This window comes from Methylophilus sp. UBA6697 (assembly GCF_002454655.1).
In the GTDB taxonomy this organism is placed as follows: domain Bacteria; phylum Pseudomonadota; class Gammaproteobacteria; order Burkholderiales; family Methylophilaceae; genus Methylophilus.
On the sequence record NZ_DKJH01000025.1, the window covers coordinates 1 to 57,671 of the forward strand.

Consider the following 57,671-nt stretch of genomic DNA (forward strand, 5'->3'; position numbering starts at 1 on the left):
AGGCCGCCGCCCATGGGGGTGCGCTTGATACATTCAATGTCTGCGCCCAGTGTGCATTGGCTGGCTTGCTGCAAGGCACGCGCGGCGCGTACGGTTAAATCTTTTTCTGGTGGCACGCCGGGTAGCGGGTTCATGTGCACAATTTGCCCATCCTGGCGTACGCGTATGCGCAGCTTATCACCGTGATCCAGCAGCAAAAAGACGCTTTGCAGCGCATGGTAGCCGTCAGCACGGCGGCCGGTAATATGCAGAAACAGATTGATTTTACAGGGAGCGGGGTAGGTCAGCAGTTCCATACCCGTTATTGTAAAGCATGCCTGCAGCGTTCTGGCGTGATTATTCCAGGATCATGCGGCCTTGACCATCCTGCACCGGGCGCTGGTTGGGCTCGCCGATGGCTTGCTGCAAGCTGCCTAGCTGGAATTTGGACACTTTGATGGCTTCTTTCATGATCACCCACTGTACGCCTTCGGTACATGGCGGTGCCGTCAGCGAACCGCTGTAGCGATAATACGCAGGTTTGGTCGGCATCAGGTCAGCAGGTGTGACGCGTATTGCCAGCGGTTTGCTTTGTTCTTTTTCTTTAGGCAAGCTGCCTAACAGTTTTTCCAGCCCGGCGTGTGTGCTGCCTTCTTCCAGCATGACCGCGATAATCACGCGGTGTCCGGCTTTATCTTCATGCACCATCTGCAGTTCTGCGGCATATGATTTCTGTTTGATCTGATGTTCACTAGGCACATGCACACTGATATATTTCAGCTGGTATGGCTTTTGGTCCAGCACCATCATATTGCCAGTGCCCGCATCCAGGATCAGGCTGTGGTCCTTGAGTGCAATATTTTTGAGCGGAAACTTCTGCAAGCGCTTAATCGGCTTAAGGGCGGCTGTGATCGTATTGTCGACGTTAATCGGCGATTGCTGGCTACCGGCATTGCACACCGCATAGTCCGGGTTCAGGCTGCCCCATTTGTCAGGCCCGCGTGGCCCGCTATAGGCCCAGGACTTATCATTGGCCTTGTCCGTTTTAGCTGTTTTTTCCTTGTCTTTATTACTATCGGCGCCTTTGTCGGTTTTACCGGCGGCGGCTTGCTTGGCAACTGCTGCTTTGTCTTCGGCAGGTTTGGCCGCAGGCTTGGCATCTGCCGGTTTTGCTTCGGCTGCTTTCTCTTCAGGTTTTGGCGTTGTAGGCGCAGCGGCAGGCTCGGCAACACTATCAGGCGCGACAGGTTTGTCTTTGCTATTGGCAACGGCAGGCACCACCGGGTTGGCGGCACGCCTGGCAGCAGCTTCTATGCGCTGTTTTTCCTTGGTTTGCCATTTGCACACATATTGCTGTGCGACTTCTACTTCGGACTCCGGCAGCGGCTCAATAAAATCTGCCTGTTTTGAGGTGGTGCCTGCTGAATAGACCAGCTCTTCGTCATCGTATTGAAACACCTGAATGGTCGCGGCTTTGCGTTTGTCGCAATCAAAATACCATAAGGCCTTGGCATGGTTGTAGACACGGTCTACCGATTCCACATTTTTCTGCGGATTGCGGTAATCGACCTTGACCCAGGCTTTGATATAAGGTTTTTCTTCCAGCAGAGATTGCTTGTCTATCATGAGCTGGTTGTCGTCGGTTTTTTTGATCGATAACCACTGTGATGCATGGCCGTGGCCAGGCATGAGGCCCAGCACTAGCCATAAGCTAAATGCCAGCCAAAGTCGGTAATAAGTGGGGGTGAGAAGATAACAGCTCATAGTGCCATTATCGACGCCTTGCGCTGANNATCTTTAATCAGCGCAAGGCAGGAGTTGGGGCCTATGCCTCGCTGATTACCAGTGTTGAATCACCAATTTCAGGCGTACATCCTGCTGTTGCAGGCGCGTGGTGTAAGGTAGTTGTTCCAGTGCGCCATTGAGGGCTGTTTGCTGGTAATCATCATAGGTGATTTGCCATTGATCTTGCGTCAGGCTGGCCGGGGCGCCATTTTCAAGATAATTGGCCTGGAACGGGCTGTCACGGTGAGGCGTGCCTAAAATCCATTGGCTTAGCCCGGCGAGCGGCAGGCGCCAGCCGAGTAGTCGCTCGGTCAGGCTGGCGACATCGGCCGCGGTGTGTTGTTTACCGCTTTGGTCGGTCAGCGTAACCGTTTGCGGTGTGCGGTGAATCAGGGCGACTTGCTGGCCCAAGGGGCTGAAAATGCGCATGGTATCTTCTTGCGCATCATGCTGCCATTCCAGGCGGGCGGTATAGCCTTTGCCCGCATATTGCACCGCCAACTTGGCCTCTAGCGCAAATGCCTGCCTGGCTTGCAAGCGCTGTATGCGTTGCTGGGTGGCGGTGCTTGCCGTGGTCTGGGTCGGCGGCGCAGGCAAGGTGGAGCAACCGGCCAGCGCCACGCCCAGCAGGCCAGCCATGACTCGGTGGCCTGTGCGCGACTTCCAGCGCGCCAGCGTGGGTAGTGTGACCAGCATTACAGGGCTGATTTCAGTTTTTGCGCAGTGGCGACCAGCACTTCGTTGTCAGGATTGGCGGAGAGTGCCTGATCCAGAATTTTCTGCGCTTCGTCACGTTGGCCTTGCTTCCATAATACTTCAGCCAGGTGGGCAGCAATTTCAGGATCTTGCTGAATCGTGTATGCGCGACGCAACTCTTCAGTGGCATGGCCCAGGTCGCCGAGGCGGTAATATACCCAGCCCAGGCTGTCCATAATGTAGTGGTCTTCTGGCGACAGCTTGGTGGCAGTTTCAATCAGGCTCTTGGCTTCCATCAGCTTGATATTGCGGTCTGCATAAGAATAGCCCAGCGCATTGTAGGCGGCAGCCATGTCTGGTTTGATTTTAATGACCTTGGATAAAGTCTCTTCCATGATGTCAAATTTGCCTTTGCGTTCCGCATTCAAGGCATAGTCGTACAGTAGTTCCGGGCTCTCGGGGAAGCTTTGCACCGCCTTTTCCAGCAGGGTGTAGGCTTCGTCGGTGCGTTTGGCCTGGTTAAGCATCAAAGCTTCATTCTGTACCACTAATGCTTGTTGTTCCGGCGTTAAACCATCAACATTGTCCAGCATGGTAATTGCTGCATCAATGCCGTCCCGGCGCGCGATAATGCCGGCTGATGCCAGGCGACCTGCCAGAAACTGCTCGCCTTCGCCGATTTTGTCAAACCACTGCAGGGCGCGTGCGTCATCTTTTTGCTCGGCAGCCGAGCGGCCCAGGTTGAAATACACTTTGTTCGGCTCTTTAAAACCCACTTCAAGGCCGTGCTCCAGGTAACGGTCAGCAAAACTGTACTCTTTGGCATCCAGCGCCAGCAGGCCAACGATGACATTCATTTCCGGGTTGTTTTTATGACGCTCGAGCAATTTGGTGAACTCTACCTTGGCATCCGTGGTGTTTTTTTGTACCAGTAAGGCACGCGCCAGCGCCAGGCGGATCTGGTCAGCTTCGGGGTAGGAATTTAAAAAATCACGATAAAACGCAATGCCTTTTTGCGGGTCTTGCTCACTCAGCATCTGGCCGCGGATTTGTGCTGGTGGCTCCCAGCCCGGGCGCAGTTTGGACGCTTCTTTGAGTTCGGCAACCATCAGGCTTTCGTTGTGAGCAAAATAAGCGGCTTGTGAAACAGCAAAATGGGCTTCAGGCAGTTTGGGGTAAGGCTTGGCCAGTTGCTGAATCGCTTCCAGCACGCTGGTTTTGTCCGTCACGCGCATCATCAGGCTGTTCAATTCCATGAAGGCATTCGGGCGGATATTATCGTTGGCGAGTACTTTCTGGATTTGCGGAATGGCTTTTTTCAGGTTGCCATTGGCGATGAATAACTGGCTCGCCGTTTGTGCGGCAGGAATCGAGTCCGGAGCCAGCTCTGACCATAGTTCGGCCGAAGGCAAGGCCAGTTGCGGCGTGCGCGCAATCGTGGCAGCCTGGGTCGCACGTTCAGCCAGCAATGGGTCGCGTGTCTGTTTGGCTAAGTCGAGGAACAACTGGCCTGCCAACACAAATTCGCCACGCTGGGCAGCGACTTCGCCCAGTAGGTATTTGTAGACAAATTCCGCCGTGGGTGTGGTGATCGTAGGGGAGCTGCTGGCTGACCAGGCCGGGGTTGTCAGCAATGCCAGGCAAAGCGCCAGGGCTGTGCGGCGCTTTGCAGTGGGTTTAAGCGTGAAACGGCTGGTTTGAGGCATACTGAATTCCTGGTTGGTTGGGCTGTTGATGAACAGTGTCATGGCGGCGATTTAAGCGGTCGTTGTGTGATGCTGAATTGTTGTTTAGTCCGTGACAGTTGCTGCAAGTTCATCCATAATGTGCGATTTGTAACTGAATTGTAATTGACGGTTTGGCTTGGGCTAAAACCGCATGCTACAACAGTAGTATTGGCACTATAACTTTTTGATGAAATCTTTGTCTAGGGATTTGCTGGTCAGCAGTGGTACTGTTGGCGCAATGCAGTTGTCTTTAGTCGGTAGGTGTGTGAAAGAATCATGGCAAATTTGACAGTTGAAGCAATCGAATTGACCCGTTTGTATGGTGGCCGCGCAGCGGTCAGTGACGTAACGTTTAGTCTGCAACAGGGGCAGGTATTAGGCTTTTTGGGGCCTAACGGTGCTGGTAAGTCGACCACCATGAAAATGTTGACCGGTAATCTGGCGCCCAGTGCCGGTAGCGTCAAAATCTGTGGCATCGATATGATGGAGCATCCGAAAGAAGCCAAAGCCCTGATTGGTTACTTGCCGGAAATGCGTCCTTTATATAAAGAATTTACGGTAGATGAGTATCTGACGATTGCTGCACGTTTGCATAATGTGGCGGGCAAGCATATTAAAAAAGCGGTTGAGCATGCCAAAGAGCGCTGTGGCCTCACCCATATGAGCAAACGCCTGATTGAAAACCTGTCTAACGGTTACCAGCAGCGCGTTGGGATTGCCCAGGCCATTATTCATAACCCGATGGTGGTGATTCTGGATGAACCGACGGTCGGCCTGGATCCGATCCAGATCCGTGATATCCGTGCCTTGATCAAAGAGATCGGCCAGGCGCATAGCGTGATCGTCTCTACGCATATTTTGCCGGAAGTGGAAATGGTGTGTGACCACGTGCAGATTATCGATAAAGGTAAGCTGGTGTTTAACGGCGGTATTGATGTGCTTAAACAGCAGCGCATCGGTAACAAGCTGCTGGTCGGTTTACGCCATGCACCAGCGGCGGCGCAACTGGCTGCGATTGCCGGTGTGGCTGAAGTGGAGTCGGCGGATGGGCTGTGGCGCATTCGTTTTCATGAAGGCACACAACCGCATGAAGCCATTGTGCAGGCCGCCGTACAAAACGGCTGGGGCTTGTATCATATCGCCCCTGACCAGACCAGCCTGGAAGACGTGTTTGTACAGCTGACTTACCACGAGGCAGCAGGTACGGATGAGGCCAAAGCGGCTTAAGCCAGCAGATTGAGTGTAGACGGAAAGATTTTAAGTATGTTGAATATTGCAAGAAAAGAACTCAAGAGTATGTTCGCCTCACCAATGGGGTGGATTATTCTGGCACTGCTGACCTTCTCCTTCGGCACCTATTACCTCAATGGAGTGAATAATTACTTTGAAGTCATGTCCGGCTCCATCCGCCCGGCCGAGCGTATTGGCGTGACACAGTTTGTCGGCCAAACCGTGTATGGCCTGGCGTCTTTTATCATGCTGTTTGCCGTGCCTTTGCTCTCGATGCGCTTGATTTCAGAAGAGCGTCGCAGTCAGACCATGCCGTTTTTGTTCAGCGCACCGTTGTCTATCAGCGAGATCGTGGTTGGCAAGTTTCTGGGCCTGGTGGTGTTTTTGAGCATATTGGTGGTCTATATTGCCGCCATGCTGTTTACGCTGAACATTTGGGCAGACATTGATTTCGGCTATATTTTTGCCAACTCGCTGGGTTTGCTGCTGCTGGTTTCCAGTTTTGCCGCGCTGGGCCTGTATTTCTCCAGCCTGACCGCGCAGCCGATTATTGCCGGTATCCTCAGTTTTATTGCCTTGTTTGTGCTGATGATCCTGGACCGTTTTTTTGCTGGTGACCCGACCAGTACCATGCTCAAGTTTTCGCTCATGCGCCATTTTCAGTCGTTTGCCGGTGGCTTGATGGATACGGCGGACCTGGCCTACTTCGGCCTGTTTATCCTCACTTTTATTACCCTGACGATTCGTCGTCTGGATGCGGATCGTTTACGCGGTTAGTCGCGACATTGTTTTTGAGCTGAATGCATTATGAAAATTAACCGTAAATTTAGATGGCAGTTATTGGCGCAAAACTGGATGTTTGTGCTGGTGTTTTTGGCGTTGGTGGTCATGCTGGGCTATTTGTCCAGCCAATACCGCTGGGCCAAGGATATTACCCAGGCTAACCGCAATATCCTGACCCAGGGCAGTGTCAATGTGCTCAAGCAGATGGATGGTGACGTCAATATCACGGTATTTGCCACCAACGATGACGCCAATAATGGCGATACTTTCCGCAAAGGCATGCTGGATTTTGTCGCCCGTTACCAGCGCGAAAAGAAAAACGTTTTTATCAAGTTTATCAATCCGTCCGAAGAGCCAAAGCTGGCGCAAGAAGCCGGCGTGAAGGTCGATGGCGAGACGATTGTGGAGTACAACAAGCGTTCCGAGCACATCACGCCACCGTTTGCCGAGCAGGAAATGACCAACTTGCTGGTGCGATTGTCACGTACCAATAACCAGCCAGTCATGTACCTGGATGGCCATGGCGAACGTTTGCTGCAAGGCCTGAAAAACCATGACCTGGGTGAGTTTGGCAAACAGCTGGAAAGCAAAGGCTTTAAATTTGCTAACCCTGACCTGACCATTGCCCAGGCCGTGCCTGCCAATGGTGCCATGTTGGTGATTGCAGCACCGCAAGTCGATATCAGCGCCGTCGAAGCGAAAAAGATCAAGGCCTATATTGAAGCAGGCGGCAATGTGCTGTGGCTGCTGGATGACGATAACCTGCATGGGTTGCAAGAAGTGGCCGAGTACCTGGGCATTAAAGTGTCTGCCGGTATCGTGGTTGACCGTGCGGCTGAACAATACGGCGCCGATCCGAAAATGGCGTTTGCCAGCCTGTATGGCGACCATGCCATTACACGTAACTTTATGCTGCGTACCGTGTTCCCTGAGGCGCATCAGATCGATGGCCAGGCGTCAGATGATCTGGGCTGGAAAGTGGGCCGCCTGATCGACGTGGCGCCGAATGGCTGGCTGGAGTCCGACAAAATTCCGGCGGGTGCGCAAAACCTTAAGGTCAGTTTTGACCAGGGTAAAGACAAAGCAGGCCCGATTAACGTCGGCGTGGCTTTGGAGCGCGAATACGGTAAAAAAGGCCAGCGCGTGGTGGTGATCGGTAATGCCAACTTCCTGGCCAATACCTTTATTACTAACGGCGGCAACCTGGATTTGGGCATTAATATCATCAACTGGCTGGCGGGTGATGATCGCCTGATTACGATACAGCCGATGCCACTCAAAGATATTAACGTCACGATTCCAGCAACCGATCAGGGCCGCCTGGTGGCCTGGATCGTATTCCATGCGTTCCAGTACCTGATTCCAGTCGGTTTGTTTGTTGCAGGCCTGTTCCTGTGGTGGAAGCGCCGCAAGGCTTAATGTCTAACGGTCTGGTTGTCGGAGTGGTGTCATGAAAAAAAGATGGATATTGAATCTGTTGTTATTGGCTGTGGTGGTCGGCATAGCCGTGTTCCTGCATTTGAAACCGCAGGAACAGGCAACATCAGCCAGGTTTGAAGTTTCCAGCCTTAAAATGGCCGATTTCGATACCGTGAAAGCGGAGTTTCCGGCCAAGGCCCCGACCATTTTTGAAAAGCAGGATGGTTACTGGATGATGCGCAAGCCGTATGCGGCACGTGCAGACCAATCCTCTGTGCAGCGCGTGATGTCTATTATTGCTGCAACCACGGCGACCAGGCTGCCATTGCAAGATGCAGCTAAATACGGGCTGGATCAGCCGGTATTGAAGTTGACGCTAGCTGGTGCCAAGGGTGAGCAAGTGTTCACGTTTGGCACTTACAATCCTGTTTCAGAAGAACAGTACGTCGGGTATGCGGGGCAAGTGTATTTGTTGCCCGGGCAGTATAGTGAAGCAGCGTCTACGCAGCCGATAGAAATGGTAGATAAAACACCATTGTCCCCGGTCGAGCGTAAACAGCTGGCTGGTTTCGACCTCGCGCATCTGGAGCAGTGGGAAGAGAATGCGCTTAAAGTGCAGATGTCTGGCGAAGGTAAATGGCTGGCCAACGATGCCAAAGCCAAGCCTACACAGAATGATATGAATGAGTGGATGGATTTCAGCTGGGTGCAGGCGCAAGCAACCTCGGTTGAGTTTTATACACCAGATCGCAAGCAAACCTATCCTTCTTTTGAAGTGCTGTTGCGCAATGGCAAGAAGGTCCATTTTGACAAGCTGCAGGAGTCGCCAGAGTATCTGCTGGCGCGTCCAGATGAAGGGATTATTTATCACTTCAGCAACGACACCGGTTTTACCATGGTGAACCCGCCGGTGAATATCCAGGCACCTAAGAGCAAATAACCGGCATGCCTGAATTACCCGAGGTTGAGGTCACGCGGCGTGGGTTGCTGCCTGTAGAAGGGGCGCAGATCGCGCAAGTGACTATCCGCCATCATGGCTTGCGCTGGCCGATTCCGGCCGATTTGCCGCAACATTTGCAAGGCCGCCGTGTACTTAAACTCACGCGCCGTGCCAAATATATCCTGGCCGAGATTGGCACCACTGAAGCAGAAGGCGTGTTGTTGCTGCATCTGGGCATGTCCGGCCGCCTGTGTTTGCTGGAGCGCGATTTCCCTGCCGAAAAGCATGATCACTTTGATATCCGCTTTGAAGATGGTCGCGTGATCCGTCTGCGCGATCCGCGCCGGTTCGGAGCCGTGTTGTGGCTGGATAAGCACCCATTGCAGCATGCGCTGCTCAGCAGCCTGGGGCCCGAGCCCTTAGAGGCTGGTTTTAACGCTGACTATTTATATCAACATATACGCACACGCAGCGCACCGATCAAAACGACCATCATGGATGCGCACCTGGTGGTGGGCGTGGGGAATATTTATGCCAGTGAGTCTTTATTCAGGGCGCGCATACACCCTGAAACGCCTGCCAAGGCCTTAACACTGGCGCAATGCGCATTGCTGGTGCAAGAGATCAAGTTGACCTTGCAAGCTGCGCTGGACGCTGGTGGTAGCAGTTTGCGTGATTTCTTTGGTGCTGATGGTAACCCTGGTTATTTTCAACAGACGTATACCGTGTATGGCCGCACTGGCGAGCCTTGCCGCGTGTGTACCAAGCCGATCCTGAATATCCGTCTGGGTCAGCGTTCTACATTTTATTGTGAGCACTGCCAGCCGCGTGCGGCTGGTAGCATACGCAAAAAATAGACGTCACAGCAACGTCTGCGTTATGCCGTTTCGTCGTCATCGATGTCTGGCTTGATGCAGTTACGCCCGGCACGCTTGGCAGCATACAGGTGATGGTCCGCACGTTCCACCACCTGGCCAAGCATTTCATCCGCTTGCATCTCGGCGATACCGGCGCTGACGGTGATTTGCACCACTTTATTGCTAAAGTGGAATTGCAGTCCGGCGACCGCCGAGCGTATGAGTTCGGTAATGTCCCGGGCGTGTTGCATATTGCAGCCGGAAAGCAGAATCAAAAATTCTTCCCCGCCCCATCGACAAACCACATCTTCTTCGCGAACGTGCGACTTGATCAACTGCGCCACACGCGTAAGCACTCTGTCTCCGGCTTCGTGGCCATAAGTATCATTCACTAGTTTGAACAGGTCGATATCCAACAGCACCAGGGACAATGACTCGTCGCGGCGTTTGCCGCGTGCGACGGCTTGCTTGAAATAGAACTCGAATACCTGGCGGCTGGTGACACCAGTCAATTTGTCCTGGGTCGCCATCATTTCCAACTTGTCGTGGTAGCCACGTACGGCAAAATGCGCCAGTGCCAGTACGATCATGCTGATCACGACAGCCACGGCCAGGTTGATGAGGAAGGCGGTTTCGATGCGTTCTGAGCTTGGATCGTTGACTTGCTCGACGATTAAATACCAGTCAAATTCAGGCACCAGGCGACTATTGAGGTAGAGCATATTGCCGCTGCTGGTTTTAAACGACAGCGAAGAGCTAGGCGAGGTCAGCACTTGCAGAAACGCTTTATCCAGCCCGGACTTGTTTTGCAAGTGCAGCTCAGAACGGTATTGGCTGCTTTGCAGCATGACCTCGCCCTGGCGATTCACAAAGTAGATTTCGCGGCCATAGCGTTTCTGGTAGTTTTCAATCAGCTCAACCACGGTTTGCAGCGATAAACCCACACCAATCACGCCAATAAACTTGCCGGATTTATCTTCAATGCGGTAATTTACAAAAATACTCAGGCGTTTTTTGTCTGCAGTATCGCGGTCAATATTGATGACGTAAGGGTTGCGTGAGTTTCTGGCATCAAAATACCAGTGATCCTCAGGATTTGCTGGCGATACGCGTTTTAAAACGCCAGACGGATGGTAGTAATTGCCTGAGCTTTCAGACACAAAAAAGGCGGTGATGGTGTTATATTTTTTCTGGATTTGCGCCAGGTAACTGGTCATTCTATTGGCGTCTTGCTCGCCATTATTGATCCAGTCAAATACAAAGACATCATTGGCCATCAGTGAGGAAATCAAGAGCGGCTGCAACAAGTCGCGCTGGATTTCAGAGTAGATATTGTCGCTGGTGAGCGGCAGCATTTCCTGCTGCAAGCGGTCAGTCAGCGAGTCTTTGGCGACAAAGTAACCAATCAGGCTGGTAGCCACAAAGCCAATGAGCACAATGGCGCTGAGGAGTAGGGTGTAGTAACGCTTGTTAACGGCCATAAATGTTCAATTATCTAAAGGCGGATCATGCTCAAAAAAGCATTATCATCAATATAAGGCGACTTTGTTTATTTGAATAGTCGCTGTTTTAAAGCCGTATTCCCGCATTGACGAGGTTTAATGCGGGTGGCTGCTTGCCGCATGCTCGTGTAAATAGCCGGAAGGGCTGTGCGGCGTACCGCCAATTTTCTGTGGTAGCAATGAGCCGATGATCATTGCCACAGCACTGATGAGTAGACCCACCAATTGCGCTGGTACCAGGCTGGCTTCGCCTACCAGGATCTCGATCAATACCCAGCTGCCTATGCCGAAGATAATCGCAGCCAGTGCGCCCTGGCTGCTTGCGCGTTTCCAGAAGGCACCGAAAAACAGCGGCACAAAAGCACCTGCCAGCGTGACTTTATACGCGCTTTCTACCATACCAAAGATCGACAGCTCTGAGTTAAGCGCATAAAACAATACCATGGCGGCAAAGCCCACCAGGCACAGTCGCATCACGCGCAAAAATGCATGGTCGTTCATGTGCGGCACAAAGCCTTTCACCACGTTTTCAGCAAAGGTCACAGAAGGGGCCAGCAGGGTCGCTGAGGAACAACTCATGATGGCTGATAGCACCGCGCCAAAGAAAATCGCTTGTGCGATCAGCGGCGTGTGCGTAAGCACCAGCGTGGGCAGCACGCGCTGTGAGTCGCTTTCGACCAGGGTGCCAAATACCGCCGGGTCTATCAGCGTCGCGGCATAAGCAATAAACATGGGCACAAAAGTAAAGCAAAAGTAGATGCTCGCGCCCAGCAATGAGCCCCACAAGGCGATCTTTGCTGTTTTGGCCGATGTGATACGCTGGAATACGTCTTGCTGTGGAATCGACCCCAGCATCATGGTCAGCCAGCCGCCGAGAAAGGTCAGCCATACGCTCCAGTTTGTAGATTGCGGAAAGAAATGCAGTTTGCCTGCATTGCGCGCGTGCTCTATCACCGGCGCGACGCCGCCGGTTTGGCCAGAGACGATATTGGCGATATAAAGCAGGCCGCCGATGACGACGATCATTTGCACAAAGTCGAGAATCGCCACCGAGAGCATGCCGCCCAGCGTGGTATAGGTGAGCACGATGGCGGTGCCGACGATCATGCCGGTGTGTTCTGAAATGGCGCCATGGCTGATCAGATTGAAAATCAGGCCCAGTGCCTTGATTTGCGCGGCGACCCAGCCCATGTAAGAGATGACGATGGCAATGGTGGTCAGCACCTCAACCGAGCGGTTATAGCGCATGCGATAGAAGTCACCCAGCGTCAGGATGTTGAGTTTGTACAGGCGGCTGGAGAAGAAAATGCCAGCGATAATCAGGCACATGCTGGAGCCGAACGGATCTGCTGCAACGCCGGTCAGGCCTTCGCGCACAAAGGTGGCGGAGACACCGAACACGGCTTCGGCCCCAAACCAGGTGGCAAACACGGTTGCCATGACCACAGGCAGCGGCAAGTGACGGCCTGCCACGGCATAATCTTTGGTGCTGTGCACATTTCTGGCGGCAATCAGGCCGATGCCGATTGAAACCAGTAAATACGCCACGACAAACCAGATCAGCACAGCTTGTTTCCCTTTGAGATGATTGCAAAAGGCTGATTTTAAAACAAAACCATGCCTAAACATGGTTTTGTGATGATTGCGAAAGCTAAAAAGGCCTGAAAATCAGGCCTTTTTACAATTCTGCACAATTACTCGACCCGCTTCCAGGTTTGCGAGCGCCCAAGCAGCGAGAAGCCGATAAATCCGCGCACTTCGAGCTCATTACCGTTTGCGCCTAGTGTCATTTTACATTTGTAGGTTTTGCCATTTTCCGGGTCGAGAATCTCGCCGCTATCATAGACATTGCTATTGGCACTTTTCTTTAAATGTTTGGCAATAGTCATGCCGACAATTTTCTGGCCTTTACGCTCGTCCGTGCATTTGTCGCACACGGCATCGCCGGTGTCGGTGGCAAGCAGGCCTTTTTCGACAATCGCGCTATATTCACCTGCGTTTTCAACAATGCGCACCAGTGATCTGGGTTTGCCAGTTTTGTCGTCGGTGGTTTGCCACAGGCCGCCCAGGTCTGCCGCATGTAATGCATAGGGCAGCATGAGTAGCGTGGTCACCAGCAGTTGCTTGAATAATTGCATGGTCGATCTCCTTTAGTGGTTAAACAGCAGGAACAAACTTGCAAATTGCAGTAACACCAGCACGACGATAGCGGTTGTGGCCCATTTTTGCCAGGTGGCTTGTTGGTGCTGCGAGGTAAGCAGGGCGTCGATACGGCTTTGTTGCTTGCCAAGCTCGGTCTGGTTGCGCAGGTATTGCTCAAACAGGCGCGGCATTTCTGCTGCGTGGGTGAGAATATAAGGCAGTTCACGCTTGGCTGATTTAAGCAGGCTGCGCCAGCCGATTTGCTCGCTCATCCAGCGTTTGAGGAAAGGTTTGGCGCTATGCCATAAATCAATATTCGGGTCGAGCTCGCGGCCCAGGCCCTCAATGTTCAACAAGGTCTTTTGCAGCATGATCAGCTGTGGCTGGATATTGACGCCAAAGCGGCGTGACATCTGGAACAGGCTGAGCAATGTGCGGCCAAATGAAATATCCTTCAGCGGTTTTTCAAAAATCGGTTCGCAAATCGCGCGCACGGCGGTTTCCAGTGCCTCAACATTGGTATCTGCAGGCACCCAGCCGGATTCAATGTGCGCCACGGCGACATCGCGGTAATCGCGGTTAAAAAATGCCAGGAAATTCCGCGCCAGGTAATATTGATCGGTAGGTGACAGACTGCCCATGATGCCAAAATCGAGCGCGATAAATTTGCCTTTGTCCGGCCCCTCGGTCACAACCTGAATATTGCCAGGGTGCATGTCGGCATGGAAAAAGCCATCACGAAATACCTGGGTGAAAAAAATCTCGACACCTTCGTGCGCCAGTTGCGTCAGGTCTATGCCGTAGGCGCGCAAAGATTCGGTATCCCTGACCGGCGTGCCGAACATGCGTTGCATAGTCATGACGTGTTTGTGCGAATAGTCCCAGTAAACAGTGGGCACCAACAGGCGGCGATCGCTGAAGTTGCGACCTAGCTGCGCGCATTGCGCCGCTTCCAGGGTCAGGTCTAGCTCGTGCTCGGTATGGCGCGCAAACTCGTCGACCATTTCATCTGGTTTCAGGCGTCGGCCTTCACGCGAACATTTTTTTACCCACCAGGCCAGTGTGCGTAACAAGGCGATATCGCGATGGATGGTGGCGGCAATGCCTGGGCGCAATACCTTCACTGCCACTTGCTCGCCGCTATGCAGTTTGGCAAAGTGCACTTGCGCCACTGAAGCGCTGGCAACAGGGGTGATATTGAACTCTGCGTACACCGTGCTCAGTGGCGCAGCAAAGGCTTCTTGAATAATGGCCTCGACCTGCGCATAAGCAAATGGCGGTACCTGGTCTTGTAGCTTGGTGAGTTCGTCGGCGACGTCAGTTGGTAGTAGATCGCGGCGTGTTGACAGCATTTGGCCGAATTTGACAAAAATTGGCCCCAGCTTCTCTAGCGCGAGGCGCAAGCGTACGGCGCGTTGTTCAGGGGCATGACGCCAGAAAAAAAAGACATTCAACAGGCGATGCATCCAGCCAGGTTGCTCATCGCGGACGAAAAAAATATCCAGGCGATACCAGATCAGCACGCCGATAATATGAAAAAAACGTAACCAATGCATGTGTTACTGGCTTTCTGAAGCTGCTGCGAGGAGTTTGTCGACGCGTTGCTGTAATCGGTCGGTGTCTTCGCGCAATTGGTCCACCGACTGGTTAAATTGCGCGATGCGGGTTTTCTTGGCGATGATGGGTTGCTCTTCTTGCCAGTATTCCACCAGCATCTCGCCCAGATTTTTGGCCTGGCTTTGCCAGCGCTGTAACTTTTCCTGTCCGATTTGCACGACCTGGTAAGCGGCAATATCACCAACGACTTTGCTCAGGTCATCTTCTATGTCCCAGCGCACGGCGGAGAGTATCTTGCCGACGGCCATGCCGAGTGCGGCGTCGCCTTCAATTTTAATCAGGCTGTGTGCAAGCGGGTCTTGCCGGAGCAGGCGCATGGCCAGGCTGGGTGGCAAATGGATGGTGGCATCTGCTTCTGCCGTGTCTCCGGCTACCGCCAGTTCGCCATTATTTAGAATGGTGAGTGTGGCCTGGGCGACTTTAAAGTCCACACGCAGATTTTTGTGGGCATAAGGCTGTAGCAGCGGCGCTGTCCAGCTATTTTGCTGCATCAGGTGTTGCAATACGAATTGAATCAGGGGTTTAAACATGGGCTTAGAGCTTGATGCCTTTGTGCAAGGCCACCACGCCAGCGGTCAGGTTGTAATAATCCACTTTGCCAAATCCTGCCTCGTGCATCATTTGCTTCAGGGTTTCCTGGTCCGGGTGCATGCGTATGCTCTCTGCCAGGTAGCGGTAGCTGGGTTCATCGTTGGCGATCCATTTGCCAAATTTGGGCAGCAGTTTAAATGAGTAGGTGTCGTAGAGTTTTTCCAGCGGTTGCCAGACTTTAGAAAATTCGAGTACCAGCAAGCGGCCACCCGGCTTGAGCACGCGCTGCATTTCACGCAAGGCAACGTCTTTGTGCGTCATGTTGCGTAAACCAAAGGCGACGATGACACAATTAAAGGTTTCGTCAGCAAAGGGCAAAATCTCTGCATTGCATTGTGCCGCCGGAATACTCAGCCCTGCATCAATCATGCGGTCACGGCCCACGCCCAGCATGGAGGCGTTGATGTCTGTCAGAATCACGGTGCCAGGATTGACGGCAGATTGTGTGCCGACCTTCTTGGCAAACAGGCGAGACAAATCACCGCTGCCGCCAGCAATATCCAGCACCTTGTCGCCTTGGCCTACGCCGCTAACGTCAATCGCAAAGCGCTTCCATAAACGGTGCATGCCTGCGGACATGACGTCGTTCATGATGTCGTATTTTTGCGCGACAGAATGAAACACCTCGCCAACTTTTTTCTGCTTGTCGGTTTCGGCGACGGTATCAAAGCCAAAGTGGGTAGTTTTTTCCTGATCAGTGTTTTGCTGCATGTGTCGGTTCCTTGCGGGTATGGCCAGCCATAGACAGTTTAGTCACATAGTCTTGCCACAGGCTTTCATAATGTTGCGCCAGATAGTACAGATAATCCCATGAATACAGGCCAGTATCATGACCATCGTCAAATATCAGTTTGATGGCGTATCTGCCAACCGGTTCAATATCGTTAATATTGACGTTTTCTTTGTCCAGTTGCAGTACTTCCTGTCCGGCACCATGGCCGCGCACTTCGGCCGAGGGCGAATACACGCGCAAAAACTCGCAAGACAGCATGCACTCGGTATGGTTATCGAAGTGTATTTCAAGCAGGTGTGAGGCCTGATGCAGCTGTATCAGGGTCGGGGTCGGACAATCTGGGTGTAGACCGCTCATAAGATTGAAGAAAGTGGTGGATTGGGTCGTTAACTTTAATTATGCGCATGATAGCAGATGCATGGTAGCCGCGCATGGGTAGTAATTGTTGTATCTTATGGTTGATAATTCATTTTATTTGTGAATTAATGGCTATACCTACATGATTTATTTGAACTTTTATTATTTCATGATAGATTACTAAAAAAAACAAACCATCATGAATAGGTTACCTAACAATTCTTAAGCAGGTCCTATGGAAAATAACAGACTGGCACAACAATTTGATTTGTACACGCGATGGCGTCAATCGATTGCTGATGTTTTGGGGGATTATCGGCGCTGGTTGGCTGATAAACAGCTCAGCGATGTGCAAATAGAAGAGCGGATACAGCAGCAACTAAACCGCTTGCGTGAGGACAAGTTAAACGTGGCATTTGTCGCCGAATTTTCGCGTGGCAAATCCGAGCTTATTAATGCGATTTTCTTTTCCGGCTATGGCCACCGTTTGCTGCCATCTGGCGCAGGGCGGACCACCATGTGTCCAACCGAATTGCGTTATGACACCGGCAAGCCGGTCAGTTTGTCATTGCTGCCGATTGAAACCAGCACCCACCAGATTTCCATTAGCGAATACCGCCGCATGCCACAAGCCTGGTCCGCGGTCGAATTTGATGCACACTCACGCGAAAGCATGGTCGAAGCTTTTAAAGAGGTGAGCCGTACCCGCCGCGTCACTGTTGATGAAGCACAGTCCCTGGGCTTATATCACCCGGACCAGCCAGATGATGCCATGCTGATTGGTAACGATGGCCTGTTGGAAATTCCCTGCTGGCGTTACGCGGTGATTAATTTCCCGCACCCCTTGCTCAAGCAAGGCCTGGTGATTCTGGATACGCCAGGATTGAATGCGATAGGTGCCGAGCCCGAGCTCACCATGAGCATGCTGCCGAATGCGCATGCGGTGCTGTTTATTTTAGGCGCCGATACTGGCGTGACTAAATCTGAAATGGAAGTCTGGCGCCGTTATATCAGCGGTGCACGCTGGAAGCAAAAAGGCCGTATAGCCGTACTTAACAAGATTGATGGGTTGTGGGATCCACTGAAAACAGATGATGAAGTAGAAACAGAGCTTTATCGCCAGTTACAAAACACGGCTGAGTTATTAGGTTTGCCGCGCGACCAGATTTTACCGACCTCCGCGCAAAAAGGCCTGTTGGCTAAAGTGAAGGGCGACCAGCAGTTGCTGCTCAAAAGCCGTTTGCTGCAACTGGAAAGAAACCTGTCTGATGAGCTGATCCCGGCCAAGCAGGAGATCGTACGCGAAAGCATACAGGGCGAAATTGAAGACATGGTGCATCAGACGCGCATCACGCTAGAAACGCGTTTGCAAAGCGTCCTGGATCAAGCCGATGAGTTGCGTTGTTTGCAGGGCAAGAATGAGGACGTGATTGCGCAGATGATGCGCAAGGTCAAGCAAGACAAGGTCAATTTTGAAGTCGGTTTACAGCGTTATCAAGCCTTGCGTAGCGTGTTTTCGGCGCAGTCCAACCAGGTATTCCATCATCTAGGCATGCCTGCGCTTAAAAACAAGGTGCGTGAAACCCGCGATACCATGATGAAAGCAGCGTTTACCAAAACCATGCGGCAAGCCATGGATGACTTTTTCAGTGACCTCAAGCGCCGCATGATGGATGCCGATGTGCATGTGCATGAAATCAAGAAGATGATGGAAGCCATGTATGAGAAGTTTTCCAAAGAGCACGGTTTGCTGCAAAAAGCGCCTCCCCCATTTTCTACCTCACGCTATTTAAAAGCGCTCAATAAACTGGAAGCCATTTATCGTGACCAGTTCAACACCACCTTCAATATGATTGCACACGAAAAACTGACGCTAACCAGCAAGTTTTTCGAAACGCTGGCCAGCCATGTGATTCTGGAATATGAGGCAGCGAACCGCGATACCGAGAGCTGGCTAAAAGCCGTCATCGCGCCGATGGAAAGCCAGATGCGCGAACACCATGTGCAACTCAAGCGCCGAGTGGAAAGCATCAAGCGCATTTACCAGGCAACCGATACCCTGGAAGAGCGTATTGCCGATTTAGAGCAGGTGGAGTTATCGATCCGCCAGCAACTGGCTGAGCTAGATCAACTCAATGGCAAAGCCATGTTTGCGCTGGCGCACGAAGAAGTCATCGTACAAGCGGCCTAAAAATAACTGCCATGAAAACAAAAACGGGAGCATTTGCTCCCGTTTTGTTATTTGCTTTCCAGCATATAGGTTTTGATTTTTTGCATCGCCTTCTGCTCAATCTGGCGGATACGTTCTGCTGACACATTAAACTCAGCAGCCAGTTCATGCAGCGTGGAGGCATTGCCTTCAGTCAACCAGCGTGCTTGCAGCACACGGCGGCTACGCTCATCCAGTTGTTGCAAAGCCATGCTCAAACCTTCGGTTTGCAGATGCTCGGTTTGCAGGTTTTCCAGCAAGGTCGATGGCTCAGGGCCTTCATCTTCGAGGAACGCAATCGGGCTATACACTTCTTCGCCGTCGTCATCCACCTGCGCATCCAGTGAAATCTCCTGACCGTTGAGGCGGTATTCCATCTCGGTCACTTCTTCCGGCTTCACATTCAGCTCGGTGGCGATACGGTGTACGTCATCCGGGCTCAGCGTTTCAAAGCCTTGCTTCATGCTGCGCAAATTAAAAAACAGTTTGCGCTGTGCTTTGGTGGTCGCGGTTTTCACCAGGCGCCAGTTACGCACGATGTATTCATGGATCTCGGCTTTAATCCAGTGCATGGCAAACGAGACCAGGCGCACGCCACGGTCAGGGTCAAAGCGTTTCACCGCTTTCATCAAGCCAATATTACCTTCCTGAATCAGGTCAGACTGTGGCAAACCATAACCGCTATAACCACGGGCAATGCTCGCGACCAGGCGCAGATGCGACACGATCAGTGCGCGCGCAGCCTCCAGGTCACCACTTTGTTTCAACTCAGTCGCATAGCTGTATTCTTCTTCAGCCGTGAGCACTGGAAACTGCTTGATGGTGCGCAGATATTTATCCAGGCTGTCAGCCGAGGAAACGACAGGTAAAGTTAACGCGTTGATAATAAACTCCTTATTGAAAGAAGATGTTTAAAATGATTTTAGCACTCAAAGCTTGAGAGTGCTAGCCCATTTAAAAGTTCAACGCTATCGGGCTTGTTGTGATTTGTTAATGGAGTTGGAAAAAACTAATAAAGTCCGTACATGCTTTATTAAAAACGGAATCTATTGCGAAATTAGTTGCAATCGCTTTGATAGTTATATGTCTTTAAGAGCAAGCTGTACTGCTGTGTGATAACTGGTGAATCTGAATTATCTGCAGTCATAGGGTGTTAGATTACGGACCTATCCAAGGTGGGAGATGCAAAACAGTTCGATTAGCGAAACCGCTTTACCCCAACCCCTACTGTGGCAATCAGAGGACTATTAAACGTAATCTGAAAGTTGAGTGCCTAAGGTAATGTTCGAGCAAATATGAGCTACTATCCCGAAACGAAACGATTCAAGACGAAAAAGAAAGAACGGGAGCGTGTAGTTGAGCGTAGCAGGTGTTTATTCAAATATTGGTGACGGCTACCAGACGTTAATTGCGTTTGGATGGGCTTTGAGGGTGCTATCAAACCCAGACTATATTTGGTTGCAAGTAGATTCTGTTGAGCATTCTGTAGACGATGTAGTCATTAGCAGGGCCGATGGTTCTCTGATTGCATGCCAATGCAAGAAAAACCAAACTGACTTCAAATCATGGTCTGTTTCTGATCTAGATGAGGAAATAGATAAAGCGGTTAGCTTTTTAGTTAAGTATCCTACATCTGAAGTATTGTTTTATTCTCGCTCCAATTTTGGTGATCTGGCTAAGTTAAGAGAGTTCGGCTTGACCCAGCCGGATGGGAAAACATTTTTAGCAAATCTCTCCAATAAACTGAAAGCAGTGAATTCTGCTTTGGAAGCACGCTTTAGGCTTGTCGGACAAAGCTTCTCAACCTACGAATTCATAAGGCGCACGGATTTTGTCGCTAGTGAGACTTTGGCGCTCATGAAAGATGATCTGATAGATCGTCTACAGCAAATTGCAAGTAATCCTAAAATTGCATATAACGCACTTTGGACAAGCCTCGATGAGCTCGGAGGGCGATTACACGGTAATGTGGGTTCTAGTGGGGTTCAGCATCGTTTTACGAAAGAAGATCTAAAACACATATTGGAAACAGCAGGTTCTATGCTCGCTGCGCCAGTTGAACTTGGTGATGTACGTCATTCTTTCGCACAAACCTCTGCAGTTGGGCGAACTTGGAAACGGGATATTGCTGGGCAACGATTGCATAGCGATGTTGTGAGTAAGCTCCTAGGTGCGGTAAATGCCAAACGACGATCAATATTACTTACTGGTAAACCCGGATCTGGAAAAACTTGTTCCATGCTTGCATTGCAAGAGGCCTTAGAAGAGCAAGCGTTAACAAGGAACATCGTACCTCTTTTTATTCAAACCCGAGAATTTGCTGAGTTAGCTACATCTCTAGACAGGCAGGCGCAAGGATTGTCAGATCAATGGGTTGAGAAAGCTGCTCGAATGTCTGAGCATTCTCATGTCGTCGTTGTTATGGACTCTTTAGATGTGCTTTCCATTTCAAGAGATCACAGGGTTCTAAGGTATTTCCTAAGCCAGATTGATCAGTTATTAATCAACGCCAATATCACTGTAGTAACTGCCTGTAGAGATTTTGATAGACACTATGACCGTCGCATAGCTGAACGATCCTGGGACTATGAGTTGGCAATTCAGCCACTAAACTGGGAAAAGGAAGTATGTCCCTTGTTATCCAGTTTAGGAATACCTATCGATGGCATAGATAAATCGACGCAAGAGCTCATTCGAAACCCAAGGGAGTTTGGCCTTTTCGTGGAGTTGGCTCAAGTTGGAGGCGCATTCAACGTCGTCACTAGTCAAGCATTAGCTCAGCGATACCTTGAAACCATCGTACGAGAAAATGATGCTCTAGGTGATGAAGCATTAAAAGCAATCGAGATCATTGCTACTGAAATGCTCAGAACGCGCAGCTTGGTTGTTCCTCACCAACACTTCCAAGCCTCCCAAGAAATCCGCAGGGTATTGTGCAGCCTCAATGTATTACAGGAAACTCACGACAATAAATTAACGTTTGGACATCAAACATTGCTTGATGTGTTAGTAATTAGTCGTGCCATTAGAGAAAGTGTGACTTTAAGTCAGTTCATACAGACACTTCCTGCAGTTCCATTCGTACGTCCTAGTATCCGTAGTTTTGTTTCTCAATTAGTACTTGGCGAGCGACGTGACTTTAGAAAACAAGTGCGCAGTGTATTGAACGGAGAATCCGCATTTCATATTCGTAGATTAGTAGCGGAAACATTTGCTGAGCAACTGCCTCAAGATGATGACTGGCCAATGCTGCGGGATTTACATGAGAATAATACTGGTATTTTCAATGTCATCTATGGAGCAGCAAATGCTATCGAGTGGCATTACTTTTGGCTTAAGCACTTGATTCCCAAATTTTTGGCTGAGCAAAACGTTTATGGACTCGTGGCGCATGTACATCGTATTTCAGTATGGAGTAATGATGATATTGCAGGAGTAGTCTCATATTGGAAAATGTTGATGGATCTCGATTGGTATGAGATTAAGTTTCCTGATCGTGTTAGTTCATATCTATGTGACGTAAATACTGAGAATATAGCCGTAGCATTGCCACTAATTAATCGGCTTTTAGAGATTCCTCCAGATCACTACAACTTTCTTGGGCGAGTGATCGCAAAAAGTGTCATTGCCGGCTCAGCGGATGATGCATTACTCTGGAAATTCATCCTCAACAACGTGAGTGATGAAGAGATGCTCAACAATCGGTATGGCAATAAATTACGTTGTCGGCCTCACGAATTCGGGTCGCCAGAGGATATGTTTTTAAGTCGTAGGATGTTGGCTTCAACAACCTTACTGAATCTGGCCCTTGATTCAGTGGAGAAGTGGAGCTTGTTTGAAACACAAACCTACCGACAAACGCGAAATGGATACCACTCAGGGTTCCTTAGAGAAACTTCATATGAAAGCCTTCATAGCCAGGGCGTGATTCGCTCTGCTGAGAGCCTCGAAGTCCTTTTTGGTGCTATTGAGGTTGCAATTCTTACGCATGCCTCCAATCATTCAGATTGGTGGAAATTCAACCGGGATAGAGTTTGCCTAAATCATGAGGGAGCTTTGATTTATTTCGGCATTATTGCCTGCACGAAAAACCCAGAGAATAATATTGAAATCATAGGTCGAATGCTATGTGACAGAAACCTACTTGAATTCCAACTCAAGTATGAGTTGGGAAATTTAATTCAGTCAGCTTTTCAGTTCTTGACCCCAGCAAAACAAGACTCCGTGATGGAGTGTATTCACAAGGTTTGGGAGGAGCAAGGTTTTGAGAATGTTAATAGACCATGGGTATTAAGAAATCGAGCAGAGTATTTCGCTTCGATACCAACTTTCCTCAGATCTCAATCAGGCCAAAAATTTTTAGATAGTTATCAAAATGAACATGGAATATTAGTTCGTGAACCAGAAATACTATTAAGAGCAGGTGGATCTTCATCACAATTAAGTTATAACACCTTTCTAACCCTAAGCGATATTGGTGTTTTGAGGGTACTCAAACACTTTGAAATCAATCCAGAACGAGACGATATCTACTTCCTCATGAGCGGCCAGCGCGATGTGGCTGGTCAATTGTTTCAGGCAGCAAACCGCCACCCAAGTAGATTTTTAAAATTATTAAATAGCGATTGGTTTGAAATAGCAGGGGTGTTTAAAGATCACATCATGGATGGAGTTTCAACTTACCTGTCATATAGGTTTGGAAATTTGAGAAGCCAGGACCCGTGGCAAGCTGTTGAAGATCCTGATGAAAATGTATTAGCTAATCAGATTCTTAATGAATTGGAGCTACACCCTGAGTATTGGGAACTTAACCCGGCTACTGCTAAGGTCATTGCTGCTTGTGCTAACTTCGTTCTGGATAAAAAACATGCCGAAAAGTTGGTGAATTTATCAAAAGCGTTTGCAAACTTTCAACAGGATGATCCCTACAAAGGAGAGGTTGATTTAATAACTAGAGGCTGTGCATTAGTAAAAGGTGACTTGGCACAAGCGATGATTGCTTTTGCAATAAACTTCCGAGATAACAATAATCCTTATCCATCAGGACTGATTTCAACTTTGGAGGCTTTAGCAAGTGATAGCGAGTCATCAGTACGCGTATTAATATTGCGACAATTACCCAAATTGCAAAGTCTAGATAGTGAGCTAGGCTGGAGATTATTTGAACTTGTTATGAGGCAACCACAAGAGTTGTGGGAATTTTCTGAACCTTGCTTTTATCACTCCTATTATCACCATTTCGATATTATCGAACCTATCCTGCCCCGACTCCTAACTTCGGAAAATGGAAAAGCATTGGAAATTTGGGGAAGAATCTCTGCATTGGCAGCCTTAATTTCCAATGTTGATTTTGATGTATTCCTATTTGAATTAAGGATACTGAATAACACTTCCGCATGGCGGGGTGCAGCAACAGTGTGGACTAATGTTGAAAATATTAAACAACATCGTGTTCAGTGCCTGAAAGGACTCACTGCTGGATTCGATACGGGCATTTCCCACGCTCATGTTGTAGCAAATCAACTTGAGAATTTATTTAGCGGTAAATCTAACGATAACTTCATACCTCTAGAGTTAGTTACCGAATGCTTCAAGGTAGTTCGTCAAAATCCAGAAATTAAAGATAGTTATTTGTATGAGTTACCTGAATGGTTAAATGCCTGGTCACAAAGAGATCCTGAGTATGCTCTAGCGGTAACTGAACTGTATTTTTACTTCGTAATTAATGGAGAAATAAACCTTTATGACCATGAAAATCATTTTGCTCAAATGATGACTAGGTTGTTTGCGGAAGCAGAGGAGCGTGAGGAAAGTGATGATGGGGATATGTTACGTCGAGTAATAGAGATTCAAGATCGGTCTCTCACAATTGGTGTCAGCGGGCTTAATGAATGGTTGAAAGCGGCTGAGAGGCCTTGAGTATTAAGGTTCGGCCTCTATTAGCTTGCCGTGCATCATGAAAGGAGGGTTGCTCCTCCCCTCAAGATTGAGCTTACCTACAATTAGCTGGCTGGATACATGGTTTCTGCGGACCACTGACCAGCAGGCTGGGAATGCAATGTCCAGAATTGTTCGGCGACATCATGAGACTCTTTTGAGTCAGGGCTCACAAAGGTGGCCACGGTGACAGTGGCAATATGGATATTCTGTTCTTTCAGGTTTTCAAAAAGCCCCAAAGTCAACGCGCGAATGCCAGCTTTGCCAATACTCAGCGAGAGATAGTCTGGGCTTGGATATAGCGCAAACCCGCCGCCTGTGAGCAGGATAGAACCTGATTTGGCTTCGGTCATTAACGGTACCACTGCTTTAATCGCCGATAAGGCACCGCCAATATTAACGGCCAGATCACTGTTAAACGTGTCGTTGGCTTGACTGGCGATTGTGGCCTGGCGAAGATTTGCCGCGTTGTAGTGCAGCACATCAATGTTACCTTCCTGATTTTTAACGGCGGCAATGAGTGCGGCTACCTGTCTTGCATCAGATGCGTCCACCACCTTGGCCTCGGCCTGGTAACCTTTGCTATTCAATTCGGCAACTAATTTGCCCGTGTTGTCGGCGTTACGACTCGCCAGAATGATTTTGAACCCCTCTTTGGCGAAGCGCTCTGCCGTTGCGACGCCCATGCCTGGGCCGGAACCAATGCCTAAAAATACTTTCATGTGAAATCTCCTCTTCAATAATGACATTCAATGTTCGCCTATCAACAGGGCATAGAAGCGCTTTTTAATAGGCGCGCTTTACTGCATGAACGCTATTCTGATGATTACAATCACTTTGATAAATAGCATAATATTAAAAATATTATTTACTGAGAGTAATGAATGGACAGATTCACCAGCATGCAGGTGTATACATCAGTGGTGGAGTTAGGCAGTTTTACAGCCGCCGCGAATGTGTTTCGAATGTCTCCTGGCATGGTGACCAAACACATCAACGCCATTGAAAAGAGGCTGGATGCGACGCTCATCAAGCGCACCACGCGCAGGCTGCAAGTGACCGAAGTTGGAAAGGCCTATTACGAAAGCTGTAAGGAGATTCTGAAGAAAGTCGAAGATTCAGAAGCCGGTACGGCCATTTTAAGCGGTAAACCCAAGGGCTTACTGAAAGTCACTGCCTCACTCTGGTTTGGGTCTATTACCCTGACGCCAATTGTGTGTGATTATTTAAATCAGTTTCCGGATGTCAGTGTGGAGTTATCCCTTTCAGACCGGTTTGTAGACATTATTGATGAACACTTCGATGTGGCAATCAGGATTGGCGAACTGTCAGATTCGTCACTCATCGCCCGTAGACTATCTACGTTTGAGCTGTCGATATGTGCCTCTCCCGCCTATCTGAGCAGGCATGGTACGCCAACAAAACCAGAAGATCTGAAGAATCATCAATGTTTGGGTTTTACCAATTGGCGCAGTCAAAGCGGCTGGAAGGTGGTTGAAAAAGCCCTGACTAACCAGAGTTTCAGTCACTCTAGATTTGACTCTAACAATGGGCAAGCATTGAGGGAGGCGGCATTAAAAGGCATCGGCATTATCATGATGCCAAAAGTGCTGTTGGAAAACGATATACACACAGGGCAACTTGTAGAAGTGCTCAAAGCGTTTACGCCACCCTCTCGGCCAGTGAATGCGGTTTATCCCAAAGAGCGGCAGACGACACCTAAACTGGCTTCGTTTGTGGATTATTTAGTCGAGCATTTAAAGTAATCAGCTTTTCCATTCCACAATTACTGTGGATAACACAGTGGATTGCTTCTTGGTAACGCGCCTAACTCTATGATTCGCTGAATTTTTGCGGCGTCGAGTAAACTTTGACCAATCTGCGTCTAAACTTAAAACGATTATTTCAGCGGCGGGGCAGGAAAGGGGTTGGGGAAGACGGGCGGATATTCATAAGGCGGGCATGAAATATCGCTGACTGTCGTGGTCAATGATGGTTTCAATAAAAGATGCTGCAAAGTCCTTGTTCCTTGGTTAAACAACGTGCTGAACAAGGGGCAATTGCCTGTGCTACATGCTTTTTAAACATGTGGTTAACAAGCAATTGCTTTTCAATCAGTTGTGACGTTTAAATCTGGCAGAGCTGCGCCAGCCTTTGAACTGGCGCATTTCTGGATTTCATACCATAACAGCAATAGCTGACGGGCGCCTTACAATTTCAAAGAATCCGCTTGCTATGCGACCTGCCTGCGTACAGACAGGTATGTGCTATTTAGTCACGCCCACGGCCGCGACCATTGCCGTGTCCATTCCCATGCCCGTGCCCACGATCATCGTCATGCCAGTTACCGTGATCATGGTCATCATGTCTGCCACCTGGCCCGCCATAGGCGTTATAGCGAGGCGCATAAACGTTCTGATACCAACTGTCCTGCACAAAGTAGACCTGGCGGCCACAGGCGCCATAATTACCACAATAACGGCCCCATTTTTTCATCTGGCCAGGCGGCACACGCAAATACATAGGCTGTTGCACGACGGCCACTGGCGGCGGCTGAATAATCACTGGTTGGGCATAGACGAGTTGTGGCGCCGGATAGGCATTCCCCAGCACAATCTGCCCATAAAATCCTGGTTGACCTACGCTCACTGCCACGCCAACCTCTGCGAAGGCCGTGACTGCGCTAGCCATTAATACTGCACCCATCGCTAATTTTTTCATCATCGTTCATCCCTCTAAATAAGGCATTGTTGCCTGATACTTACGCATGAAATTTCACGCGTATGCGCATTCTAGAAAGCTGGATAATTTGATGACAGTCTCATGATTCTGATAGTCATGTCAGAATCTGCTGACGACGCTAACAGTAAAAAACGATAGGTGAACATGTGTTGGTGGCGGCTTATTTCAGGTTGCGAATGGCCATCCACCCCAGGTCATGCATACACACGACAAACGCCCGTTTGTAGGTTTGTGTTTTGTAATCCGGCAAATAGTCCGGCCCAAGTTTTTTCTCGCAAGATAGCTGATCCTGTTTCAGCTGATTGGGGAAAGCCCCCATCTTCCACCACGAGTTGATGGGATAGGTGACATCCGGTCCATCGTTGGCAGTCGAGTGACTCGCCACACTTTTTGGCGCTTCTTCAACCGCTGTCGTATTGTTTTCTGCTGGTTTGCTACTCTGCCCTGGCGGCGCTGCTTGTGGTGTTTTTGCAACAGCTGCGGTCACAGGTTTTTGCGGAGTATCCGCCGGTAATTCTATAAATGGACTCGGTTTGGCCTGGCTGGCCTGCTTGTTATCTGTCACTTCTATGGTGGCAAATAGCGGGTCTAGCGCATCTACTTGCGGTTTTTGCCAGCCGTGTTCGGCCAGGCAGGCAGCAAGCTGGTCACCGCTGCCGCGGCAAGCCTGGTGCGCGCGGTCTATGTCTTGTTGCGAGCCGCCTCGCTTATAAGATACTTCGCCGCATCCCGCCAATAAAGCAGTTAAAAGAAGGTAAGTTAAAAGACGCATTGCTTGTCCTGTTATCAATTTGTTATACGCAGTCTAGCTGTGTTTCGCAGTCACTATCACTACGCAAATTGACGTATTTGTCCTACACCCCCCTCTCGTTAAGCTGAGCGCAAGTTTTGATCAACTGTGATTGTTTGAATTTAACGAGAAAGGGAGTTTTAAATGATGAACTTGAAAAAATGTGCCTTGCATACAGCAGTAGCAATGGCTTGCGGCCTGGGTGCACAAATGGCAAACGCGGGTGCCACGATTACTTTTGGTGAGGACAAGTATATCAGTGCTGGCTTTGGTTTTATCGGTGGTTATTCTTCAGTAGAAGACGGTGCAGCTAACGGTAAAGACCGTTCTAACGATTTTTCTTTAGACAGTGCCCGTATTTATTTATCTGGTTCGTTCAACAAGTACATCAAAGGCATGTTGAACACAGAGAAAAACATTGCAGCACCAGGTGGTGGTAGCAGTGACACCATTCAAGTAATTGATGCCAACGTACAGTTCCAGTTAACACCAGAAGTGGCGATTTGGGCTGGTCGTTTCCTGTCTCCAAGTGATCGCGCCAACATGGCGGGTCCTTACTACTCTATGGGTGGCGGCTACTGGAGCGGCATCGCTTCACGTTATGGCTTCAACGGTGGTGTGATTGGCCGTGATGAAGGTGTGGCAGTGGTGACCAGCTTCCTGGAAGACCATCTGGCAGTGTCCTTCGGTGCTTTTGAAGGTGACAACATCTTCCGCTTGAGCGGTGTGGGTGCGCAATCAGAAACTGCGGGTACTAAAGACAAATTAATGTATGCAGGCCGTGTGCAATACAACTTCTGGGACGCAGAGCCAGGCTATTACGGCACAGGCAGCTACTTTGGTGCCAAAGACATTTTGTCTGTTGGTGTGGCCGGGCGTGTGAAAAAAGACGGCGTGGTCAGCGGCTTGGGCGCGGTAGGTGACTACAGCTCCTACAGCGTTGACTTCTTGTTAGAGAAGAAAGATGTCGGTCCGGGCACATTCTCAGCTGAAGCTGCCTATTACTACTACGACACCGACAATGCCATTCTGGGCGAACAAGGTAAAGCTTACTCAGCGGCTGTTGCCTATTTGTTCCAGGACGAAATCGGCTGGGGCAAATTCAAACCTTTTGTCCGCTATCAAAAGTTTGACGCGGATGGTGTGACAACCGGTACATCCAATACCCGTACTGGCGCAGATACCAAGCGTGTCGAGATCGGTACCAGCTATGTGATCGCGCCATACAACGCCATGATTACTGCCAGCTACGGTAAGACTGACACTTCAACCACATCTGATACCAACGACTTCAAAGTCGCTTTGCAGATGCAATTCTAATCAAGACTGATAACCCTTTCTCACCTAACTTTTCTTATTAGGAGATGAGTGACATGAAAACAATAGTGAAGCTGGATTTGGATAAAAAGCCCTGGGAGCAGGACGGTCAGATTCATAACCGTTGGCATCCAGATCTGCCGATGATTGCCATGGTAAAACCTGGCGATGAGTTCCGCGTCGAGTGTATGGACTGGACCGGTGGCCAGATTGGCAACAATGACAGCGCCGATGATATCCGTGATGTGGATCTGACTCAGGTGCATTACCTGAGCGGCCCAATCGGCGTCGAAGGCGCTGAACCGGGTGACCTGATGGTAGTAGAAATTCTGGACGTAGGTACCTTTGACGACCAGCAATGGGGTTTTAACGGCCTGTTTGCCAAGGAGAATGGCGGTGGTTTCCTGACTGACCATTTCCCTAAAGCCAGCAAGTCGATCTGGGATTTCCACGGCGTATACACCACTTCCCGCCATGTGCCTAAGGTACGCTATGCCGGCATCATGCACCCGGGTTTGATTGGCTGCCTGCCATCACGTGAATTGCTGGAGACATGGAATGAGCGTGAAGCTGCGCTGATTGCAACGGATCCGGACCGCGTGCCGGCACTGGCACTGCCACCTGAGCCTAAATCTGCCGTCATGGGCCGTTTGTCTGGTGAGGCTGCCACAAAAGCGGCGGCGGAGGGTGCGCGTACCGTGCCACCTCGTGACCACGGTGGTAACTGCGACATCAAGAACCTGACCAAAGGCTCGAAAATATTCTTCCCGGTCTATGTGAAGGATGGCGGCCTCTCCATGGGTGACCTGCACTTCTCACAAGGCGATGGTGAAATCACGTTCTGTGGTGCGATTGAGATGGCCGGTTATCTGGATATCAAAGTCAGCCTGATCAAAGACGGTGTGAAGAAATATGCGATCAAAAACCCGATTTTCCAGCCTAGCCCGATCACACCGACTTACCGTGATTACGTGATTTTTGAAGGTATTTCAGTGGATGAAGCGGGCAAGCAGCATTACCTGGATGTACATGTTGCTTATCGTCAGGCTTGCCTGAACGCGATCGAGTACCTGAAGAAATTTGGTTACAGCGGCGAGCAGGCAGTAGCGATTCTCGGCACGGCACCGGTAGAAGGGCATATCAGCGGCATCGTGGATATTCCTAACGCCTGCGCCACTTTGTGGATCCCGACTGAAATCTTCGAGTTTGATATCCGGCCGAATGCCGATGGACCGAAAATTGAAGTGCCACCTGGTATTAACGTGGCGCCGAGTACGTAAGCCCGTACTTAACAAGAAAACGTTTTCATCAGGCCAGGTTTGCCCAGGCAAACCGGCAAAGAAAGGGTACAGATGCCTCTTTACGAATATGAGTGTGACAGTTGTGGCGTGTTTACCGCGCTACGCAAAATGAGTGAATCCAGTTTGCCAGCAGAGTGTGAGTGTTGCGGTGCCGAAAGTCCGCGCATCCTTTCTGTGCCCAAACTGGCCATTCTGGGCAAGCAGCAACGCTCCGCATATGAACGTAACGAGAAATCTGCGCATGAGCCTCGCAGCGGTCGCCGCTCCAGTTGTGGTTGTACCGGGTCACATACCTGTAAGACCACGACCAAGGTGAATCCGGATAACGGCAAACCTGCGATGCAAATGCAAACCAAGAAAACAGCAAGACCGTGGATGATCGGACATTAGTTCGATCGGACACTCGCCAGTATTCACATGTATGTAAGCAGAAATAGCAATTAACTTAATTGATTTATCCATAAAGGAGAAGATGTAATGAGTACCTTAAACAGACGAGGTTTTATGAAAGGCGCATTGCTGGGAGCTATGATGGCCGCAGGCCTCATCAGCGGTCATGCTTTTGCTGCAGATTTTCCAACGGCAAAAGTAAACACCACCGGCCTGGCAGTGACTGACACGACGGTAAAAGTAGGTATTCTGCATTCCGCCACCGGTACCATGGCGATTAGTGAAACAGGGTCTATCCAGGCTGAAAAGCTGGCCATCGAGCAGATTAACGCCATGGGCGGTATCCTGGGTCGCAAGATTGAAATCGTGCAGGAAGATGGTGCCTCTGACTGGCCAACCTTTGCTGAAAAAGCGAAGAAGTTGCTGGAAAAAGACAAAGTGGCTTCTGTGATGGGCTGCTGGACATCGGCTTCACGTAAAGCGGCTTTGCCAGTGTTTGAAAAAGACAATGGCTTGCTGTTCTACCCAACCTTCTATGAAGGCCTGGAACAATCCAAAAACGTGTTCTACACAGGCCAGGAAGCCACACAACAAATTCTGGCAGGTCTGGACTGGATTGCTAAAGAGAAAAAAGCCAAAACCTTCTACCTGATTGGTTCTGACTACATCTGGCCACGTACCTCGATGAAAATTGCCCGTAAACACATCGAGCAACATCTGGGCGGCAAAGTGGTAGGTGAAGAGTACATCGCGCTGGGCGACACGCAATTTGGTTCTGTGATCAACAAAATCAAACTGAAAAAACCTGACGTGATCTATGCAGCGGTGGTGGGCGGCAGTAACGTGGCCTGGTTCAAACAGTTGAACGCGGCTGGTTTGAACTCCAGCAAGCAAACCATGTTGACCATCTCAGTGACTGAAGATGAAGTATTGGGTATTGGCGGTGAAAACCTGGCTGGTTTCTACTCAGCGATGAAGTACTTCCAGTCTCAAGACAATGATTCCAACAAGAAATTTGTTGAAGCATTCAAAAAACGCTGGGGTAAAGATGCTGTGATTGGCGACGTAACACAAGCGGCTTACCTGGGCCCATGGTTGTACAAAGCGGCAGTTGAGCGCGCAGGTAGCTTCGATGTCGATAAAGTGCAAGCTGCATTGCCAGGTTACGAGTTCAAAGATGCACCTGAAGGTCCTGTGACTGTTGAAGCTAACCATCACCTGACGACCAAGCTCCGTATTGGTCAATGGGGTAAGGATGGCCAGGCCAAAGTGGTTTACACCTCTGACTACATCAAACCAGATCCATTTCCAAAAGGCTACCAATAAACCGGTAGTGGCTTAACAGCTTGAGCGGTAGCCGGAGAATATCCGGCTACCGTTTGGCGCAAGTAGTAAACAACATTTTAGAGAAGTAGCATTTAAAGGAGACCGATATGTTTGGTTATTCAATGGCTGAGATAGGCAATATTGTGGTGATGCAGGGCTTTTCAGGTCTGAGCATGTTTACAGTGTTGCTACTGATGGCTCTGGGTCTCGCGATTATTTTCGGGCAGATGGGTGTGATTAACATGGCCCACGGTGAGTTTATGACGATAGGTGCCTATACCACGGTGCTGATTTCCAAAGTGGCTGCGACCTATGGCTTCACGAATTATTACTTCGTGTTTGCGATTGCAATTGCCTTTGTACTGGCCTTCGCCGTTGGTTACTTTATTGAATTTATTATGATCCGGCACCTCTACAAGCGGCCGCTGGATACCTTGCTGGCCACCTGGGGTTTGAGCCTGGTCATGCAGCAAATTTTCCGCTCTTCATTTGGTGCCAAAGAAGTGAGCGCCGAACTGCCAGAATGGATGCTGGGTTCTTTCCAGCCAACCCCGGACATTGATATCCCGATTAACGGCGTGTTTGTGATGGTGCTGGCTGCGCTGGTGACCTTTGGCGTCTATATGTTCATGTTCAAGTCTCGCTGGGGCCTGCGCGTGCGTGCCACGGTGCAAAACCGCACCATGGCGGGCGCGGTGGGGATTAACACCGCCAAAGTTGACCGTGTGACCTTTGCCCTGGGTTGCGGCATTGCCGGGATCGCCGGTGCGGCCTTTACCACCATTGCTTCTACCGGCCCGACCACAGGTACCTTGTACATCGTCGACAGCTTTATGGTGGTGGTATTTGGTGGTGCAGCCAGCATTGTCGGTACGATTGCTTCGGCCTTCGGTATCGCCCAGGCGCAATCTGTCCTGCAATTCTTTATGACCAGCTCTATGGGCAAAGTGTCTACCTTGCTCGTCATTGTCACTATCTTGATGATGAAACCAGAGGGCTTGTTTGCCTCCAAACTGCGTAAATAGCAGGGTGATGGCAACGTGTGAACAGGTTTTTCACGCGTTGCCATAAGTAAATGAACGTATTAATTGTTTCTACCTGCCGCAATAGAATCAACGCATCAACAGAGGAGAAATCTTGATGACATTATGGGAAAAAATGAAAGCCAGTCCTGTACTGGGTGGTAAGGAGGGGGTGATCGGCCTGGCTGTGCTGGCGGCCATCATCTTCGTTGTATTGCCACTGGGCGTAGATATTTTCCGCCTCAATCTAATCGGTAAATACCTGACTTACGCGTTTGTTGCGGTGGGCCTGGTCATGTTGTGGGGGCACGGCGGTATCCTGAGTTTAGGCCAGGGCATTTTCTTCGGCCTCGGTGGTTACGCCATGGCGATGTTCCTGAAGCTGGAGGCTTCTGATCCGCTGAGCACCAAAATCCAGTCTACGCCAGGCATTCCTGACTTTATGGACTGGAACCAGCTCACGGCCTTGCCATGGTTCTGGGAGCCGTTCAAGAGCTTGCCGTTTACCATCTTTGCCGTGTTGACGATCCCGGCATTATTCGCCTACCTCATTGGTTACGCCATGTTCAAACGCCGGGTGGGCGGGGTGTATTTCTCCATCATCACCCAGGCTGTTGCCTTGATCCTGAGTATCCTGATTGTCGGCCAGCAAGGCTATACCGGTGGTGTCAACGGCATGACTGACTTGCGCACCATGCTGGGCTGGGATATCCGGACTGACTCTGCCAAATATATCCTGTACTTTGTGAATGGCCTGTTGTTGTTCGGTGCGATTTTCCTGTCCAAATACATCATGAGCAGCAAGTTCGGCATGTTGTTGCTGGCCATGCGTGACAAAGAAGAGCGCGTACGTTTCTCCGGTTACGACGTCTCCAATTTTAAAATCTTTATTTTTTGCCTGGCTGCGATGATGTCTGCTGTCGGTGGTGCCATGTTTACGCTGCAAGTCGGCTTTATGTCACCTTCCTTCGTCGGGATTGTGCCTTCGATTGAAATGGTGATTTTCTGTGCTGTTGGTGGCCGTGCGTCACTGATCGGTGCGGTCTACGGCACCTTACTGGTGAACTACGGTAAAACCGTATTCTCCGAGAATTACCCTGAAATGTGGTTATACCTGATGGGCGGCTTGTTTATCGCCGTGGTGATGTTCTTCCCGAGCGGTCTGGCGGGTATCTGGGATAAGTATGCGACCAAATATGGTTGGTTTAAAGAAAAAGCCAAGCCTGTAAAAAAGCCTGAGGTAAGTACTTCTGAGGTAGAAGCGCAAGCAGTCCTTACCGACACAGCCACTGAAGCATCTCTGGCCACTGAATCTACCAGTGTGGTCAGCAAAAAAGTGACACGCAAGAAAGCAGACGTAAGCCCTGCAATCGAGAGTAACAAATTGAGAGGAGCAGAAGCATGAGTAATACAGACTTCGTCTTGGCTGTAGAAGATTTAACCGTCTCCTTCGATGGCTTTAAAGCGGTGGATAGCCTCACCATGTATATCGACAAAAATGAGCTGCGTGTGCTGGTGGGCCCGAATGGTGCTGGCAAGACGACCGTGCTGGACCTGATCTGCGGTAAAACCAAATCGACCTCCGGTTCGATCAAGTTTAATAATACCGAGCTGACCAAGCTGTCAGAGCATGAAATCGTACGCTCGGGCGTTGGCCGCAAATTCCAGAACCCGTCGATTTACGAAAACCTGTCGGTGTACCAGAACCTGGAAGTGTCTTATCCCAAAGGCCGTGGCGTGTTTGGTAGCCTGACCTTCAAACGCACCAAAGAGGTTGAAGACCGTGTACGTAAAGTTGCAGAAGACATTATGTTGACCGAGTTTCTCGATATGGAATCTGCTTTGCTCAGCCACGGCCAGAAGCAATGGCTGGAAATCGGTATGTTGCTAATGCAAGAGCCTGAGTTGCTGATGCTGGACGAACCGGTGGCGGGCATGAGTGCAAAAGAGCGCGACCAGACGGCCGATTTGCTCAACCGTATCTGCCAGAACCGTTCGGTGATTGTGATTGAGCATGACATGGAATTTGTGAAAAAAATCGCGCACAAAGTCACGGTATTGCACCAGGGCAAGATTCTGGCTGAAGGGCCGATGGAAAAGGTGCAGGCTGACGAAAAAGTCATTGAAGTTTACTTGGGTCATTAATTATTGGGCCATTAAAGGAGCACAGCATGTTTGAAATTGAGAATTTGCAGGTGAGTTATGGCCAAAGTCAGGTCATTCATGGCCTGAACTTCAAAGCCAACAAAAACGAAACCCTGGCGATTATGGGTCGCAACGGCATGGGTAAAACCACCTTGTTTAAATCGCTGATGGGCATTTTGCCAAGCAAGGCGACCAAGGCGACGGTCGATGGGGTGGATCTGCAAGGTGCTGCCACGCATGACCGTGTCATGAAAGGCCTGGCCTATGTGCCACAAGGGCGCTGGATTTTCCCGAATATGACCGTGCAGGAAAATATCGAAACCGGGCTGGAGAAGTCTTCCTCTGGCGAAATTCCGGATGATATTTTTGCCTTGTTTCCTGTTTTGCATGAAATGCGCAAACGCAAGGGCGGTAACTTGTCCGGCGGCCAGCAACAGCAACTGGCCATCGCCCGTGCGCTGGTGACCAATCCTAAAGTATTATTGCTGGATGAACCGACCGAGGGTATTCAACCGTCGATTATTAAAGACATTGCTAAAGTGTTGAATGAAATCCGCAAAATGCGTGAGATCACCATCATTGTCTCTGAGCAGGTATTGAGTTTCACCATGGAGGTCGCTGACCGTATTATCGTGATTGATAAAGGCCGTTTTATTCACGAAGATACGCGTGATAATGTCGATGCGGCCAAGGTGAAAAGTTATCTGTCTGTTTAGATTCGGATAGTTTTAGCCACATAGAGCACAGAGTTCACAGAGAAAAACCTAACGCAGCAGTTGAAATCTCTGTGCTCTCTGTGTCCTCTGTGGCAAATATAAAAAAATAAACACTCTTGATTTGCCTGTGGCATGATGCGTCGGTATGGATGATATTAACTCGGCAACGCCTTTGCCTTCCCTGAGCAAGTTTCAACACAAGCGCTGGCAGGCGCGACTCGAATTAGGCTTCGCCTTGCGCGAGCAACGATCTTACCTGGCACATCGCCTGCATAACGGGCCGCTGGTCGTGCAAAAATCATTGCATCCCGAGGGTGACGCCATTTGCCATGCGGTGATTGTGCACCCGCCTGGTGGCGTGGCGGGCGGTGACGCCTTGCAGTTACAGGTCAATGTGGGTGAGGGCGCGCAAGCCTTGTTGACGACACCTGGTGCCGGTAAATGGTATAAAGCCAATGGCACACTGGCTTCGCAGGATTTAAAGTTTACCCTGGCCGCTGGCAGTGGGCTGGAGTGGTTGCCGCAAGAAAATATCTTGTTCGACGCGGCTGAAGTGCGCTTCGGTGCCGAGATAGACCTGGCTGCCGATGCCAGATTTGCTGCCTGGGATATTGCCTGCCTGGGCCGTCAGGCGCAGCAAGAGGCCTGGCAAACCGGCGTTTACCAGTTAAAGCAACAGATACGTCGCGATGGCAGGCTAATCTGGAACGAACGTGTGCATATGCGTGCAGCTGATGTGCTGACGAGCAGTCGCATTGGTTTGGGTGGCGCGGTGGTATTTGGTACTTTTTTAGTCTGCGCGGGGGCTGTGCCTGCTGAAGTGGTGCAGGCGTGCAGGGAACTCGTGCCTGCCGATGCCAAGACCGGCATCACGGCCTTGCCGGAAGTGCTGGCGATCCGCTACGTCGGGCAGGCCTCACAGCAGGCCAGGCAATACTTCGAACAATGCTGGCAGCTGCTGCGGCCCTGGTATTACGGCCGCGCAGCGATCAGGCCGCGCATTTGGAACACTTAGAACAATAACTATTAAAGAGACGCAGCGATGGAACTTACTCCCCGAGAAAAAGACAAGTTACTGATATTTACCGCCGCACTTTTGGCAGAGCGGCGCAAGGCGCGTGGCTTAAAACTCAATTATCCCGAAGCGATCGCTTATATCACGGCAGCCATTATGGAAGGTGCGCGCGATGGTAATACGGTTGCTGAGCTGATGAGCTTTGGTACCACCTTGCTGACGCGTGATGACGTGATGGAAGGCGTGCCGGAAATGATTCCGGATATACAGGTGGAGGCTACTTTTCCGGATGGGACGAAATTAGTGACCGTCCATCACCCCATTCCATAGGTGTGAATGATGAAAATGGCGAATTGCGGCGTTGCGCGGTACTCGAAATCCTCATGTACTACATGTACATTCCGGTTTCTGCGTTCCGTGCGCCTTGCACTTCATCCATTTTGATCATTCACTGACGCATCTAAAAGGTTCAATAGGAAAAATAATATGATTCCCGGCGAAATGCAGGTCGCAGCAGGCGACATCGAACTAAACACAGGGCGCGAAACCGTGACGCTGAATGTGGCGAACAAGGGTGACCGGCCGATTCAGGTTGGTTCGCATTACCATTTTTATGAGACCAACGACGCCTTGTCATTTGACCGTGCGCTGGCTTATGGCTGCCGGTTAAATATTGCTGCAGGCACGGCGGTGAGGTTTGAGCCTGGTCAGACGCGTACCGTGCAATTGGTGCAACTGGCTGGTGATCGAAAAGTATATGGCTTTGCTGCACGGGTGATGGGGAGCCTCAAGGATGGGAGTAAGCAATGACCATTAAAATGGATAAACGTGCCTATGCCGAAATGTTTGGCCCGACTGTGGGCGACAAAGTGCGCCTGGCGGATACCGAGTTATGGGTAGAGGTGGAGAAAGACTTCACCATTTATGGTGAAGAGGTCAAGTTTGGTGGCGGCAAGGTCATTCGTGATGGCATGGGCCAAGGCCAGGGCCTGGCGGCGGAAGTAGCTGATACCGTGATTACCAATGCCTTGATTATTGACCATTGGGGCATTGTTAAAGCCGATATCGGTATCAAGGGCGGTTATATTTCTGCCATTGGCAAAGCCGGGAACCCGGATATCCAGCCCGGCGTGACCATTGCCATTGGTGCAGGTACTGAGGTGATTGCCGGTGAAGGCATGATTATCACCGCCGGCGGCATTGATACGCATATCCACTTTATTTGTCCGCAGCAGATTGAAGAAGCATTGATGTCTGGTGTCACCACCATGATAGGTGGCGGTACTGGGCCAGCCACTGGCACATTTGCGACCACCTGTACGCCGGGGCCATGGCATATCCACCGTATGTTGCAATCTGCGGATGCGTTCCCTATGAATTTAGGCTTTCTTGGCAAGGGCAATGCCAGTTTGCCTGAGCCGCTGCGTGAGCAGGTGCGCGCAGGCGTGATCGGCCTTAAATTGCATGAAGATTGGGGCACGACGCCCGCAGCGATTGATAACTGCCTGAGTGTGGCTGACGAGATGGATATCCAGGTGGCGATTCATAGTGATACGCTCAATGAATCCGGCTTTGTTGAAACCACCATAGGTGCCTTTAAAGGCCGCACTATTCATACCTTCCATACCGAAGGCGCGGGTGGCGGCCATGCGCCGGATATTATCAAAGCGGCCAGCCATCCGAATGTGTTGCCGTCTTCGACCAATCCGACGCGGCCATTCACCGTCAATACGATTGACGAGCATCTGGATATGCTTATGGTCTGCCATCACCTGGATCCAGCCATTGCCGAGGATATCGCTTTTGCCGAGAGCCGTATCCGCCGCGAAACGATTGCCGCTGAAGATATCTTCCACGATCTCGGTGCGTTTTCCATGATGTCATCTGACTCACAGGCCATGGGGCGCGTCGGTGAAGTGATTATCCGCACCTGGCAGACCGCACATAAAATGAAGATCCAGCGCGGCCCGTTGGCTGAGGATACTCCCGGCAACGACAACTTCCGCATTAAACGCTATATCGCCAAATACACCATTAACCCGGCGCTGACACATGGTATTTCGCATGTAGTGGGTTCCGTGGAAGTCGGTAAACTGGCTGATTTAGTCGTCTGGAAACCCGCATTCTTTGGCGTGAAACCGTTTACCATTATCAAAGGTGGCATGATTGCCGCAGCGGCGATGGGCGACCCAAATGCGTCTATTCCGACGCCGCAACCGGTGCATTACCGCCCCATGTTTGGCGCTTATGGTGGTGGTTTGAAAACCGCAGTGACCTTTATTTCGCAAGCCGGGCTGGATAATCCTGAAGTGCACGCATTAGGCCTGCAAAAGCCGCTTATCGTGGTGAAAGGCACACGCGATGTGAAAAAGTCAGACATGATACATAACACCTGGATGCCTAAAATCGAGGTCGACCCTGAAACCTATGAAGTGTTGGCTGATGGCATGCCGCTGGTGTGTGAACCGGCGGAAGTGCTACCGATGGCGCAACGTTATTTCCTGTTTTAATCATGATTCATTTAACCGAACGTATTACTGTCAGCGGCCGTATCGACGATCAATTAGAGTTACCTTTTGATCAACGCCAGAAAAGTCGTCTGCGTGTGGCGCTGGTGTCTGGTCGTGAAGCTGCCCTGTTTCTAAGCCGTGGCATTATTTTACGCGGTGGCGATTTGATTCAATCAGAGGACGGCAGTCTGGTGGTGCAGATTGTGGCCGCGCAAGAGCCTGTCTATAACGTGATTGCGCCTACCCCAAGAGATTTAATGCGAGCTGCCTATCATTTAGGCAATCGCCATGTGCCCTTGCAGATTGGCGATGGCTGGCTGCGCCTGGAGCAGGATTATGTGCTCAGGGATATGCTGCTGGGTCTAGGTATGCAGGTGAGTGAAGTGCATGCACCATTTGAGCCGGAAGCGGGCGCCTATGGTGGTGGCCACCGGCATGGTGAGGATGTCTTACATTCGTTGCGCCCACGGCAGGATGGTCATGCGCATGGCTAATGCACTGGCACTGAGTCGGTTGCTACAACTGGCAAGTCCGCTGCTGCCGGTGGGGGCTTATGGTTATTCGCAAGGATTGGAGTGGGCTATTGAGTCCGGCGAGGTGAAAGATGTCGCTTCGGCCCAAGGCTGGATAGGCGACAGTTTGCAGGTCTATCATGCGCGCTTTGAGTTGCCGGTGTTATACCGTTTATATCAAGCTTGGCAGGCAGGCGACATGCAGCAAGTGCAAGCCTGGGACAGTTTTTACCAGGCCGGGCGCGATACCGCCGAAGGTTGGGCGGAGACGCGGCAAATGGGATATTCGTTGCGGCGGCTGTTGAATGATTTAAAGCCGATGTCTGCCGAACTAGTTGCGCAGGTGAATACGCTGGAGTCACCTGCTTTTCCGACGCTCTATGCGGCCATTGCCCAGCACTGGCAGATTGCGCCCGAGCAGATGTTGCACGGTTATGCCTGGGGCTGGCTGGAAAATCAGGCCAGTGCTGCCATGAAAGCCGTGCCATTAGGACAGGTCGCTGGCCAGACCATTCTGCTCGCTTTGGGTGAGCAATTGCCGCAAGTAATACAGGTTGCGATGCAACTGCCAGAGGATGAAATGAGCAATTTCAACCCGCTGCTCAGCATCGCTGGCTGTCAACATGAAACACAATACAGCAGGTTATTTAGATCATGAAAATACATACCCAATTTGACACGCCCACGCCCGCCGTTACCGACTACAAAGAGCCTTTGCGCGTAGGCATTGGCGGCCCGGTCGGTTCCGGTAAAACCGCTCTGACCCTGGCGTTGTGCCAACGTTTGCGTGAGGCATATAACATCGCAGTCGTCACCAACGATATTTACACCAAGGAAGACGCCGAATTTTTAACCCGTAATCAAGCACTGGTGCCAGAACGTATCATCGGCGTCGAAACTGGTGGTTGCCCACATACAGCGATTCGTGAAGATGCCTCTATGAATCTCGAAGCCGTCGACCAGCTTAGCAAACGCTTTAAAACGTTGGATATCGTGTTTGTCGAAAGTGGTGGCGATAACCTGGCGGCGACGTTCAGCCCGGAGTTGTCTGACCTGACTATTTATGTGATCGACGTGGCTGCGGGTGAAAAAATTCCACGTAAAGGCGGCCCTGGCATTACCAAATCAGATTTGCTGGTGATCAATAAGATCGACCTGGCACCTATGGTGGGCGCCTCGCTGGAAGTCATGGACCAGGATGCCAAACGTATGCGTGGTGAGAAACCGTTTGTGTTCAGCAACCTGAAGAGCGGACAGGGGCTGGAGGAGATTGTGCAGTTTATCGAAAAGCGGGGCCTGATGTTATAGCGACATCGCTGTCTCTATGAATCCATCATACATGGCTAACTTAATTCTGTTGGAGAAGATTGAATGAAAAAAAGTATTGTTTGGGGTGTCGCAGCTAGCCTGGTATCTGGCGTGGCTTGGGCGCATCCAGGGCATGGCCTGACGACTGGGTTTGCGGCGGGTTTCCTGCATCCGCTTACCGGTGGGGATCATTTGCTGGTGATGCTGTCACTTGGCGTGTGGGCCGCGCGTCGGCCACAAGGGCAAGGCTGGCAATTGCCAGTGTTATTTGTGTTGGCGATGGGGGTGGCTGCGCTCATGGCGATGACCTGGTTATCTGTCTCTATGGCTGAGCTGCTGGTGGCGTTGAGTGTGTTGGTGATGGGCGCTTTGTTGCTGGCAGAGATCAAGCTATCGCGTAGCGTTCAGCTTGCTGGTGTTGCGGTGATTGCGGCTGCACATGGTTATTTACACGGTGTGGAGTTAGGCAATCATTGGGCTGCGTTGGCCGGTATGATGGTGGCGACTGCGCTGTTGCATGGGGTTGGCTGGGCATTAGGGCGTCAGCCGCAGTCGTGGGCGAACTCGGTGTCCAGAGGGTTGGGCGGAATCATGCTGGTCTTAGGTGCCTATTTGGGAGCCAGTTTGCTCTGGGCTTAAAATAACAGGCTGTGGCGAGACAGCAAACGTAAAATGCGGATAAGTTTGTTATCCGCATTTTTTATTTGTGGCATGCTTTAGTTATGCTACGTCAATTAACGTAGTGATTGATTTCATCTCACGCTCTAGCATACGCTGGGGCGCTTATTTTCCTCTTACGGTCCCGTCTTTTTAAGGATTGTTGATTGTCTAACCCTTCCGAGCTATCACAGGCACCGCATGCCGAGCCGATACAGCGTATCGTCAAGATTCGTCGCGACTATAACAATTGGGTCGCTAACGAAACCATAGAAGATTACGCGCTGCGCTATACCCCACGGGCTTTCCGTAAGTGGTCGATTTTGCGTGTCTCAAATACGGCGCTGGGGGCGATTTCTTTCCTGGTGCTGGAGGCGATTGGCGGCACCATTACCATTAACTATGGTTTTCCCAATGCCTTGTGGGCGATCCTGGCCGTCGGCCTGATTATTTTCCTGACCGGCTTGCCGATCAGCTACTACGCCGCCAAATACGGCCTGGACATGGACTTGCTGACACGAGGTGCCGGTTTTGGCTATATCGGTTCGACCATTTCCTCGTTTATTTACGCTTCGTTCACGTTTATCCTGTTTTCACTCGAAGCGGCGATTATGGGCTATGCGTTGGAGTTGTATTTTCATTTGCCGCTCTATCTCGGCTACCTGGTCAGTGCGCTGATTGTGATTCCGCTGGTGACGCACGGCGTGACCTTGATTAGCCGTATCCAGATGATTACGCAACCGCTCTGGATTGCGCTCATGTTTTTGCCGTTCTTTGCTATCTTGCAGATGGATCCGGATGTGTTGCATAGGCTCAGTAGCTTTGCCGGCGTGTCTACAGATGGTGGCCACTTTAACTGGGTCATGTTCGGCACCGCGACGGCGGTGGGTGTGGCGCTGATTCCGCAAATTGGTGAACAGGTCGACTTCTTGCGTTTTATGCCAGTGCGCAACAAGGAGAATTACTGGCGCTGGAACCTGGGCGTGCTGATGGCCGGGCCGGGCTGGGTCATTCTGGGCATGCTCAAAATGCTGGCAGGCGCCTTGCTCGCTTACCTGGTGTATAACCGCGATATGCCATTGAGCTCGGCGGTGAACCCTACGCATATGTACTGGGTCGGTTTTGAGCACGTATTCAGTAACCACCAGGTAGCGTTGGCGGTGACGGCGCTGTTTGTCTGTGTGTCGCAAATCAAGGTCAATATGACCAATGCCTATGCCGGTTCACTGGCCTGGTCTAACTTTTTTGCCCGCCTCACGCATAGCCACCCTGGCCGTATTGTGTGGGTGGCGTTTAACGTCATGATTGCCATTGTGCTGATGGAGCTCAATGTATTTCAGGCGCTGGAAGAAATCTTGGGCCTGTATGCCAATATCGCCATCGCCTGGATCGCCGCCGTGGTGGCCGACCTGGTGATCAATAAGCCCTTGGGTTTAAGTCCTAAAGGCATTGAGTTCAGGCGTGCGTATTTATACGATATTAACCCGGTGGGTGTCGGGGCCATGTTTATTGCTTCGGCGGTGTCGATCGCAGCGTATACCGGCATCATGGGTGTGCTGGCACAGTCATTCTCTACCTTTATTTCACTGGTGACTGCGTTGTTAATGTCGCCGCTGATTGCCTGGTATACCAAAGGTAAATACTACCTGGCCAGGCAACGTCCAACCTATTTGCAACCCTCGACCACCAAACAATGCGTGATCTGTGAGCGCGAATATGAGGTGAGTGATATGGCGCATTGCCCGGCTTATGGCGGCGCTATTTGTTCTTTGTGCTGTTGTCTGGATGCGCGTTGCCATGATGCTTGCAAACCCCAAGCCAGGCTCAGCGCGCAGTGGGAGGCGCTCAACAAGAAGTTTTTACCACCGCGTTTGTGGCCGCATTTAAATGGTGGGGTGGCGCATTTCTTATTGCTCATGCTGATCGCCATGATTTTGTTTGGGGCCACCATTGGCCTGATTTACCTGCATGATGCCCTGACTGTTGGCCGGGAGTATCCTGGGCTGATGCAGCATTTCCGTTCTGGCTATTTAAAGGTATTTGTCGCCTTGCTGTTTTTGGGTGGCATTGTGGCCTGGTGGCTGGTGCTGACTTCGGCCAGCCGACGGGTGGCACAGGAAGAATCTAACCGGCAAACCGGCTTGTTGCTGGAAGAGATCGAGTCGCACAAAAAGACCGATACGCAGTTGCAGAAAGCACGGCGTTTGGCCGAAGAGGCGAACCAGGCCAAGAGCCGCTACATTACCGGCATCAGTCACGAATTGCGTACGCCGCTCAACAGTATCCTGGGTTATGCGCAACTGCTGACCAATGACGACAGCATCCCCGACCACCGCAAGCAGGCGATTAAAACCATTAGCCGCGGCGGTGAGCATTTGTTGTCACTGATTGAAAGTACGCTGGATATTGCGCGGATTGAAAGTGGCAAAATGACCTTTGATGTCAAGCCACTGCATTTCCCCGAGTTTATCAGCCAGATGGTCAGCATGTTTGAAATCCAGGCACAAAACAAAGGCCTGGCATTTTATTTCGAGCAGTCTGGCAATTTGCCAGAGTATGTGCGGGCCGACCATAAGCGGCTCATGCAGATACTGGTCAATATCCTGGGCAATGCGGTCAAGTTCACCACCAAGGGCAGCGTGACTTTCCGTGTGAGCTACGCGCGGGAAATAGCACAGATCGATATTGAGGATACCGGCCCTGGCATTGCGCCGAATGAGGTGGAGAAGATTTTTGAACCGTTTGAGCGCGGCAGTGCAGCCGATGTGGTGGGGATCGGTGGCACCGGTTTGGGTCTGACCATCAGCAAGCTGCTGACGCAGTTGATGGGCGGCGAAATGCAGTTTGATAGTGTGCTGGGACGTGGTACGCGATTTGAAATTCGCTTATTCTTGCCGCAGATTCGTGAAACAGCACATTTATCGAAAAAAGCCGTGCGGCAGCGTATTGGTTATGAAGGGCCGATCAAGACCGTGCTGGTAGTGGATAATGAAGAGGTCGATCGTGAGTTATTGCGCGATGCTTTGCAGCCGCTGGGTTTTATTGTGCATGAAGCAGGTAACGGCCAGGCTTGTGTGAACCAGTACCAGATGGTGCATGCAGACTTGATCCTGATGGACTTGGCCATGCCGGTGATGGATGGCTGGGAGGCGGCTTATATCATCCGCCAGGTGCATCAATCCAAACTGCCGATTGCGATTATCTCCGCCAATGCCTATGACCGCAGCCTGGATAATCAGGCCAAGATTCCGGCACAAGACTTTTTTGTCAAACCGGTTAACCTGGACGAGGTGCTGGACTGGATAGGCAATCAGCTCGGCCTGACCTGGCGTTATGTAGATAGCGCGGCATCCCAGTCGGCGCTTGCCCTTAAACCGGCTGAGCCTGCGAGTGATGTTGACCCTGTACCAGCGATCTTGCTGGAAAATATGGCCCAGTTCGCCCGTATGGGTTACGTCAAGGGTGTGCGCGAAGTATTAGCCACCCTGAATAGAGAACATTCGCAACATCAAACATTTATTCATGACCTGCAACAGGCCATGGAGCGCTTTGATTTTGCTAAACTGCAACGCTTGATTGAGGAGTACACCAAAAATGACCAGCCATAGCCATACCGTGTTAATTGTGGATGATGTGCCAGAAAACCTGGCCTATCTGCATGACGCACTGGATGAGTCCGGCTACCAGGTCTATGTCGCCAACTCCGGTGAGATGGCGTTGCAAGTGGCGCATCTGATGCAGCCGCATGTGATCTTAATGGATGCGATGATGCCTGGCCTGGATGGTTTTGCTACTTGTCGTCGCATTAAGGCTGCGGCAGAAACCCAGCATATCCCGGTGATTTTCATGACCGGCCTGACCGAGATCGAACATGTCACCATGGCATTCGATGCCGGTGGTGTGGACTATGTCACCAAGCCGGTACGCCCGGCAGAGGTGTTGGCCCGGCTCAAGGCACATGTGCAGAATGCCACCAAAATGCATCAGGCTACTTCAGCGCTGGATGCCTTTGGCCAGGCAACGATTGCTATTCTGCCGAGTGACAAACGCCTGGTGTGGCAAACGCCGCTGGCCAAGCAATACCTGGAACAGTATTTTGCCGAGTGGGCAGCCAAAGAGGCTTACAGTGCTGTGCAAACCTTGCCGCCCATGATTTACCAGTGGCTGGAAAGCTGTATACAGCAATTCTCCAGCGGGCAGTCCATGCAAACGCTTAGTGTCAATCAGGGCAATGCACGTCTGAGCCTGACCGTGGCCAATACCAGTGAAGAGCAATGGGTGGTGGTGTTACGCGAGCATTCGGACGAAGCGCAGATTGAATCACTGGGTAAGTTGTTTCAGCTCACCAAGCGTGAGTCAGAGGTGTTGTACTGGACCGTCAAGGGCAAGACTAATAAAGACGTTGGTGAGATACTGGGCACCAGTCCACGCACCATCAATAAGCACCTTGAACATGTCTTCCAGAAACTGGGGGTTGAAACCAGGACTGCTGCTGCGTCACTGGTAGCATCCAAAATCAAGTTCTAATCGCTGGCTAAAGGCCGGGTGCTTTAGCCAGTTTTAGCGTTAAAAGTTGTAGATAAAGCCGACACTGGTGACGTTGGAATTAAAAGATTTGCTGCCACCGCCGTTAACGTCCACTTCCGCTTGGTAGTGATCCCAGCCCACACGCATGGCAATAGCCTTGTCGAAATGGTACTCTGCGCCCAGGCCATACGTGGCCCCCATGTGGGTTGCATCGTCATAAGCACTTAAGCCCGATACTTTGCTGCTGGTGGCAGCAACCCCTAATTTTCCATAGACATCAAAAGCATCGTTCAGTGGCAATGTGCCTACTGCGGTCAGGCTGAGGGCATCGGCCTTGACGCTGCCATGCGCATTGTCAGTGACCTTGCCAATACCAGTATATTGGCCTTCTACAGCAAAATAAGGGTTGAATTTGTAGCCTGCTACAAGCCCGGCGACAGCTTGACTATCTTTGTCGACCCCGTTGGGTGTTTTTAAGTTTGGCATGCCTATCCCCAGGTTTGCCCCGGCATAAAAGCCTTCTGCACTGGCCCACAACGGTGTTGCCAAGGTCAGGCTGCTGATTAAAAATAAGAGGGCGTGTTTACGCATCATGATTGCTCCAATGGATATTGATAAATCTTATTTAAGTTTGCTCTGTGCCAGTTTCAGGCCTTCTTCGATATCCTGCTTGCGGCCAGCATCCGCATCTTCCCGGCCCGGGCGTGAGGGTGCTTGCAAGGCTTTCTGGTAATACGTAACGGCCTGGCTGTAATCACCCTGCGCGCGCAGGTAGTCCGCATAAAAGTAATTGCTATCTATGCCTGTCGGATTCAGTTGCAGAGCCTTTTCCAAGTATTCATGGCCTTTTTTCTTGTCACCAAAGCCAATCGGCCAGCCGGGTACGCGAAAGTACAATGAACCCAATGTGGTGTAAGCTGAGCCATTGAGTGCCTGTGGATTGGTTTTAATGCTGGCGAGTAACAAGTCGCGTGCCTGCTCAGCGGCTTTCAGGGCATTGACCGGATGGAGTGGCCCCATGCTTTTGGCGTAGCCACTGAGGACGATGGCTTCCCATATCTGCGCCTCATTGGCCTCCGGGTTTTTCGCCGTCAGCTGGTGTGCCTGTTCACTCAGGGTTTTAAAAGAGGCTTCTTGCTGGTCTTTGCTGGTGTGGTAGGTGGCTTTTGCCCAGGCATGTTGCAGGCCGGCCAATTCGTTATCCAGAGCTTCGTCGGCAAAAGCGGCACCGGTCAGCAAGGCCAGGCAGGTATACATGATCAAACGTTTCACAATGGCTCCCAGTTTAAATAAGCTTTTTTTGCAATAAGAATGCCAACCTGCAAGGCATAAGTGGGTTTGAACGTTATTCAAATAAATCATATGGTTACAACTTATTTCCAGCAGAAGATGAGGGCGTGATCGCTTCAAAGGCAAGCGAACCCTGCATTTTTTGCAGGGTCTCAGCAGGTGACTCTGCAAAAAATGCATGCTATGGTCCGCGTGAGGTCAGATCACAATCATCCATCAATAAATCGTGAGTCATCATGTACGCTAATACACAAGTTCTTTCGTTTGAGGCGCTGTCGCAGCGCTATGGTGAGCGGTATAAATGGATGGTGCTGCTGATTATCGGCGTTGGCACGATTGCGGGCGTCCTGTGTACGTCGAGCTTCAATGTGGCTGTGCCTGCGTTGACGCATACCTTCCACCTGGGGCAAGACCATGTACAGTGGGCGATGACGGCATTTCTGGCGGCCATGACCATAGGCATGCTACCAGCAGCCTGGTGGCTGGAACGTTTCGGTTTGCGTCGCGTATTTATCACTACGTTGTGGCTACTGATTGCCGCCAGCGTCGGTGGTTTTTATGCACATTCATTTGTACAGGTTGTGATTGCGCGCTTGTTGCAAGGCCTGGCCGCTGGTGTGTTACAGCCATTGGGCGTCATGGCGCTGATGCGCTTGTTTCCGCCTAATATCCAGGGGCGCGCCTCTGGCATTCTGATCGTTGGGATTGCGTTTACGCCAGCCGTTGCACCGTCTATCAGTGGCTGGTTACTCGACCAGTTTGGCTGGCATGCCATTTTTCTGCTTGGCGTACCGTTTGCGCTCATTGCATTATTATGCGCCTGGCGCTGGCTACCCGCGCCGCGCAAAAATCCCATCAAACCATTTGACTGGCCGGGTCTGGGCTGGCTGTCGGCCGCCACCATCGGCCTGGTGGAATTTGTCTCCAGTTTGCACCATAGCGGGCTGGCGTCGGCCTGGACCTGGGGGCAGGCGACACTGACTGTGGTGTCCATGATCTGTTACCTGCGCCATGCCCATCAGTTGCCACACGCCATTATCCAGCTGCATTTATTCAACCGGCCCACTTTCAGCCGGGGCACGCTGGTGGCATTTGCTTATGGTTTTGGCTTGTATGCGTCGACTTACCTGATTCCGGTGTTTTTACAAAATGCGATGGCTTATTCGGCGACGGATGCAGGCTTGTTATTGCTGCCTTCCGGCTTGGCGCTGGTGTTGACGATTCCATTTGCCGGGCGCATGGCTGACCGCTTTTCACCCAGACGCATCACGCTGGCAGGGCTGATGGTCTTTGGTGCGTCATTCCTGGTGTTTGCGCTGGCGGCCAGGCAGGTGCAGTATTGGGATATTGTGGCCGCAACAGTGGTTGGCCGCATCGGCCTGGGCCTGATTTTACCTGCGCTCAACCTGGCGACCTTGCATGAAATGGAACCGCACCAGTTAGGACAGTCTTCGGTGGTTGTCAGTTATGCCAGGCAGTTAGGTGGCGTGGTTGGTGTGACCATGATGGCGGTGTTTATGGAATGGCGCGAACGCGTGTTAGGCATGGTGACGCCAGGCATTTTTGAGGCCTATGCACAAGGCTTTTTACTGTTATCGGTGGTGTTTGCGCTGGCGATGATTGCTGCGCTGGGGATGAAGGACGCGAAGCGCGAATAGTAATGGGAGGAGTTGCTGGCTGTTATCAAGGGATAACAGCCAGGTGAAGAGCTTTACTTCTCTACAAAAGCCTTCTCAATCACGTAGTCGCCAAGTTCACCAATACGTGGTGAAACTTTGAAGCCGCGTTTGTCCAGCATCGCAGCCGTATCAACCAACATGGCCGGGCTACCGCAAATCATGGCGCGATCCGTTTCCGGGTTTAATGGCGGCAAGCCAATATCTTCGAACAGTTTGCCACTTTCCACCAGGTCCGTCAGGCGGCCCTGGTTTCTGAAAGGCTCACGCGTCACTGTTGGGTAGTAAATCAGTTTGTTACGCACTTCTTCACCAAAGAATTCATTATTCGGTAAATCTTTAGTGATGAACTCTTCGTAAGCCAATTCGTTGACATAACGTACGCCGTGAATCAGGATGACTTTTTCAAAACGGTCATACACTTCGATGTCCTGGATCAGGCTCATGAAAGGGGCGAGACCAGTACCAGTCGAGAAGAAGTACAGGTTTTTACCTGGTTTCAAATCGTGTGTCACCAGTGTACCGGTTGGCTTGCGGCTGACCAACAGCGGATCACCTACCTTCAGGTGTTGCAGGCGTGAAGTCAGCGGGCCGTTTGGCACCTTGATACTGAAGAATTCCAGATGTTCTTCATAGTTTGGGCTGGCAATACTGTAAGCACGTGTCAGTGGCAGGCCATCTACTTCCATGCCAATCATGACAAACTGGCCGTTTTCAAAACGCAAACCTGGGTCGCGAGTGGCCTTAAAGCTGAATAAGGTGTCGTTCCAGTGATGAACGCTCAATATCGTTTCGGTGGAATATTTTTTATTACTCATGTCTTTTCTTTTACTCGCGACTAGGCAAAGGGATTGAATTTAAAAGGGTTTATTCTAAGGATTCTATTATAGCGCAGCTGTGAGTTGTGGTACGACTTCAAACAAGTCAGCCACCAGGCCGTAATCTGCGATCTTGAAGATTTGTGCTTCCGGATCCTGGTTAATAGCGACCACCACTTTGCTGTCTTTCATGCCGTAGGCATGCTGGATGGCACCGGAGATGCCGACGGCGATATACAGCTCAGGCGCAACCACGACACCGGTTTGGCCGACTTGCAGGTCATTCGGTGCATAACCGGCATCCACCGCGGCACGGCTGGCGCCAATGGCGGCATGCAGTTTGTCTGCCAATGGTGCAATCACTTGTGCAAATGCATCAGCACTGCCCAATGCACGACCGCCGGAAACCACTACTTTGGCGGCTGTCAGTGCGGGGCGCTCTGATTTATTAAAGGCTTCTGATACCCAATGGCTACCTTGCGGAACAGCTGGCGTTGCAATGGCTTTTTGCTCTGCGGTGGCACCCGTGGCTGCCGCGGCAAATTTGCTGCCGCGCACGGTCAGCACTTGAATGGCATCGCTGCTTTGCACGGTCGCCAGTACGTTGCCTGCGTAAATGCCACGCACATAAGTATTGGTATTGACGATTTCCAGTACGTCGGACAGCATGTTGACATCCAACAAGGCGGCTACTCGTGGCAACACGTTTTTGCTGAACGCGCTGTGCGCAGCCAGCACCACACTGTAATTAGCGGCCAGTGGCACAATCAGGTCAGCCAGGTGTTCAGCAGTCGGGTGTTGCAGGGCGGCATCCGTGGCAACCAGTACATTGCTCACGCCTTGCAAGGCGGCTGCCTGGGCGGCCAATGCATCGGTTTGCGCCGCCGCAATCAATACATCTACCGGTTGCTGCCACTGTTGTGCAGCTGTCACGGCACGCGCGACTTGCTCATTCAAATGTTGGCCGTCATGCTCGGCAATAATCAGTGTTCTCATGCAATGATCCCCTCATGCGTACGCAATTTGCTCAATAATTCATTCACGTCTTTCACCATGATGCCTGCCGGGCGCTCTGGCGGTGCCGCCACTTTCAGTTGCTGCACGCTGTTGGTGAGTGCAAGGTTGAGGGAATCCAGTGCAATGGTTTCAATCGGTTTTTTTCTGGCCATCATCAGGTTAGGCAATTTGACGTAGCGCGGTTCGTTCAAACGCAAGTCTGCAGTAATCACGGCTGGCAGCGTTACGCTTAATGTTTGCGTGCCGCCATCAATCTCTCTGACCACGGTGGCCTGATTGTCGGCAATCGTGATTTGTGAAGCGTAAGTGGCCTGTGGCAGTTTCAATAAGGCGGCCAGCATTTGGCCGGTTTGGCCCGCATCATCATCAATCGCTTGCTTGCCCAGCAGGATCAGCGACGGCTGCTCGCGTTCGACCACGGCTTTGAGTACCTTGGCAACGGCCAACGGTTGCAGGCTGTCTGTGGTTTCAATCAGCGTAGCACGGTCAGCACCCATGGCCAACGCATGGCGCAGGATGTCCTGATTCACTGCGGCACCGATGGTGACGGCAACGATTTCAGTCACAATGCCTTTTTCCTTGAGGCGGATTGCCTCTTCAATCGCGTTCTCATCAAACGGATTGACGCCCATTTTGACGCCATCAATATCCACATTTGAGCCATCCGCTTTGACGCGGACTTGAATGTTATAATCAACGACCCGTTTGATCGCTACTAGTGCTTTCATAAAACGTTTGCCTTTGTTGGGGTTTTACTCGTAACCGCGTATTTTAAGCCAGCTTGTAATATTTATTAAATTGATTATTATAATAATATATATCTATTTTTTAGATTGATTTTTATGCGGCGCAAATGCCGTGCAATCCTTTATCCTTCAATGAAGTACACACTCAGACAGCTGGAAATTTTTGTTGCGATCAGTCGCGCGGGCAGTGTGTCGCGCGCCTGTGATCAGCTTGCCTTGTCGCAGTCAGCCGCCAGCACCGCCCTGATCGAGCTGGAAAAACAATTTGATATCCAGTTGTTTGACCGTGTCGGCAAGTCTTTGCGTATCAATGAAGCCGGTCAGCAACTGATGCCCAAAGCGGTCGAGTTGCTGGACAGGGCGCGCGAAATTGAGCGTATGTTGCAGGGACAGCAGGGCTATGGCCATCTCAAAATTGGCGCGACGCTGACCGTGGGAAATTACCTGGTCACTTTGCTGGTAGCCAAATTTTTGCAGCAATATCCGCAAAGTCACATCCAGTTGCAGGTCCAAAACACACGTACTATCGTCGAGCAGATTGCAAATCATACACTGGATTTGGGTATGATAGAGGGCGAGTGTAATCACCCGGATATTGCCGTCGCACCCTGGATTGCCGACGAACTGGTGATTTTTGCGGCGCCCACGCATCCGCTGGCGCAGGTTGCGCAAACAGGAAAAACCATCCACAAGTCAGATTTATTGTTGCAACCGTGGATCGTGCGTGAAAGAGGTTCGGGCACACGCGAGACGTTTGACCGTGCCTTCAAGCAGGATTATTCACGGCTCAATATTACGCTGGAGCTGGAGCACACCGAAGCGATCAAACGCGCGGTGGAGTCCGGGCTCGGCATTGGCTGCATTTCAAGGCTGGCACTTAAGGACGCGTTCAGGCGCGGTAGCCTGGTGCCGATTGAAAACCACAGTTTGCAGTTTCACCGCAATTTTTATTTTTTATGGCACAGGCAAAAATATCAGACCGGTGGCATCCGTCAGTTTTTGGCATTTTGCCAGGCGTTCACCCAAGGGGCGACGCGTAGCGACCTGATCGATATCCCGGCCATTGCCTGACAGAAGGAGCAGAGATGGAAAGAGATGTCATGGAATACGATGTGCTGATTGTCGGGGCAGGCCCGGCCGGCTTGTCCGCAGCCATTCGACTCAAACAATTAGCACAGGCAAAAGGCCAGGAGCTAGGCGTGTGCGTGCTGGAAAAAGGCGCCGAAGTCGGTAGCCATATTTTTTCGGGCGCTGTGCTGGATCCGAAAGCCTTGCAGGAGCTGTTTCCAGACTGGCAGGCCTTAGGTGCGCCTTTGAATACGCCAGTGAATAAAGATACCTTTGTCGTGCTGGGTGAAGAAAAAGCCTGGGACATGCCTGAGTGGGCCTTGCCGCCGCTCATGGGTAATCATGGTAATTACATTATCAGCCTGGGCGAAGTCTGCCGCTGGTTGGCTGGCCAGGCAGAAGCGCTGGGGGTGGAGATTTATACCGGTTTTTCTGCGCAATCGCCCAGCTATGATGAGCATGGCCGTATGGTAGGCGTGATTACCGGTGATATGGGTCTGGACAAACAAGGTGAGCCAACGGCGAATTACACGCCAGGTATCGAAATTCGCGCCAAATATACGCTGGTGGCTGAAGGTACACGTGGTTCATTGACCAAGCAGCTGGAAGCGCGTTACGGCTTGCGTGCGGCCTCCAGCCCGGCCAAATATGGCATCGGCTTCAAGGAAGTCTGGCGCGTGAAGCCCGAGTTGCACCAGAAAGGCCTGATTGAGCACACCTTGGGTTGGCCGCTGGATGCCAACACCGGTGGCGGTGGTTTTATTTATCACCATGGTGAGAACCTGGTATCCGTCGGTTACGTGGTGCACCTGGATTACCGTAATCCTTATTTGTCCCCGTTTGATGTGTTCCAGACTTATAAAACACATCCCAAACTTAAGGCTTTATTGCAGGATGGCAAACGTCTGAGCTACGGCGCGCGGGCTATTTCTGAAGGCGGCGTGCAGTCGTTGCCGGAAATGGCCTTCCCGGGAGGTGCTTTGCTGGGCTGCAGTGCTGGCCTGGTTAATGTGCCCAAAATCAAGGGCACGCATTACGCCATGAAATCCGGCATGCTGGCGGCGGAAGCTGTCTTTGAGGCTATCGCACAGGGTAGCCCGGAAGTGTTGACCAGTTATACGCAAAAGCTGCGTGAGTCCTGGGTCTGGCAAGAGTTGTATGCGGTGCGCAATGTGAAACCGTATTTGTCCCGTTGGGGTACTTGGGCAGGCACCGTGCTGGGAGGTGCTGAGATGTGGCTGGCGAATTGGAATATCAGTTTGCCGTGGACGCTCAAACACAATTACGCCGACCACGCCATGCTGGCAGAGGCATCACAAAGCCGTCAGCCGGTCTACGCCAAACCCGATGGCGTGCTGACGTTTGATAAACTCAGTTCGGTCAGTTTGTGCAATATTGCGCATGACGATCATCAACCCTGCCACTTGAAACTGGGCGTGGCCGATATGCCGGTACGTGTGAACTTGCCGCGTTACGCTGGGCCAGAGCAGCGTTATTGCCCGGCTGGGGTGTATGAATTTGTTGAGCAGGCTGGTGAAAAAGCCTTGCAGATCAATGCGCAGAACTGCATTCATTGTAAAACCTGCGATATTAAAGACCCAACACAAAATATTAATTGGGTGCCACCAGAGGGTGGTAGCGGACCGAATTACGTTTCGCAGTGATTGGAAAAGGCGTTGCTCCGGCGAATATGCTGCTGAGGGGTAACGCCTTTTTTGTTTTTTTGATGTGTGAATGACTTTGGCTGTAATGTTGGCTGAGTTATGTATGGTCTCTTTCGCCTTGATGGCGAGTCACTTTCTGGTGCTTGTCCCCCAGAAAGTAACCAAAGAGGAAGACACCNNGTCGCCGAAAAGGCGAAAGAGAATTACTCATAGAACAACCTTCGCTTTGTGCAAGCAAAAAACAACTCACTTAAAGGCGAAAGAAGACTGTTCAGCGCTTCTGCGTCAGCGCAATAAAAGCAGCAATCCAGCCAATCGCAATGGTGGTGAGCAGCATCAGTCCGCCCACATTAAACAGGTGGAAGACCAAGTGAAAATTGCTTTGGTAATTGTTTGCCAGCAGTTGCACCGGTTGTCTCAGGTTCCACACAATCATGAATAATAGGGCGATGGCAATCAGGCCACCCCCCAGCCCGTAAGCGCCTCCCATATATAAAAACGGACGGCGGATAAAACTATGCGTAGCGCCAATCAGGCGGCTGACTTCAATTTCGGCTTCGTGCGTGAGCACTTGCATGCGCACGGTGTTGCTGATGACAGTGATCATGGCAATGCCGAGCAGACTGGCAAAAATGATAGCAATGCGTTTGCCCAACACCAGCATGGAATGCAGGCGCTCAATCCAGACGCTGTCGATGACTAGCTCTTCGACCTCTCCGCGTTTTTGCAGCAAGTCCTGCACCGGTTTGACTGAAGCAGGTTGCGTGTCCGTCAGGGTGATAAACAGGGCGTCTGGCAACGGGTTTTGTGGCAAGTCCACCAGCAGGTCTTTTTGCAAAAACTGCGCACCCAGCTGCTTGATGGCATCTTCTTTGGGCACATAACGCACTTCTTTGACTTGCGGCAAGGCCTGGACGTCATTAATCAGGCGCTGGATCAGGTTGGCGTTGACCGAGGGTTTGAGGAAGGCGCTGATTTGCGCATCCTGTTTAATCGAGCGTGACATATCTTGCAGGTTATCCAGGCCGACAAATAGCAGGCCGGGCAGGGTGGCGGTAATGCCGATCACCATGCAGATGGTGAGCGTGTTCAGCCAGTGACTTTTTAAACGCTGCAGGACCAGGTCTATGGCCAGCGCGTGTTGATTGAGCCAGTTTTTCATGCGCTTATTCTCGTTAATGGGGCACTCATAACATTGCCGTTTGCGCAGGCATGGCGCTGATGGTTTGCTGGTCGATATGCAAGGTGCGATAGGCAATGGAGCTGACCTGGCTCACGTCATGCATGGCAATCACCACGGTCACGCCGACATCGTTAAAGGCTTTGAGTAATTGCATGATTTCCAGTGAGGCGGCTTGATCCAGTCCGCCGGTGGGTTCGTCGGCAATGACAATCGAAGGGCGGCTGACGACGGCGCGCGCAATGGCCAGCCGTTGTTGCTCACCGCCGGAAAGTGTAATCGGCATGGCTTTTTCCTTATTCAGCAAGCCGACTTTATCCAGCGCAGCACGCACGCGGCGCGCGGCTTCTTCACCGGTAATGCCCTGTATGCTCAGCGGCAGGGCGACATTGTCAAAACTGTTGCGGTCATACAGCAATTTGTGGTCCTGGAACACCAGGCCAAAACGACGGCGCAGGTAAGGCACCGCATTCGGATGTAACTGGCTGATGTCCTGCTGGTTAATCAGAATATGGCCGCTGGAAGGTAATTCTATGCCCGCCATGAGTTTGAGTAAGGTACTTTTGCCCGCACCTGAGTGGCCGGTGACCAGCACAAAATCGCCTTTGTCTATGCTAAAGCTGACCTGGCGGAACAAATGTGCGCTATTGGGATAGCGCATGCTGACATTATTAAAAACAATCATAGTTTAAACACTGTCATGGCTAGTCATCAATCAAGGCATCAATAAAGTCATTGGCGCTAAACGGGCGTAAGTCATCAATACTTTCGCCCACGCCAATAAAGCGTACCGGGATCTTGCTGGCAGATTGCTGGCTGAGGTGGGCAATGGCGGCAATCACGCCGCCTTTGGCCGTGCCGTCTAGTTTAGTCAGTGCCAGGCCAGTGACGCCCAGCGCCTCGTTGAACGCTTTGAGCTGGTTGACGGCGTTCTGGCCGGTGTTGGCATCCAGCACCAGCAAAATTTCGTGCGGTGCGCCAGGCAATGCCTTGTCGATGACGCGTTGCACTTTCTTGATTTCGTCCATCAGGTGTAATTGCGTCGGCAGGCGGCCGGCCGTGTCGGCAATCACCACGTCGATTTTTTTAGCGATCGCTGAATTAACCGCATCGTAAATGACGGCGGCCGGGTCGCCACTTTCAGACGCGACCACATGCACATCGTTACGCTCGCCCCACACTTGCAATTGCTCACGCGCCGCGGCACGGAAGGTATCGCCTGCCGCAATCAGCACGCTATGGCCTTGCGCTTGCAGGTATTTGGCCAGTTTGCCGATGGTGGTGGTTTTACCAGCGCCGTTAACGCCGACCATCATCATCACATATGGCTGGTGGCCACGCACCTCCAGAGGCGACTCTAAAGGTGACAGCAGATCAAGCAAGGTGTCTTTGAGCGCCTGTTTTAACGCAATGGTGTCTTGCAGATCCTG

The 57,671-nt window shown here is 51.0% G+C and carries 52 protein-coding genes (1 of these 52 running past the window's edge); 29 read left to right on the forward strand and 23 right to left on the reverse strand.

Annotated elements, in window-relative coordinates; translation table 11 throughout:
* The 4 genes from B3355_RS07480 to B3355_RS07495 form a co-directional block, all read right to left on the reverse strand.
* On the reverse strand, positions 1-296 hold a 296-nt coding region (locus tag B3355_RS07480), incomplete at its 3' end, for a 4-(cytidine 5'-diphospho)-2-C-methyl-D-erythritol kinase (protein WP_414683415.1).
* A 40-nt stretch (positions 297-336) separates the two neighbouring features.
* The gene (locus tag B3355_RS07485; RefSeq protein WP_292782155.1) at positions 337-1,743 is read right to left on the reverse strand and encodes a carbonic anhydrase; all 1,407 of its coding nucleotides are present in this window, start codon (positions 1,741-1,743) and stop codon (positions 337-339) included.
* Between the two features lie 75 nt (positions 1,744-1,818).
* Positions 1,819-2,460 (reverse strand): lipoprotein insertase outer membrane protein LolB, encoded by a 642-nt coding sequence (gene lolB / locus B3355_RS07490; RefSeq protein WP_292782157.1) that lies wholly within the window; start codon positions 2,458-2,460, stop codon positions 1,819-1,821.
* Positions 2,460-4,166, reverse strand: a complete 1,707-nt coding sequence (locus tag B3355_RS07495) for a tetratricopeptide repeat protein (protein ID WP_292782160.1) — start codon at positions 4,164-4,166, stop codon at positions 2,460-2,462. Before B3355_RS07495 ends, lolB begins: the two co-directional genes overlap by 1 nt.
* Positions 4,167-4,463: 297 nt before the next feature.
* On the opposite strand from B3355_RS07495, the gene B3355_RS07500 reads away from it, so the two are divergent.
* From B3355_RS07500 to mutM, 5 genes are read left to right on the forward strand one after another with little or no spacing between them, the layout of a single operon-like run.
* On the forward strand, positions 4,464-5,414 hold the full coding sequence (locus tag B3355_RS07500; RefSeq protein ID WP_292782163.1) for an ABC transporter ATP-binding protein: 951 nt from the start codon (positions 4,464-4,466) through the stop codon (positions 5,412-5,414).
* 36 nt (positions 5,415-5,450) lie between these two features.
* The gene (locus tag B3355_RS07505; RefSeq protein WP_024929594.1) at positions 5,451-6,194 is read left to right on the forward strand and encodes an ABC transporter permease; all 744 of its coding nucleotides are present in this window, start codon (positions 5,451-5,453) and stop codon (positions 6,192-6,194) included.
* A 30-nt stretch (positions 6,195-6,224) separates the two neighbouring features.
* Entirely contained in the window at positions 6,225-7,619 is a 1,395-nt protein-coding gene (locus B3355_RS07510) for a GldG family protein (RefSeq protein WP_019881584.1), read from the forward strand.
* A 31-nt stretch (positions 7,620-7,650) separates the two neighbouring features.
* Positions 7,651-8,559: a DUF4340 domain-containing protein gene (locus tag B3355_RS07515; protein WP_292782171.1), complete on the forward strand. Its 909-nt coding sequence runs from the start codon at positions 7,651-7,653 to the stop codon at positions 8,557-8,559.
* Positions 8,560-8,564: 5 nt separating this feature from the next.
* Positions 8,565-9,416, forward strand: coding sequence for a bifunctional DNA-formamidopyrimidine glycosylase/DNA-(apurinic or apyrimidinic site) lyase (gene mutM / locus B3355_RS07520; protein ID WP_292782174.1), 852 nt, complete (start codon positions 8,565-8,567; stop codon positions 9,414-9,416).
* Between the two features lie 20 nt (positions 9,417-9,436).
* Here the strand turns inward: mutM and B3355_RS07525 are convergent, their stop codons facing one another.
* The 7 genes from B3355_RS07525 to B3355_RS07555 form a co-directional block, all read right to left on the reverse strand.
* The gene (locus B3355_RS07525; RefSeq protein ID WP_292782177.1) at positions 9,437-10,897 is read right to left on the reverse strand and encodes a sensor domain-containing diguanylate cyclase; all 1,461 of its coding nucleotides are present in this window, start codon (positions 10,895-10,897) and stop codon (positions 9,437-9,439) included.
* Positions 10,898-11,014: 117 nt separating this feature from the next.
* Positions 11,015-12,484 (reverse strand): sodium:solute symporter family protein, encoded by a 1,470-nt coding sequence (locus tag B3355_RS07530; RefSeq protein ID WP_292782180.1) that lies wholly within the window; start codon positions 12,482-12,484, stop codon positions 11,015-11,017.
* A 128-nt stretch (positions 12,485-12,612) separates the two neighbouring features.
* Entirely contained in the window at positions 12,613-13,056 is a 444-nt protein-coding gene (locus B3355_RS07535; RefSeq protein ID WP_047514506.1) for a DUF2147 domain-containing protein, read from the reverse strand.
* A 12-nt stretch (positions 13,057-13,068) separates the two neighbouring features.
* Positions 13,069-14,616, reverse strand: a complete 1,548-nt coding sequence (gene ubiB, locus B3355_RS07540) for a ubiquinone biosynthesis regulatory protein kinase UbiB (protein WP_292782188.1) — start codon at positions 14,614-14,616, stop codon at positions 13,069-13,071.
* A gap of 3 nt (positions 14,617-14,619) precedes the next feature.
* Complete coding sequence (locus B3355_RS07545; protein ID WP_292782191.1) at positions 14,620-15,207, reverse strand: ubiquinone biosynthesis accessory factor UbiJ; 588 nt, start codon at positions 15,205-15,207, stop codon at positions 14,620-14,622.
* A 4-nt stretch (positions 15,208-15,211) separates the two neighbouring features.
* Complete coding sequence (gene ubiE / locus B3355_RS07550) at positions 15,212-15,979, reverse strand: bifunctional demethylmenaquinone methyltransferase/2-methoxy-6-polyprenyl-1,4-benzoquinol methylase UbiE (protein ID WP_292782194.1); 768 nt, start codon at positions 15,977-15,979, stop codon at positions 15,212-15,214.
* Positions 15,963-16,358, reverse strand: coding sequence for a gamma-butyrobetaine hydroxylase-like domain-containing protein (locus B3355_RS07555; protein WP_024929603.1), 396 nt, complete (start codon positions 16,356-16,358; stop codon positions 15,963-15,965). Before B3355_RS07555 ends, ubiE begins: the two co-directional genes overlap by 17 nt.
* A 235-nt stretch (positions 16,359-16,593) precedes the next feature.
* Between B3355_RS07555 and B3355_RS07560 the strand changes: the two genes are divergently transcribed.
* Positions 16,594-18,549 (forward strand): dynamin family protein, encoded by a 1,956-nt coding sequence (locus B3355_RS07560; protein ID WP_019881594.1) that lies wholly within the window; start codon positions 16,594-16,596, stop codon positions 18,547-18,549.
* 47 nt (positions 18,550-18,596) lie between these two features.
* On the opposite strand, the gene rpoH is transcribed toward B3355_RS07560, so the two are convergent.
* Entirely contained in the window at positions 18,597-19,454 is an 858-nt protein-coding gene (gene rpoH, locus B3355_RS07565; RefSeq protein WP_292782330.1) for an RNA polymerase sigma factor RpoH, read from the reverse strand.
* Positions 19,455-19,923: 469 nt separating this feature from the next.
* Between rpoH and B3355_RS07570 the strand changes: the two genes are divergently transcribed.
* Entirely contained in the window at positions 19,924-24,486 is a 4,563-nt protein-coding gene (locus B3355_RS07570; protein ID WP_292782198.1) for an AAA family ATPase, read from the forward strand.
* Positions 24,487-24,569: 83 nt separating this feature from the next.
* Here the strand turns inward: B3355_RS07570 and B3355_RS07575 are convergent, their stop codons facing one another.
* Positions 24,570-25,226, reverse strand: a complete 657-nt coding sequence (locus tag B3355_RS07575) for an SDR family oxidoreductase (protein ID WP_292782201.1) — start codon at positions 25,224-25,226, stop codon at positions 24,570-24,572.
* A 162-nt stretch (positions 25,227-25,388) separates the two neighbouring features.
* Here B3355_RS07575 and B3355_RS07580 point away from each other — a divergent pair, with 162 nt between their 5' ends.
* Entirely contained in the window at positions 25,389-26,270 is an 882-nt protein-coding gene (locus B3355_RS07580; RefSeq protein ID WP_292782204.1) for a LysR family transcriptional regulator, read from the forward strand.
* Between the two features lie 505 nt (positions 26,271-26,775).
* On the opposite strand, the gene B3355_RS07585 is transcribed toward B3355_RS07580, so the two are convergent.
* Together B3355_RS07585 and B3355_RS07590 are read right to left on the reverse strand one after the other, a co-directional pair.
* Positions 26,776-27,225, reverse strand: a complete 450-nt coding sequence (locus B3355_RS07585) for a hypothetical protein (protein ID WP_019881607.1) — start codon at positions 27,223-27,225, stop codon at positions 26,776-26,778.
* Between the two features lie 181 nt (positions 27,226-27,406).
* Positions 27,407-28,018, reverse strand: coding sequence for a hypothetical protein (locus B3355_RS07590; RefSeq protein WP_292782207.1), 612 nt, complete (start codon positions 28,016-28,018; stop codon positions 27,407-27,409).
* 162 nt (positions 28,019-28,180) lie between these two features.
* Here B3355_RS07590 and B3355_RS07595 point away from each other — a divergent pair, with 162 nt between their 5' ends.
* The 18 genes from B3355_RS07595 (at position 28,181) to B3355_RS07680 (ending at position 46,782) form a co-directional block, all read left to right on the forward strand.
* The gene (locus B3355_RS07595) at positions 28,181-29,356 is read left to right on the forward strand and encodes a hypothetical protein (RefSeq protein WP_019881609.1); all 1,176 of its coding nucleotides are present in this window, start codon (positions 28,181-28,183) and stop codon (positions 29,354-29,356) included.
* A gap of 53 nt (positions 29,357-29,409) precedes the next feature.
* Positions 29,410-30,633, forward strand: coding sequence for a formamidase (fmdA, locus tag B3355_RS07600; protein ID WP_019881610.1), 1,224 nt, complete (start codon positions 29,410-29,412; stop codon positions 30,631-30,633).
* A gap of 72 nt (positions 30,634-30,705) precedes the next feature.
* On the forward strand, positions 30,706-31,044 hold the full coding sequence (locus B3355_RS07605) for an FmdB family zinc ribbon protein (RefSeq protein ID WP_019881611.1): 339 nt from the start codon (positions 30,706-30,708) through the stop codon (positions 31,042-31,044).
* A gap of 87 nt (positions 31,045-31,131) precedes the next feature.
* Positions 31,132-32,370, forward strand: a complete 1,239-nt coding sequence (urtA, locus tag B3355_RS07610; RefSeq protein WP_024929617.1) for an urea ABC transporter substrate-binding protein — start codon at positions 31,132-31,134, stop codon at positions 32,368-32,370.
* Positions 32,371-32,477: 107 nt separating this feature from the next.
* Positions 32,478-33,395 carry an urea ABC transporter permease subunit UrtB gene (gene urtB, locus B3355_RS07615; RefSeq protein WP_019881613.1) on the forward strand — a complete coding sequence of 306 codons (918 nt, stop codon included), beginning with the start codon at positions 32,478-32,480 and terminating at the stop codon, positions 33,393-33,395.
* 115 nt (positions 33,396-33,510) lie between these two features.
* A complete protein-coding gene (urtC, locus tag B3355_RS07620) occupies positions 33,511-34,797 on the forward strand; it encodes an urea ABC transporter permease subunit UrtC (RefSeq protein WP_292782335.1) in 1,287 nt (428 codons plus the stop codon).
* Complete coding sequence (gene urtD, locus B3355_RS07625; protein ID WP_019881615.1) at positions 34,794-35,537, forward strand: urea ABC transporter ATP-binding protein UrtD; 744 nt, start codon at positions 34,794-34,796, stop codon at positions 35,535-35,537. Before urtC ends, urtD begins: the two co-directional genes overlap by 4 nt.
* Before the next feature lie 26 nt (positions 35,538-35,563).
* Positions 35,564-36,253 carry an urea ABC transporter ATP-binding subunit UrtE gene (gene urtE / locus B3355_RS07630; RefSeq protein ID WP_019881616.1) on the forward strand — a complete coding sequence of 230 codons (690 nt, stop codon included), beginning with the start codon at positions 35,564-35,566 and terminating at the stop codon, positions 36,251-36,253.
* Between the two features lie 145 nt (positions 36,254-36,398).
* The gene (locus B3355_RS07635) at positions 36,399-37,268 is read left to right on the forward strand and encodes an urease accessory protein UreD (protein WP_292782222.1); all 870 of its coding nucleotides are present in this window, start codon (positions 36,399-36,401) and stop codon (positions 37,266-37,268) included.
* 27 nt (positions 37,269-37,295) lie between these two features.
* Entirely contained in the window at positions 37,296-37,598 is a 303-nt protein-coding gene (gene ureA, locus B3355_RS07640; RefSeq protein ID WP_019881618.1) for an urease subunit gamma, read from the forward strand.
* Between the two features lie 156 nt (positions 37,599-37,754).
* The gene (locus B3355_RS07645; protein WP_292782225.1) at positions 37,755-38,078 is read left to right on the forward strand and encodes an urease subunit beta; all 324 of its coding nucleotides are present in this window, start codon (positions 37,755-37,757) and stop codon (positions 38,076-38,078) included.
* Entirely contained in the window at positions 38,075-39,778 is a 1,704-nt protein-coding gene (gene ureC / locus B3355_RS07650) for an urease subunit alpha (protein WP_019881620.1), read from the forward strand. The genes B3355_RS07645 and ureC overlap by 4 nt, the downstream gene beginning before the upstream one ends.
* Before the next feature lie 2 nt (positions 39,779-39,780).
* Entirely contained in the window at positions 39,781-40,272 is a 492-nt protein-coding gene (gene ureE, locus B3355_RS07655; RefSeq protein ID WP_292782228.1) for an urease accessory protein UreE, read from the forward strand.
* Positions 40,265-40,948 carry an urease accessory protein UreF gene (locus B3355_RS07660; RefSeq protein WP_292782231.1) on the forward strand — a complete coding sequence of 228 codons (684 nt, stop codon included), beginning with the start codon at positions 40,265-40,267 and terminating at the stop codon, positions 40,946-40,948. Before ureE ends, B3355_RS07660 begins: the two co-directional genes overlap by 8 nt.
* Complete coding sequence (ureG, locus tag B3355_RS07665; RefSeq protein WP_292782234.1) at positions 40,945-41,598, forward strand: urease accessory protein UreG; 654 nt, start codon at positions 40,945-40,947, stop codon at positions 41,596-41,598. Before B3355_RS07660 ends, ureG begins: the two co-directional genes overlap by 4 nt.
* 63 nt (positions 41,599-41,661) lie before the next feature.
* Positions 41,662-42,237 (forward strand): HupE/UreJ family protein, encoded by a 576-nt coding sequence (locus tag B3355_RS07670; protein ID WP_292782237.1) that lies wholly within the window; start codon positions 41,662-41,664, stop codon positions 42,235-42,237.
* 185 nt (positions 42,238-42,422) lie between these two features.
* Entirely contained in the window at positions 42,423-45,863 is a 3,441-nt protein-coding gene (locus B3355_RS07675; protein WP_292782240.1) for a hybrid sensor histidine kinase/response regulator, read from the forward strand.
* Positions 45,850-46,782, forward strand: coding sequence for a response regulator transcription factor (locus tag B3355_RS07680; protein ID WP_024929627.1), 933 nt, complete (start codon positions 45,850-45,852; stop codon positions 46,780-46,782). Before B3355_RS07675 ends, B3355_RS07680 begins: the two co-directional genes overlap by 14 nt.
* Positions 46,783-46,821: 39 nt before the next feature.
* Here the strand turns inward: B3355_RS07680 and B3355_RS07685 are convergent, their stop codons facing one another.
* The gene (locus B3355_RS07685; RefSeq protein WP_292782244.1) at positions 46,822-47,376 is read right to left on the reverse strand and encodes an outer membrane protein; all 555 of its coding nucleotides are present in this window, start codon (positions 47,374-47,376) and stop codon (positions 46,822-46,824) included.
* A gap of 27 nt (positions 47,377-47,403) precedes the next feature.
* Positions 47,404-48,054, reverse strand: coding sequence for a hypothetical protein (locus tag B3355_RS07690; protein WP_292782247.1), 651 nt, complete (start codon positions 48,052-48,054; stop codon positions 47,404-47,406).
* A 254-nt stretch (positions 48,055-48,308) separates the two neighbouring features.
* Between B3355_RS07690 and B3355_RS07695 the strand changes: the two genes are divergently transcribed.
* Positions 48,309-49,730: a DHA2 family efflux MFS transporter permease subunit gene (locus tag B3355_RS07695; protein WP_019881629.1), complete on the forward strand. Its 1,422-nt coding sequence runs from the start codon at positions 48,309-48,311 to the stop codon at positions 49,728-49,730.
* A 53-nt stretch (positions 49,731-49,783) separates the two neighbouring features.
* Here the strand turns inward: B3355_RS07695 and B3355_RS07700 are convergent, their stop codons facing one another.
* The 3 genes from B3355_RS07700 to B3355_RS07710 all read right to left on the reverse strand — a co-directional run bounded on the left by B3355_RS07700 (position 49,784) and on the right by B3355_RS07710 (position 52,311).
* Positions 49,784-50,566, reverse strand: a complete 783-nt coding sequence (locus B3355_RS07700; protein ID WP_019881630.1) for a ferredoxin--NADP reductase — start codon at positions 50,564-50,566, stop codon at positions 49,784-49,786.
* Positions 50,567-50,632: 66 nt separating this feature from the next.
* Positions 50,633-51,562 (reverse strand): FAD-binding protein, encoded by a 930-nt coding sequence (locus B3355_RS07705; protein WP_292782252.1) that lies wholly within the window; start codon positions 51,560-51,562, stop codon positions 50,633-50,635.
* On the reverse strand, positions 51,559-52,311 hold the full coding sequence (locus B3355_RS07710; RefSeq protein WP_047514428.1) for an electron transfer flavoprotein subunit beta/FixA family protein: 753 nt from the start codon (positions 52,309-52,311) through the stop codon (positions 51,559-51,561). The genes B3355_RS07705 and B3355_RS07710 overlap by 4 nt, the downstream gene beginning before the upstream one ends.
* Positions 52,312-52,461: 150 nt before the next feature.
* Here B3355_RS07710 and B3355_RS07715 point away from each other — a divergent pair, with 150 nt between their 5' ends.
* Positions 52,462-53,400 (forward strand): LysR family transcriptional regulator, encoded by a 939-nt coding sequence (locus B3355_RS07715; protein WP_024929633.1) that lies wholly within the window; start codon positions 52,462-52,464, stop codon positions 53,398-53,400.
* Between the two features lie 14 nt (positions 53,401-53,414).
* Positions 53,415-55,061, forward strand: a complete 1,647-nt coding sequence (locus B3355_RS07720) for an electron transfer flavoprotein-ubiquinone oxidoreductase (protein ID WP_292782260.1) — start codon at positions 53,415-53,417, stop codon at positions 55,059-55,061.
* 271 nt (positions 55,062-55,332) lie between these two features.
* Here the strand turns inward: B3355_RS07720 and ftsX are convergent, their stop codons facing one another.
* The 3 genes in view from ftsX to ftsY are tightly spaced (at most 25 nt apart) and all read right to left on the reverse strand, a layout consistent with a single transcriptional unit that may run on beyond the window.
* The gene (ftsX, locus tag B3355_RS07725; protein ID WP_292782262.1) at positions 55,333-56,223 is read right to left on the reverse strand and encodes a permease-like cell division protein FtsX; all 891 of its coding nucleotides are present in this window, start codon (positions 56,221-56,223) and stop codon (positions 55,333-55,335) included.
* Positions 56,224-56,248: 25 nt separating this feature from the next.
* A complete protein-coding gene (gene ftsE / locus B3355_RS07730; protein WP_024929636.1) occupies positions 56,249-56,926 on the reverse strand; it encodes a cell division ATP-binding protein FtsE in 678 nt (225 codons plus the stop codon).
* A 19-nt stretch (positions 56,927-56,945) separates the two neighbouring features.
* Positions 56,946-57,671: the 3' portion of a signal recognition particle-docking protein FtsY gene (gene ftsY, locus B3355_RS07735; RefSeq protein ID WP_292782266.1), read on the reverse strand. Its footprint extends 261 nt past the window's final position; 726 of the gene's 987 nt are visible here — the last part of the coding sequence; its start codon lies off the right edge, out of view; it ends in the stop codon at positions 56,946-56,948.

Bases quoted from the DNA above. Each gene is read 5' to 3' on its own strand.
- B3355_RS07485 (WP_292782155.1), bottom strand. From the start codon at position 1,743: ATGAGCTGTTATCTTCTCACCCCCACTTATTACCGACTTTGGCTGGCA.
- lolB (WP_292782157.1), bottom strand. From the start codon at position 2,460: ATGCTGGTCACACTACCCACGCTGGCGCGCTGGAAGTCGCGCACAGGC.
- B3355_RS07495 (WP_292782160.1), bottom strand. From the start codon at position 4,166: ATGCCTCAAACCAGCCGTTTCACGCTTAAACCCACTGCAAAGCGCCGC.
- B3355_RS07500 (WP_292782163.1), top strand. From the start codon at position 4,464: ATGGCAAATTTGACAGTTGAAGCAATCGAATTGACCCGTTTGTATGGT.
- B3355_RS07505 (WP_024929594.1), top strand. From the start codon at position 5,451: ATGTTGAATATTGCAAGAAAAGAACTCAAGAGTATGTTCGCCTCACCA.
- B3355_RS07510 (WP_019881584.1), top strand. From the start codon at position 6,225: ATGAAAATTAACCGTAAATTTAGATGGCAGTTATTGGCGCAAAACTGG.
- B3355_RS07515 (WP_292782171.1), top strand. From the start codon at position 7,651: ATGAAAAAAAGATGGATATTGAATCTGTTGTTATTGGCTGTGGTGGTC.
- mutM (WP_292782174.1), top strand. From the start codon at position 8,565: ATGCCTGAATTACCCGAGGTTGAGGTCACGCGGCGTGGGTTGCTGCCT.
- B3355_RS07525 (WP_292782177.1), bottom strand. From the start codon at position 10,897: ATGGCCGTTAACAAGCGTTACTACACCCTACTCCTCAGCGCCATTGTG.
- B3355_RS07535 (WP_047514506.1), bottom strand. From the start codon at position 13,056: ATGCAATTATTCAAGCAACTGCTGGTGACCACGCTACTCATGCTGCCC.
- ubiB (WP_292782188.1), bottom strand. From the start codon at position 14,616: ATGCATTGGTTACGTTTTTTTCATATTATCGGCGTGCTGATCTGGTAT.
- B3355_RS07545 (WP_292782191.1), bottom strand. From the start codon at position 15,207: ATGTTTAAACCCCTGATTCAATTCGTATTGCAACACCTGATGCAGCAA.
- ubiE (WP_292782194.1), bottom strand. From the start codon at position 15,979: ATGCAGCAAAACACTGATCAGGAAAAAACTACCCACTTTGGCTTTGAT.
- B3355_RS07555 (WP_024929603.1), bottom strand. From the start codon at position 16,358: ATGAGCGGTCTACACCCAGATTGTCCGACCCCGACCCTGATACAGCTG.
- B3355_RS07560 (WP_019881594.1), top strand. From the start codon at position 16,594: ATGGAAAATAACAGACTGGCACAACAATTTGATTTGTACACGCGATGG.
- B3355_RS07575 (WP_292782201.1), bottom strand. From the start codon at position 25,226: ATGAAAGTATTTTTAGGCATTGGTTCCGGCCCAGGCATGGGCGTCGCA.
- B3355_RS07580 (WP_292782204.1), top strand. From the start codon at position 25,389: ATGGACAGATTCACCAGCATGCAGGTGTATACATCAGTGGTGGAGTTA.
- B3355_RS07585 (WP_019881607.1), bottom strand. From the start codon at position 27,225: ATGAAAAAATTAGCGATGGGTGCAGTATTAATGGCTAGCGCAGTCACG.
- B3355_RS07590 (WP_292782207.1), bottom strand. From the start codon at position 28,018: ATGCGTCTTTTAACTTACCTTCTTTTAACTGCTTTATTGGCGGGATGC.
- B3355_RS07595 (WP_019881609.1), top strand. From the start codon at position 28,181: ATGATGAACTTGAAAAAATGTGCCTTGCATACAGCAGTAGCAATGGCT.
- fmdA (WP_019881610.1), top strand. From the start codon at position 29,410: ATGAAAACAATAGTGAAGCTGGATTTGGATAAAAAGCCCTGGGAGCAG.
- B3355_RS07605 (WP_019881611.1), top strand. From the start codon at position 30,706: ATGCCTCTTTACGAATATGAGTGTGACAGTTGTGGCGTGTTTACCGCG.
- urtA (WP_024929617.1), top strand. From the start codon at position 31,132: ATGAGTACCTTAAACAGACGAGGTTTTATGAAAGGCGCATTGCTGGGA.
- urtB (WP_019881613.1), top strand. From the start codon at position 32,478: ATGTTTGGTTATTCAATGGCTGAGATAGGCAATATTGTGGTGATGCAG.
- urtC (WP_292782335.1), top strand. From the start codon at position 33,511: ATGACATTATGGGAAAAAATGAAAGCCAGTCCTGTACTGGGTGGTAAG.
- urtD (WP_019881615.1), top strand. From the start codon at position 34,794: ATGAGTAATACAGACTTCGTCTTGGCTGTAGAAGATTTAACCGTCTCC.
- urtE (WP_019881616.1), top strand. From the start codon at position 35,564: ATGTTTGAAATTGAGAATTTGCAGGTGAGTTATGGCCAAAGTCAGGTC.
- B3355_RS07635 (WP_292782222.1), top strand. From the start codon at position 36,399: ATGGATGATATTAACTCGGCAACGCCTTTGCCTTCCCTGAGCAAGTTT.
- ureA (WP_019881618.1), top strand. From the start codon at position 37,296: ATGGAACTTACTCCCCGAGAAAAAGACAAGTTACTGATATTTACCGCC.
- B3355_RS07645 (WP_292782225.1), top strand. From the start codon at position 37,755: ATGATTCCCGGCGAAATGCAGGTCGCAGCAGGCGACATCGAACTAAAC.
- ureC (WP_019881620.1), top strand. From the start codon at position 38,075: ATGACCATTAAAATGGATAAACGTGCCTATGCCGAAATGTTTGGCCCG.
- ureE (WP_292782228.1), top strand. From the start codon at position 39,781: ATGATTCATTTAACCGAACGTATTACTGTCAGCGGCCGTATCGACGAT.
- B3355_RS07660 (WP_292782231.1), top strand. From the start codon at position 40,265: ATGGCTAATGCACTGGCACTGAGTCGGTTGCTACAACTGGCAAGTCCG.
- ureG (WP_292782234.1), top strand. From the start codon at position 40,945: ATGAAAATACATACCCAATTTGACACGCCCACGCCCGCCGTTACCGAC.
- B3355_RS07670 (WP_292782237.1), top strand. From the start codon at position 41,662: ATGAAAAAAAGTATTGTTTGGGGTGTCGCAGCTAGCCTGGTATCTGGC.
- B3355_RS07680 (WP_024929627.1), top strand. From the start codon at position 45,850: ATGACCAGCCATAGCCATACCGTGTTAATTGTGGATGATGTGCCAGAA.
- B3355_RS07685 (WP_292782244.1), bottom strand. From the start codon at position 47,376: ATGATGCGTAAACACGCCCTCTTATTTTTAATCAGCAGCCTGACCTTG.
- B3355_RS07695 (WP_019881629.1), top strand. From the start codon at position 48,309: ATGTACGCTAATACACAAGTTCTTTCGTTTGAGGCGCTGTCGCAGCGC.
- B3355_RS07700 (WP_019881630.1), bottom strand. From the start codon at position 50,566: ATGAGTAATAAAAAATATTCCACCGAAACGATATTGAGCGTTCATCAC.
- B3355_RS07705 (WP_292782252.1), bottom strand. From the start codon at position 51,562: ATGAGAACACTGATTATTGCCGAGCATGACGGCCAACATTTGAATGAG.
- B3355_RS07710 (WP_047514428.1), bottom strand. From the start codon at position 52,311: ATGAAAGCACTAGTAGCGATCAAACGGGTCGTTGATTATAACATTCAA.
- B3355_RS07715 (WP_024929633.1), top strand. From the start codon at position 52,462: ATGAAGTACACACTCAGACAGCTGGAAATTTTTGTTGCGATCAGTCGC.
- B3355_RS07720 (WP_292782260.1), top strand. From the start codon at position 53,415: ATGGAAAGAGATGTCATGGAATACGATGTGCTGATTGTCGGGGCAGGC.
- ftsX (WP_292782262.1), bottom strand. From the start codon at position 56,223: ATGAAAAACTGGCTCAATCAACACGCGCTGGCCATAGACCTGGTCCTG.
- ftsE (WP_024929636.1), bottom strand. From the start codon at position 56,926: ATGATTGTTTTTAATAATGTCAGCATGCGCTATCCCAATAGCGCACAT.